Raw genomic sequence first — 49364 nt, 5'->3', positions numbered from 1 at the left:
GGTGGTGGCGGGTGATGCGGTGGGGGGGCTTGGTTTTTTTTTTTATTTTGCGTTTTTATATTTTTCGGGGTTCGCTTCTTCTGGAGCGGGGTGGGGGGGGGGGGCGGCCCCCCCCCCCGCTTCCGGGTTCGGCACGAAGACTAAAAGCTTCGCCCGATCGAGTAATGCCGTCTCAGCACGTGGACGGCGTGCGCGCACTCACAGAATCGGCTGCGGCGCGTACGCCGCGGCGTCCGGGAATCGCTTCAGCACGTCCTCGACGCGCGCGGCGACTTCTTCGACCTGGCGCGGGGCGACGCCGGTGAACGAGATCCGGTCGGCGAGGAGTTCGTCCAGGTCAGCGCGGTCGAGCGGGAGGCGTTCGTCGGCCGCGAGCCGGTCGAGGAGGTCGTTCTCCGCGCCGCGTTCGCGCATCGCGAGGGCGACCCCGACGGCGTTCTCCTTGATGGCCTCGTGAGCCGTCTCACGCCCGACGCCCCGGCGCACCGACGCCATGAGCACCTTCGTGGTCGCGAGGAACGGGAGATAGCGATCAAGCTCACGCTCGACCACGGCCGGGAACGCGCCGAATTCGCCGAGCACGGTGAGGAAGGTTTCGAGCAGGCCGTCGAGGGCGAAGAACGCGTCCGGCAGCGCTACGCGACGCACCACGGAATCCGAGACGTCGCCCTCGTTCCACTGGTCGCCGGCCAGTTCGCCGATCATCGACAGGTAACCGCGCAGCACGACCGCGAGACCGTTGACGCGCTCGCAGGATCGGGTGTTCATCTTGTGCGGCATGGCCGACGACCCGACCTGGCCCGGCTTGAAGCCCTCGGTGACCAGCTCGTGCCCGGCCATCAGCCGGATCGTCTTGGCGAGGCTGGACGGCGCGGCGGCGAGCTGGACCACAGTGGACAGCACGTCGAAGTCGAGCGAACGCGGGTACACCTGGCCGACGCTGACGAACCGGTTGCCGAAGCCGAGGAACTCGGCGATCCGCGATTCCAGCTGGTCCAAAGTGGACTCGTCGCCGAGCAGGTCGAGCATGTCCTGCGCGGTGCCGACCGGACCCTTGATGCCGCGCAGCGGGTAGCGCTCGATCAGGTTGTCCAGTCGGGAGAACGCCACGAGCAGCTCGTCGGCGGCGGTCGCGAAGCGCTTGCCGAGCGTGGTCGCCTGCGCGGCGACGTTGTGCGAGCGGCCGGCCATCACCAGGTCGGAGTGCTCGACGGCCAGCACGGCCAGCCGCGACAGCACCGCCGCGACGCGGGCGCGGACCAGTTCCAGCGAGCGCAGCTGCTGCAGCTGCTCGACGTTCTCGGTGAGGTCGCGCGAGGTCATGCCCTTGTGCACGTGCTCGTGCCCGGCGAGGGCGTTGAACTCCTCGATCCGGGCCTTCACGTCGTGCCGGGTGACGCGTTCGCGCGCGGCGATCGATTCGAGGTCGACCTGCTCGACCACGCGCTCGTAGTCGTCGACCACGCCTTCGGGCACCTCGACGCCCAGCTCGGCCTGTGCCCGCAGCACGGCGAGCCACAGCCGCCGCTCGAGCACGACCTTGCGTTCGGGCGACCAGAGCGCCACCAGCTCAGGCGAGGCGTAGCGGGCGGCGAGCACGTTCGGAATGCTGGGCTTGAGCGTCACGGGGCCACGATACCTGCGCAGGTCAGCGGGGCGGTCACCACTCCGTGAGGCTGCCGTCGGGAAGCCGCCACACCGGGGACCGCCAGGCATGGCCGGTTTCATCAGCGCGACGCACGGCCTCCTCGTCCACCTCGATGCCCAGGCCAGGCGCGGTCGGCCGCGCGGCATACCCGTCGACGAAGCGGAACAGCGCGTCGTCGGCGAGATACGCGACCGGCTCGCGGCCGTCGTGGTAGTGCATGCCCAGGCTTTGTTCCTGGATCAGGAAGTTCGGCGTAGCGAACGCCACCTGCAGCGCGGCGGCCAGCGAGATCGGGCCCAGCGGGCAGTGCGGGGCGAGGTTCGCGCCGTACACCTCGGCCAGCGCGGCGATCCGGCGCAGTTCCGAGATGCCGCCCGCGTGCGACGGGTCCGGCTGCACCACGGCGACGCCCGCGTCCAGCACTGGTTTGAATTCCCAGCGCGAGAACAGCCGTTCCCCGAGCGCGATCGGGACGGTCGAGGATTCGACCACCGATTTCACCACGTCGGCGGACAGTTCCGGCAGCACCGGCTCCTCGACGAACATCGGCTGTACTTCTTCGAGCATCTTCACCAGCCGTCGCGCCATCGCGGGCGAGACGCGGCCGTGGAAGTCGATCGCCAGGTCCCGGTCGGGGCCGAGCGCTTCCCTGGCCTCCCTGGCGCGGGCCAGTGCCGCCTGAGCCTCGGCGGGCGTGGCGATCGGCCCGAGAGGACCGGCGACGTTCATCTTCACCGCGGTAAAACCACGCTCGACCTGCGCGGACACCGCGTCGAAGATCCCTGACGGACGGTCTCCGCCGACCCACGAATACACCCGCACGCGATCGCGCACCGGGCCGCCGAGCAGCTCGTGCACCGGAGCGTTCCGCGCCTTGCCCGCGATGTCCCACAGCGCCTGGTCGAACCCGGCGAGCGCGCTGGAGAGCACCGGTCCGCCGCGATAGAAACCGCCGCGGCGCAGGACCTGCCAGTGGTCCTCGATGCGCAGCGGGTCCTTCCCGATGACCAGCTCGGCCAGCTCGTGCACGGCGGCGCGGACGGTCCCGGCGCGGCCTTCCACGACCGGTTCGCCCCAGCCCGCGATGCCCTCGTCGGTGCTGACCTTGAGGAACAACCAGCGCGGCGCGACGAGGAACGTTTCGATCCCGGTGATCTGCACCTTGTCTCCTAAGCAGAATCTTTCGCGGCCGACCAGCCGCCATCGACGGTCAGCTCGGCACCCGTGACGAACGACGCCGCGGGCGAGAGCAGGAACGCGATCACCGCGGCGATCTCGGCCGGATCGCCGAGCCGTCCGGCGGGCGTCGCGCGGATGCTGCGTGCGCGGTCTTCCGCGCTGATCCGGCCCCACGCCTCGGTTTCGACCGGACCGGGAAGCACCGAATTCACCCGGACCTCCGGCGCGTACTCCACGGCCAATTGCCGGGCCAGAGAAACCAAAGCGCCTTTACTGGCCGCGTAAGCCGGGTGGCCGGGCAAGCCGAATCGCGCGTGTACGGAGGAAACCAGCACCACGGAGCCGCGCCGAGAGCGCAGCGAAGGCAGGCAGGTACGGACGGCCAGGTACGACGCGGTGAGGTTCACGTCCAGCTGTCGTTGCCATTGCGCGCGATCGGTTTCGTGCAGTGGGCCCAAAGTCGGCAGGTACGCGTTGCTGACCACGGCGTCGACTTCGCCCGCAAGATCGAGAACACGTTGCCACGTCTCGTCTTCGGTCACGTCGCCTTGCACGCCGCCGGGCACCGGGGCGAGGTCGACGCCGATCACCCGATAGCCGTCGGCCTCGAGACGGCGGGCGGTCGCGGCTCCGATCCCGGACGCCGCACCGGTCACCACGGCAGTGCGCATGGTTGGCAAGCATGCCGGGACGCCCGCGACCCCGTCAAGAATAATTAGTAATTTATAATTTGCCTGCTAGGCTGGCTGCCATGGGATACCGGTGGGAGATCACGCGCGAAGCGGTTCGCCAGGGCGTCGTCGGGATCGTGCGGACAGCGGACGCCGCCTCGGCCGTCGCCGCCGCGCGGGCAGTGCTCGACGCCGGGCTGAAGTCGGTCGAAGTCCCGCTCACGAACGCGGGTGCGCTCGTCGCGATCGAGGAGCTGACTGCCGCGTATCCGGACGCCACGATCGGAGCGGGCACAGTGCTCGACGAATCGTCCGCGACGGCCGCGATCCGGGCAGGGGCCCAGTTTCTCGTGTCGCCGTCGCTGCACACCGAGGTGTTGCGTACCGCTCATCGGTACGGCGTCGCGGCGCTGCCGGGCACCGGTTCGGTCACCGAAATCGTGCGCGCGATGGAGGAAGGTGCTGACGCCGTAAAGGTTTTCCCGGCTTCCGCGCTCGGTCCGCAATGGATTAAGGACGTACGCGCGGCGCTTCCGCAGGCCCCGCTGGTGCCGACGGGTGGAATCGCTCCCGAGGACGTGCCACGCTGGCTCGACGCGGGCGCGGTCGCCTGCGGGATCGGGTCGGCGCTGACCCGTGGTTCGACTGAGGACATCCGGGCCAGAGTGGCCGCGTTGGTGAGGGAGAGCTCGTGAGCGACGTCGTACTCGTCGGCTGCCGTACCGCCGAAACCGGCGGAAACGGCACGGGAATCGCGGTTTTCCGACGCTCCGGCGGCGAGCTGACGGCGGAATCGACGTTGCCGATGGTGTCGCCGACCTGGCTGGCCCAGCATCCCGCGCTGCCGATGGTGTACGCGGTCAACGAGACGAGCTACGGCGAGGTCACCTCCGTTTCGGTCGCCGACGGCCTGGTCGCGCTCGACGTGGTCGAATCCGGTGGAGCCAGCCCGTGCCACCTCGCGGTGACGCCGAACGGCCGATTCCTGTTGTGCGCCAACTACGGCGGCGGCAGCCTGGCCGTGTTCGCCCTGCGCGCGGACGGCCGGATCGACGGCCGCACCGACCTGGTGCAGCACACCGGCAGCGGGCCGCGCGCCGACCGGCAGGAAGGCCCGCACGTCCACATGGCGGTGTCGTCGGCGGACAGTTCCGTGGTGAGCGCCGTCGACCTCGGCACCGACGAGATTCGCAGCTACACACTGTCCCCGGAAGGAAAGCTGACTCCGCTGGCCGTTTCGTCGCTGCCGTCGGGAACGGGTCCGCGGCAGCTCGTGCGCGGCCAGGACGGAATCGCTTACGTGGCAGGAGAATTGTCCGGCGAGCTGATCACGATGCGGGAGACTTCTCCGGGAGCGTTCGAGTTCGTCGCGGCGACTCCGGCGACCGCGGCCGGCGGCGAATCCCTGGTGGCACACCTGGAAGTGCTCGATTCCGGGATCTACCTGTCGAACCGCGGCCCGGAATGCATCACGTCTTTCGCCGGAGATCCGCTGCGCGCGACCGCCGATCAGCCGTGCGGCGCGTACCCGTGGAACTTCGCGGTGGCGGACGGAACGTGCTACACCGCCGCGTTCCGAGACGACGTCATTTCCGTCTTTCCGTTGAAGGACTTGGGAAACGCGGAGGTCCGCAAGTATCCGACCGGCTCCCCGACGTGCGTGCTCCCGCTCCGGTGACCGACCATCGCCCTCGCGGCCTGCACGGACAGACCGTGGAAACGCTCGCCGCACGCATTCTGTCCGGAGAATGGCGCGAGGGCATGGTGCTGGACCTTCCCGCACTGCGTGAGGAGCTGGACATCAGCCTCACCGCGCTGCGCGAAGCGTTGAAAGTGTTGGCAGCAAAGGGAATGATCGGCGCACGACAGAAGCACGGCACATTCGTGCAACCGCGCGAGAGCTGGCAGCTTCTCGACGCCGACGTCATGCGCTGGCAAACCACGGCACGCGGAAACGCTGGCTTGCTGGACGAATTGGCCGAAGTACGCGCCGTGGTCGAGCCCGCCGCGGCACGAATGGCCGCGGAACGCGCGACTGCCGAAGACCTTGCTGCGCTGACGTCCGCGCTCGACGCGATGGTGGCGGCACCGGATCTGGAGGCGAGTGTCGAGGCCGATCTGGCATTCCACCGCGGTCTGCTGACCGCCGCGCACAACAACTTCCTGCTCCAGATCGAACGCGTCATCGCGATCGGCCTGGCGGAACGGGACAAACTCGTCCACAGCGCCGGTCCCACCGACGACCCGGTGCCGAGTCACCGCCGGGTGCTGGACGCTATCGCCGCGCACGACCCGGTCGGCGCGGAGACCGCGATGCTGGAGCTGCTGGTGAAATCGGCCGCCGACGCGAAGCGGACGGGTCAGGAAGTGAAAGCCCGCCGGTAAGCCGTCGGCGTGGTCCCGAGTACCCGCCGAAAGTGCAGCCGCAGGTTGGCCGGGGTGCCGAGACCGCAGTCGCGCGCCACCCGGTCCACTGAATGATCCGTGGACTCCAGCAGTTCCCGCGCCTTGCCGAGCCGCGCGTTGAGCAGCCACTGCAACGGCGTCGTCCCGGTTTCCTCGGCGAAGCGGCGCAGGAAAGTCCGCTGCGACATCTCCGCGTGCCGGGCAAGCAGGCGGATGCTGAGCGATTCGTCCAGTCGCTGCAACGCCCATTCCCGCGTGGCGGACAGCGAAGCGTCGCCAGCGTCCGCGAGCGGAGCGGGGACGTACTGCGCCTGGCTGCCTTCCCTATGCGGAGCGGCGACCAGTCCGCGTGCGATCCGGTTCGCGACCGCGGCACCCAGGTCGCGGCGCACGATGTGCAGGCACAGGTCGATGCCGCAGCAGACGCCAGCCGAGGTGAGCACGTCGCCTTCATCGACGTAGAGGACATCCCGATCGACCTGGACCGACGGGTACCCCCGCTCGAATTCGTCGATATATTCCCAATGCGTCGTGGCGCGCAGGCCGTCGAGAATTCCGGCCGCGGCCAGCGCGAACGCGCCGGTGCAGATAGACACCACTCGCCGTCCCCGGTCGCGCGCCTCGGCCAGCAGCTCGACGGCCGCTTCCGGAGTCTCCCGGATCGGGTCGTAGCCCGGCACGATCACTGTGTCCGCCGCGCGCAGCTCCTCGATGCCGCCTTCGGCCGCCAGGTCGAATCCGGCGCTGGTGGCGACCTTCGGACCGAGCGCGCACAACGTCATCTCGTAATGCGTTTGCGGCCGGGCGTGAAACACCTGCGCCGGGATCGCCAGGTCGAGCGGGAGAACCCCGTCGAGCGCCAGCACCGCGACTCGATGCACCGTCATGGCAAGATTCTATCGAAGTACGGCACACTTGCCACTCGCCAGGTCAGGGCGTTGCGGCCAGGGTTGAAGGCATGACCGAACTCCTACCGGACGCGGTTGCCACCCTGCCGCCGACTCCGCTGGCGGACGCCGTCATCGAGGTCGTCCGACCGCTGGAATCGCTGTCGGTCTTCAACCACAGCGTCCGCACCTACCTGTTCGCCCGGCTGGTCGCCGACCGGCTCGCCCTGTCCGGCTACGACGACGACCTGCTCTTCGCCGCGTGCGTGATGCACGACATCGGCGTGGCACCGGACGGCCCGCACGTGGAACGCTTCGAGGTCGAAGGCGCTGAACGCGCGGCCGGATTCCTTGTCGAACAAGGGATTCCGGTCGCGGACGCCGACGAGGTCTGGCAGGCCATCGCGCTGCACACCTCCCCGGGCATCGTGGAGCACCGGGGCCAGCTGTGCGTGCTCGTCCACGCCGGGGTCGCCGTCGACTTCGGCGGCCCGATCGGCTCCGAATACGTCGAAGCCGTCACCGACGAGCAGGCCGCGACGATCCACGCCGCTTACCCCCGGCTGGAGATGGTCCGCTCGCTCACCGACGCGATCGTCGCGCAGGCGGCGAAAAACCCGAAGAACGCGCCCGTGCCGTCCACTCCCGCTGATTTCTTGCGCGAGCGTGCGGCCGACGGCGAAACCCGGCTGGAGCGTGCTGCCCGCACCTCCCGCTGGGGCAACTGAGAAAGGAATCCCCATGCACTCCGTCACAATCCCCGAGGACTCCGAGGTTTTCGGACCGTCCGGGGCGTCCGCCTTCTCCCGCTTCGGCTACTCGGCCGCGGTCCGCGCGGGAAATCTCCTGTTCATCGCGGGGACGATCGGCCGCCGCCCGGACGGGGCGATCGCGGAAACCATCGAGGAACAGACCGAGATCGCGCTCCGCCGGATCGAGGAAATCCTTCGTCTGGAAGGCCTCGGCCTCTCCGCACTGGTCGACATCACGAGCTATCACGTCGACATCCACCAGCACCTGCCCGGTTTCCTGGAAGCCAAGCAGCGCCTCGTGACCGCCGAGCCTTACCCGGCGTGGTCGATGATCGGCGTCAGCGGGCTCGCCAGCCCGGGGCTGCTGATCGAAATCCGCGCCACCGCGGCATACCCGGACTGACTGTCCTCAATGGACGCCAGCGGACTCCGCGAGCGCGGTCCGCAGCATCCGCCCGGCCGCGGCGCGCGGGGCCGGGTCGACCGCGATCAGCGCGTTGACCACGGCCCCGTCCACCAGCGCGACCAGCCGGTCCAGCTCGTCCTTGGCCACCGGAGTCCCGGAGCGGGCGAAGATCTCCGTCAGCAGTTCGTTGAGCTGCTGGGACAACGTCCGCATCAACGGCCGCAGGTACGGCCGCCGGCCCGTGGCGACCAGGCGTTCGTAGCGCAGCAGGACCGCCTCGGCGTCGGCTTCCGGGTCGCCGCTCTGCGGGCCGAGCAGCATGTCCAGCACGAGTTCCACGGTCGCCTGCACGCCCCGGTTCCGGGTCGTCAGGTCGTCGAGCTGCCGTCGCCCGTTGGCCAGTTCGGTCTGCCCGTGGTGTTCCACCGCGGCGGTGACGAGCTCTTCCAGCGAGTCGAAGTAGTACGTCGTGGACGCCAGCGGCAGGCCGGCCCGCTCGGCGACGGCCCGGTGCCGGACCGCGTCGAAGCCGCCCTCGGCCAGCAGCTCAGCGGCGGCTTCGACGAGCGCTGCCCGTCGTCGCTCGCCCTTGGGGGTGGTGGCTGCTGCCGTCATGTCCGGTCATTCTGCCAGCCGCCCCGGAGGCCGCCGATCAGAACCGGGTGGCCAGCGAAGCGGCGAAGCGCGCCAGATCGGTTGCGTACGGTGCCGGGTGCCCGGACGTCCCCGGCACGCTGACCAGCACGAGAGTCCCTCCGCTGCCGGTTTGCTGACGCACGGTGACGGCTCCGGCCGGTTGCGTGGGCACGTTCACCGCGGCACCGCGGGCGAACACCGCCGCGCCGATCGTCCCGTCCGGAAGCGGGAACCCCGCGCCGCGCGACGACGTCGTACAGACGCTGCCTGGGGAAGCCTGCGCGGCGGTCAAGTGGCCTGGGAGCTCGCCAGCGAGGGCAGTGGCGAGCTCCCAGTCCACCCGTCCGCACCCGGAGGTGCCTTCGACCCGAGGGCCGGTCCTCCCGGTTTCGCCGGCTCCCTGCCGAGACGGCTGACCCGGGAAGTCATCCCCATTGCTGAAAGGACGCGCCGCCGACCCGCCGGGTTGCACCGGCGCGGCCGCGGAATTCGCCATCGAATCAGACTTCTCGCTCGAAATTCCGACAATTCCCCACGCGCCGAACCCGGCGACCACCGCCACGGCCGCCGCGCCCGCGGTGATCCGGTTGCGGCGGCGCACCGTCTCGCGCTTCGAGCGGCGCACCACGTCGTCCACCGAGAACGTCGGGGGCGGCACCTCGCCGGAAGCGGCGGAGAACAACGTCTCGGCTTCCCGCTCATCCATTGGTCTCCACCTCCCGTTCCAGCACCTGACGCAGGTTCGCCAGCCCGCGCGCCGTTTGGCTCTTGACGTTGCCTTCGCTGCAGCCCAGCGCGGTCGCCGCGGCTCCGACGTCGAGTCCGTCGAAGAACCGCAGCACCAGCACGGCCCGCTGCTTCGGCGGCACTTCCTTCAGCGCGGCGAGCAGGTCCTCGCGCGTCGCGACGCGTTCGGCGAGGCCAGGGCCGTCGTCCACGGGTTCCGGCAGCACTTCGGTCTGCCGCTCCCGCCGCCACGGCCGCCGGGACTCGTCGATGACCGCGCGCACGAGCGTCTTGCGCACGTACGCGTCGGTCGCCGCGCGGTCTCTGATCTTCTTCCACCTCCGGTGCAACGCGACGAACGCCGTCTGCGCGAGGTCGTCGGCTTTGTGCCAATCCCCGCACATCAAGTAGGCCGTCCGGCGCACGGCGTCCCTCCTCGCGGCGAAGTACTCCGCGAACTCCTGTTCGTCGCGCTGGTCCACGCGCTTTGCAGCTCCGCTCTGGCCATGTCCGGTGAAGGGACGGATCCGGGGGCGTCCACGGTTGCACGTCCGGCCGGAGACGTTCCACCCCCCGCCGCATTGATGCCGCCCCCACCTGTGTGATGTGATCGGACTGTGACCATGACTGGGCAGCTGATCGACTTCCGTTCCGACACCGTCACCCGCCCGGACGCGATCATGCGCGCGGCCATGGCCGAGGCCGAGGTCGACGACAACGTCATCGGCACCGACCCGACCATCGCCGAACTGGAGCGCCGGGCCGCGCGGACGCTCGGCATGCCCGCGGCGCTGTGGACGCCGAGCGGGACGATGGCGAACCTGATCGCGCTGAGCGTCCACCTGCGGCGCGGCGACCGGTTCCTCGCCACCCGCGGCGCGCACGTGCTCACCAACGAACTCGGCTCGGCCGCCTGGCTCGCCGGCGGCATGCCGGACATCCTCGAACACGACGCGGGCCCCGGCCGGTGCCTGCCGGAGACGCTCGAAGCCGCGATCGGCAACCCCGGCCCGTACTTCGCGCTCCGCACCACGCTGCTGTGCCTGGAGAACACCCACAACGCGGCCGGCGGCGCGGTCACTCCGCCCGACGAGCACGCGCAGCTGCTGTCCGTCGCGAAGCAGGCCGGGCTCACCGTGCACCTCGACGGCGCGCGGATTTGGCACGCGGCCGTCGCGCTGCAGGTGCCGCCCGCCGCGCTGACCGTGGGCGTGGACTCGGTGTCGGCGTGTTTCAGCAAGGGCCTCGGCGCGCCGGTCGGCTCAGTCGTCGCGGGCAGCGTCGAGTTCGTCGAGCAGGCCCGCCGGATGCGGCAGATGCTCGGCGGCGGCGTACGTCAGGGTGGCGTGCTCGCCGCGGCCTGCCTGGTCGCGCTGGACCGCGTCGACGAGCTGGCCGAGACGCACGAGTTCGCGAAGCGCCTGGCCGACGGCCTTTCGGAGCACGGCTGGGACGCGCGGACGCCGGATACCAATATCGTTCTGGCCGGGGTGCCGGACGTGCCGACCGCGCTGAACTGGCTCGGCTCGCTCGGCATCCAGGCTCTGCCCATGGCGGGCAAGGTCCGGTTCGTGACGCACCGGGACCTGTCGTCCGCTGACATCGCCGAAGCACTGCGCCGGATCAAGGCCGGCGCCTGAACCCTGGGGGACTCGGGTGACCAACTGGATCGTGTTCGACTACGGCGAGGTGCTCAGCGTCCGCACCGCCGCGGTGCCGAAGCTGGCCGCCGCCATGGGCGTCTCGCTCGAGACGTTCGACCCGGCGTACTGGAGCGTGCGCGACCCGTACGACCGCGGCTGTCCTGACCTGGAGTACTGGACGTCGATCGGCGACCAGGTGGGCGCGAAGGTGGACGACGCGCTGTCTGCCGAACTGACCGCGCTCGACGTCGCTGGCTGGGGCCAGCTCGCGCCGGGATCGCTGGACCTGCTGCAGTCGCTGTCCGACGCGGGCGCCTCGCTCGCGTTGCTGTCGAACGCGCCGTCGGCGTTCGGCGTCTGGGTGCGCGAGCAGGAGTGGGCGAAGCTGTTCAAGCACACGCTGTTCTCCGGCGACGTGAAGGTCGCGAAGCCGGACGCCGAGATTTTCCAGCTGCTGCTGGACAAACTGGGTGCGAAGCCGGACGAGTGCCTGTTCTTCGACGACCGTCAGATCAACATCGACGGCGCCCGCGCGGTCGGACTCCGCGCACACCTGTGGGACGGCGCCGAAGCCGCCCGCGCGGCGCTGGCCTGAGCTGCGAACGGCTCCCGCACCTTTCCCGGTGCGGGAGCCGTCGTCTGCCTCAGGATGGTTCGGCGCCGGTCAGCGGCTGATGCGCTTCGACTGCTTCTTCCCGGTGATCGCCCCGTAGGCCGCGGTGCCCAGGAACAGCACCCCGCCGATGATGCCGATCCACAGCACGGCCTTGAACACGAAGCCGATCACTGACCCGAGCACCATGAAGGCGATCCAGGCCACGACGAGCGCTCCGACGATCTTCCAGAACATGGCTCCTCCGATGCCGTTTCCGCGCCACGTCGGCCCGGTGCCCTCCAGCGTGCCATCCGTGCGACGAAAACTCTCTACGCCAGCCCAACGTTCAGGGGGATCTCCGGGTTCCCCCTGAACCAGCTTTCCTGGTCGTCTCGTCCAGCGGGTCCGGCTCGGGCTCCGCCGGAGCGGCTGGCTGGCAGGCCGATCTCGCGGCGACGCGCCCCAGCCGACGAACCCGGCGATGCGGCCCGCGGAGCAACCTGACCCCCTCGGTCACCGGACCGGCCGGGCACTGGCCGAGACATCACGGAATGCGGTTTTTACGGCTTTACGACTGTCCGTTGAAAGGCACCTACTATCGGCCCGTTGTTCATTCGGCACCCCGGACCAATTATTAATGGTGAATTATTCACCACTGAGTCGGGAGCAAAATCAATGCGCAAGAAATTGATCGCAGGCGGTGCCTTCGCCGTCGCGCTCGCCCTCACAACCGGTGGAACTGCCACCGCGCAGCAGTTCTCCGCCGCCCCCGCGGCCACCGGTGGTCCGACGGTGAAAAGCGCCTGTGCGCAGGTGCGCGCAGCGGGCCGCATGTCCTGCTTCGCGCAGGTGCGCACAGACATCAAGCAGGCCCGGCGCGCCCCCGGCGCCGCCCCCTCCGGCTACGGCCCCGCAGAGCTGCAAGCCGCCTATCAGCTGAAGGCCGACGGCGGTGCGGGCCAGACGATCGCCGTCACCGAGTCCGGCGATTACCCCTCTCTCAAAGCAGATTTGGCCGCCTACCGCAAGCAGTTCGGATTACCCGCTGGCGACGTGCAGATCGTGAATGAAGACGGCCAGGAGAGCCCGCTGCCGACCGCCGACCCGGACTGGGCCGTCGAGACCGCGCTGGACGTCGACATGATCGCGGCGACCGCGCCGAACGCCAAGATCCTCGTGGTCGAGGCCAATCAGGCCTCCACCGACGACCTGGGCAAGGCGGTGGACACCGCGGTAAAGCTCGGCGCGAAGTTCGTCTCCAACAGCTGGGGCGGCAGCGAGTCCGAGGGGAGCGCGGGCGACGCGCACTTCAAGCACCCCGGCGTGGCGATCACCGCGTCCAGCGGTGACAGCGGTTACGGCGCGAGCTGGCCGGCGTCCTCCCCGTACGCCGTCGGCGTCGGCGGCACGACCCTGAAGAGCAGCGGCGGCTCGTACACCGAGACGGCGTGGAAGGGCGCGGGCTCGGGTTGCTCCAGCTACGCGGCGAAGCCCGCTTACCAGACCGACGCGACCGGCTGCGACAAGAAGGCCATCGCGGACGTCTCCGCGGTCGCCGACCCGGCCACCGGTGTCGCGGTGTATGACACCTTCCAGCAGAGCGGTTGGCAGGTCGTCGGCGGCACCAGCGCTTCGTCCCCGATCATCGCGAGCGTCTACGCCGATGCCGGCACCCCCGGTGCGCAGGACTGGCCCGCCCAGTACCCGTGGTCGCACACCGACCAGCTGACCGACGTCACCTCGGGCAGCAACGGCAGCTGCGACACCAAGCAGTGGTGCAACGCGGGCACCGGCTGGGACGGCCCGACCGGGCTGGGCACCCCGAAGGGCACCGCCGCCTTCACCAAGTAAGAATCGACAATTTCAGATAGTTCACCTTAATCGGGCATAATAGCGACCAGCGGTCGGGCGGAACAAATACGACGTTCCTCCCGATCGCTTGTCGTTACCTTTGTCTAGCCCCCTTCACTCGATAGGGTTCCGAACGAGGGAAGGCCGCAGCGGAGGTGACGCGCATTGACGCTCCACGAGTATTCGATTGCGCCGCACAGTCTCGATCAGCGGAATAACCTTGACTCCCTCGATCCGGGCGAACTCTCCTTCGCCGAAACACTGCGCGGCGCGATCGATGCCAGCGGCCTCACCCTGGAACGCATCCGGGCCAGGCTGACCGAGCGCGGAAGCCGGGTCAGCCTGGCGACGCTGAGCAACTGGCAGTCCGGCAGCCGCCAGCCCGAACAACGCCGGTCGATAGAAGCGGTGCGCCAGCTCGAGAACGTCCTCGAACTGCCGATGGGCAGGCTGTCCGGCAGGCTGGGACCGCCCCGGCCGAGGGGCAGGCAAGTCGCCGCCGAGGAGTCCGCGGCACCCGACGAGCAGTGGCTGGACTCCAGTGGACTGTCGGCGCTGATGACCGACGCCGACATCGCACCGCAGAGCGGACTGCGCCGGATCAGCTTGCACCTGCGCTGTCACCTCGACTCCGGCCGGGCGGTGCACCGGATCAGCTACCGGCACGTCCTGCGGGCCGAACGGGACGGCATCAGCCACGACCTCAACCTGCTGGAACTCTCCCCTGGCACCCGCAGGCGGCCCACGCTCACCTCGACGCACAACTGCAGGCTGGGCCGCCAGTCGGTGAGCGAAGAGAAGCACCTGATGATCAACGAACTGCTCTTCGACAGTGCGCTCCGCCGCGGCGAAACCGTGGTCCTCGAGTACGAGATCGAGCTGTACCCCGAGCCGGGACAGCCGTCCGACAACAGCTGGACCGCCAGTTTCCGGCTGCCCATCCAGGAATTCCTGATCGAGGCCCAGTTCGGTCCCGGCGCCGTCCCAGTCCGCTGCCGGGAGGTCCGCCGCCCGTTCAGCGATCCGACCCCGACCGAACGACCCGTGCGCATCAGCGAATCGGCCAACACGCACGCCGTCATGCTCGGACTGCGCGCCGGGAGGTACGGGCTCGAATGGGACTGGCCCGAGCAGCACGACTGACCGGACCGCTCAAGCCCGCGCGGCGGAACCACGTTGCCTCGACGCACCGGCAGGTCAGCGGCCGATGGCCAGAGATCTCCGAGTTCCCGTGACCGGTTTCACCCCAGCCAGCCGCCGAGCCGGCGCAGCCCCTCGGTCACGTCCTCGGTCGCGCCCGCGAAGGAAAACCGCACGTAGCGGCCGCCGTCGACCGGGTCGAAGTCGATTCCCGGGGTGATCGCGAGGCCGGTGTCGGCGAGCAGGCGCTGGCACCAGCTCAGGCTGTCGGTGGTGTGGTCGGAGACGTCGGCGTAGGCGTAGAACGCGCCGTCGGCGGGGGCGAGTTTGTCGAGGCCGATCTCGCGGAGACCGGCGAAGAGCAGGTCGCGGTTGCGCCGGTAATGCTCGACGTGCGCGTCCGCTTCGGCGTACGACTCCGGCGTGAACGCCGCGACCGCCGCGTACTGCGAAACCGCGGGCGGGCAGATGGTGAAGTTGCCGGTCAGGACATCGACCGCGCGATGCAGCCGCTGCGGCACCAGCATCCAGCCGAGCCGCCAGCCGGTCATCGCGAAGTACTTTGAGAACGACCCGAGCACCAGCGCTTCCCGGCCGTACTGCCAGGCGCAATCGAGCTGCTTGCCATACGAGATGCCGTGGTAGATCTCGTCGCTGATCAACTGCACGCCGTGCGAAGCGCACCAGCCGGAAATAGCGGCCAGCTCACCCGGCGGCAACACGGTCCCGGTGGGGTTGCTGGGACTCGCGACGATGAGCCCGTCGATCGGCCCGAGCCGGTCGAGCTGCTCGACGGTCGGCTGGAAATTCGTCTCGGCGGTCGTGGCGAACTCGACGACCTCGCAGCCGAGGACGTTCAGCAGATTCCGGTACGCCGGATAGCCCGGACGGGCCATCGCGACCCGCGCGCCCGGGTCGAACGCGCTGAGGAACGACAGCAGAAACCCGCCGGACGAGCCGGTGGTCATGACGACGTCGGACGCGGCCACGTCGATGTCGTAGGTGCGCCGGTAATGCCCGGCGACGGCTTCTCGCAGTTCAGGAATGCCGAGCTGCTCGGTGTAGCCGAGGGTGTGCTTTTTGAGGGCTTCCTGAGCGGCCTCAAGCACCGCCGCCGGAGCGGGCACGGACGGCTGCCCGGCGGCCAGCGAAATCAGGTCGCCGTGGCTGCGCTGCCGGGCCTGCGCCGCGGACAGCACGTCCATCACGTGAAAAGGAGGCACGCCTGCCCGCAACGCGGGCCCGCCGAAAGCACCGATGTCGACCATGCGGCCAGGCTAACCGGCGGAACCGCGTGCGGGGTGTGCCGTCAGTAACCGCGGTACGCGCCGCCGTGCGCCATCGCCGCGATGCCCGGGACGTTGGACATCGAGCCGTACCGGTCGAGCGAGTACCGGACTCCGGCGATGATGTTGTCGACCGGGTTGTAGATGTTGTCGTGGCCGGGCAGCTTGTGCGCGTTGAACGTCGAGTCGATGCACTGCATCAGGCCCTTGGACGGGTGCCCGGCCGCGGCGTTGGAATTGCCGGTGAGGAACAAATGATCGCCCTCCCTCGCCGTCCAGGTGCCCAGTTCAGTCGTAACGCACCAGACGTCACCCCTCCCGGCATTCTCTTCCCGGAGGAATGCGCCCGTGACGACCGGGTTGTTTGCTCGGACGGCACCCTCGACCTGCCAGGTGCGGTGCTCCTTTGTTCGATCGCCGTAGGAGACCCTAGGCCGGGCACCGGACAGGTAGACCGCCAGCGTGATCGCGTCGAGGACGTCCCCCGGCGCTTGGTAGATCGTGACCTTGGGCTGGGTGTAGCCCGGACGGAAATGCCGGGTCCCCTCCGCGTCCGTGACCGCTTCCAGCCACGCGGCACGCTGATCAGCCGACATCGCCAGCACCTGGCTGAAAGCCTCTGACTTCGGATTCCCAGCCCGGCGCAGCAGATCGCTAACGTAATCGTGGTCAAGGCGGAACTGGTGCCGCGGCCCGCAACCACCTCGATCGTCTACGTACTCCGCGTGCGGTACATCCGTCAGAAGTTCGCGAATCTTCGCGACCATCTCTGGCTTCGACTGAGCGATCGAGGCAGTCGGCCGGTGCTGGCGAGACTCGAGATGCCCGTCTCCGGCAATCCATCCAAGGATCGCAGCCTCGCGCACAGTCACCTCAAGCCCAGCCCCCGTGTCGGCAACCGCCGACAGGAGCAACCGATCCCGGCTGCCGACCTCGCTGGTCGTGACGAACCTGCCGTCAGTGGCGTACTCGGAGCGGGCCGGAGCCGACCGCACGCCATGGCGCTTGCGGCGGTGAACAGCAACGCCGTTAGCCGGTTGAACCGAAGCCCGCGGCACCCATCCGCATTCCGGGCACACCAGCGGACCCGCCGGTTTTGCCTCGGCGACCCGCGGGAAAGTGAGCCACCGGTGGTTCGGCGTCGTCGTGGCCTGCCAGCGAGTGTTGACCAGTCGCACAAGCGGTGCGTTCTCGTGGTGCACCACCCGGGTGATCTTGGTCCACTCGCTGCGCCGGGTGACCGGATTGAACCCGATGGTCTCGTCCCCGACCTTGACGTCGCGATGCTTCAGCATGCCCCGCCGAGTCAGCACCATCGTGTCGAGCGGCACGCAATCCCAGTTGTTGATCGCGTTCGGGTTGCCGCCGGACTCGTGCTGGATGATCGCCCAGATGTTCTTGATGTCCGCGTCGGTCACGTTCACGCCCGCGGCCTGCAGTGCCTTGATCGCTTCCTGGATCCACTGCTGAACGTTGCCGGGCGGAGGCGAAGAGGGCGGACCGCCGCTCGAGCCGAGACCGCCGCCGCCACCGGACGCACCGCCCCCGCCACCGCTGGCGCCGCCGCCACCGCCGTGATGGCCGCCGCCACCGCCGCCGCCGTGGTGCAGACCGCCGGTGCTCTGCGGAACGGTGCCGTCGGAGTTGGGGAGCGGGACCTTCGAGTAGCCGCCCTCGATCTGCGTCTTCATCAGATCCTGCGACTTCTTGACCATGTCGTCGGCCTGCTTCAGCAGCGGGTCGATGGCCTGCTCGGCAGTCGTGGCGTCCGTTTGGTTGGCCTTGTTCGCGGCGTCGATGATCGACTGCGAGGTCGGGCTGGGCGGCGGGCCCTTCTTGTCCGACTTGTCGTTGGCGTACGCCGCCTCGGCCGCCTGCGTCTTCTGCGCTTTGTCCGACTCTTCCTTGATCCGCTTGTCGATATTCGTCTTGGCGGTGTTGAAGGCCTCGGTGACCTTGCTTTTGATCCCGCCAAGGTCAGACGACAGCTGCGTCAGGTCCTTGCCGACGTCGTCAAGATGCCCCTGCACCTTGTCGCCCGCCTTGGTGATCTGCGTGACGTACTCGACGAAGGAGTCCGCCGCCGGACCTTCCCACACTCCGCCTGCCAACGACTTCGTGGAATTGTTCAGCGCGGCACTGTGGTCGCCCGCCTGCTTCGCGGCGTCGGTGAACTGCTTCCCGGCGTCGCTGATCACGCCCGGGTTGATCTTGTCGACCTTCTTAGCTTTCTCGACAATGCCGTTCCAGTTCGGCGGATAGTCGATCAGCGCCATGCTCGTGCCCCCTCGTGCCTGCTCAGCGGTCTTCGTGGACGGTCAGGTCGGTCTTGTGGACCTGATCGGTCTCCTGGATCAGCCCCGCCGCCTTCTTGAGAATGAAGCTGGTCGCCTCCATCAGCTTCCCGGCCGCGTCGAACTCGCTGTGCACGCCCTGTTTGAACGTGCCGACCGCACCGTGCACGTCCTTGGAGCCACCCATCGTGCCGAACGGGCTTTCCGGCTCGTCGTCAACACCGGTGAGGTGCTTCTTGGACTTCTCGAACTCGTCCTTCAGCTTCTCCACGTTCCTGGCGGCAATGGCCATGGAATCCGGGTCGTAGACAGGCACCGTTCGTCATCCCCTTCGCGACACTCGCTTCCCGACCAGTTCGGACGCTCCGCTCACCAGGTCGGTTCCCTGCTTACTCTAAGACTTCGGGCGCGTGCCGTGTGCAGTTCTCCGCGACTTCGGGGCGCGAACCCCCGGACTGGGTTATAGCGCGATCGAAAAGGGAGAAAACGGTCAGCCCGAAGGCGTCAAATCGCGGCCTGCAACTCCCGCACCCGCTCCACCAACACCGCGTTGTCCGCCGGACTAACCGTCGCCCACGTATGCCCGTCCGAATCGTCCGTGAGCTGGAACAGATACCGCCCGGAATCAGTGTCGTAGAACGCCGCCACATGCGGCGACCGGCGCACCGTCCCGTCCCGCAGCACCCGCTCCGCACAGAACTGGCCGCGGGCCGCCTGTCCCATCAGCATGCCCGCCAGTTCCTGCGCCTCCCACAACGCCACGCCCCGGTCCTCCAACGCCGTGACCAGCGCTTTCGGGTCACCTGCGGCAGCTACATCGGCGGCGACGAGCGTGCTGTGCGGTACCGAGATCGACTGGCCGACCCCGGCGTCGAAGTCCCCGGCGACCCGCACCGCGGCGTCGGCGAGGGTGTCCGGTTCGGTGTCGATCAGCCACACCTCGTCCCGGTCGACCACCGCGAGCACGGCCTGGCTGCCCCGGCTCACCGCGCGGCCGCGGATCTCGCGGTCCGCCCACACCCAGACGTCCAGGGCCTCTCGAGGACGCGCCAGCAAATGCAGCTGATCCAGCACTGTCCCGGATGGACGACGGCCGCGCGCGAGCCTGCGCTGCGCCAGCGAATCCCAGACGGACTCGATCAGTCCGGCCCGTTCGGTGTGCGTGCTCCCGGGCGACGGAACCGCGAGCGCGGCCGGGCGGCCGCCCAGGTCCAGCGATTCCCACAGCACGTCGAATTCGAGGGCGGTCAGTACCAGGTTCACGGCCGGCGCACGTCTCCCGTGCCGTCGCCGAGGACGTCGCGCGCCACCATCCGGCCGTCGGCGAACAGGTCCTTGTCGTCGACGCCGAAGCGGCGCACGTGCTCGTCGTCGGTTTCCTGCGGAGCGGCTTCGGAGAGGTATTTGGCGTCACCGCCGCCTGATTTCGGCGCGATCTGCTCGGCTTTCCGCAGTGCGACGGCTTCTTCCTCGGGAAGCTCGTCCACCGGCAACGGCCGGACCAAGCCCTTCTGCTGACCGTCTTGTGCGCGGCCTTGCCGTTCGCGGTCCCCGGAAAGCGCACCACCGGCCACTCCCGCGCCCAAAGCCGCGGCACCTGCCCCGATTTCGCCAGCCGACGCTCCTCCGCCGCGCGGGGCCGGAGCGTTGCCGGGGGTTTCGGCGACAGGAGCAAGCGGCGGCTGCTGGACGCTGCCGACCAGGCGACCTCGTTGCAGCGCCTGGTTTTCGTGCCCGCCTCCGGGGTAGCTGCCACCCGCGCCGCCGCCGGGGTTTCCTCCCGGGCCGCCGCGACCGGTTGTGCCACCGAAGCTTTCGGAACTGCCGACAGTTCCGCGGTTAGCCGGGCCACTGGACCCGCTGTCGGATCCGCTGCTCGTCCCGCGCGGACCGGTCGGCAGGAACGTGCCGGACTCCCCGGGACGCACCGCGCCGGGAACCCGCGACCCGCCGGAAGTGCTTGGCACACTGGGTGTTCCCGGCACGTTGGCGGAGCCGCCCGACCGAGGCGCGCCAGGCAACCCCGGCTCGCTGCCCCGAGGCGCCGGTGCTTTCTCCCAACCCGACGGCGGCGGAGCGGACGGCGGCACGTAGCTGGCCGCGACCACCGGCGCAGCTGGCCGAGCAGCCGGTGCCTGCGAAGCCGTGCCGTACGCAGGCGTCGGCGGATCCACCACCGGAGCGGCCGGAGGCGGCGGCGGGGGAACGTACTGCGACTTCACCGACGCCGCTGCGGGCCGCACCTGGCCATCCGGCGTCACCTCGACCGCGGCGGCCGCACGGTCGACCGGACTCGGTCCGCTGCCGGGCTGGACCATCGCGAGCGATTGCGGCTGACTCAACGGTTCGGTCGACAGCAGGTTTTCCCCGCTCTGCTGGGCATAAGAGTTCAACGCCTCGACCGCTTGGCCGCGCGCGTTGTCCGCGGCCTGCACCTGCGCCGCGTGATCGGTCTCGAAGCCGAGGAAGCTCGCCACCGAATCGACGAGCGTGAGGCTCTCCGCACCTTTGCGCACCGCGGCCGGATCGGGCAGCTTGTACTTGGTGCGGTTGAACGCTTCCCCTTGCGCGAAAAGCATTTCCGCGGTGTGCGTGACCTTCTGCATCGCGTCGTGGGAGAAGCCCGCCTGATCCGACAGCACCTGCCCGGCCTGTCCGCCCGCCTGGCTCTGCCATTCGACGCCGAGCTTCGCCAGCTGGTCGCGCAGCGTGCGGTCGGTGCCCGCGAGCGCGGTCGCGACCTCCCGCAGCGCCTCGACCGCGGTGGCGATGCTGGCGATTCCGTCGCCGGTGCCGAACTTCTCGATCTCGTCGGCGATGGCGGTGTCGGTCCACCCGTCGAAACGGTGGTCGCGGATCCTGCCCGCGAGTTCGGAGATCTCCACGCGCCCTCCCTAGGTCCGGTTCTTCAGGCCCTGCACGGCCAGGCCGGCGGCCTGGGTGGCGATTTCGCACAACTGCGGCTGGCTGAACGCGCCCGCGGTGACCGCGAACTCCTGTGCCGCCATGGTTTGTCCCTGCGCGACACCGACGAGCACCTCGCAGTCGGAGGGCGTCCCCGCCGCGCGGTAGTTCGTGATCGCCGGATAACCCTCGACGCTGGTGGCCGCGGTGGTCATGCTGTTCTTGCGCCGCGAGCCGGTGAGCCATTCCTGCACATCCGCGCCGACGATCCGCAGGTGCAACGCGTGGAACGGCTCGGTCTTGTCCGAATCGAACACGCAGGTGGGCCCGTCCTTCGCTTCCGCGGCCTTGCGCGGCACGCTGGTGACCTTCAGCAGGTCGAGCTGTGCCTGGCCGAGCAGGTCGCACGGATCGGTCCCGGCGATCGGCAGATCCGACGGCCGCTGCGGCAATGCGGCCGCCTTCGTCTGCTGCGCCAGGGAACTCATCGCGGGCTCTACGGGGTACGCGGTGCCTTGCTCGCCCGACGAGCAGCCCGCGACGCCGAGTACCGCGACAACCGCGAGGATCGGCTTAGTGGATGCCGTGCGCACCGCGGTCCCCGAAAGCCGCGGCCTTGTCCGCGTCGCTGGCTTCGTACGTCTTCGCTGCTTCGCGCAGCTGTCCGACGAGCTTGTGCAGATTGGCGACGTACGCGCGCACCTGCGCGGCGTACGACTGATCACCTTCCGCGACAACGGTGTTCCACGCAGCCACCGCGTTCACGCTCACCGTGTCCGACGAAGGAGTGTCGACGCGCAGCTCGCCCAGCCGCGTGAGGAGCTTGTCTTCGAGCGCGCTGACCTGCTCGTCGACCACCCGCGCGACCTCAAGCAGCTTCGCCGGCTCGACCACGATGTCCGCCACGCCCGGCGCTGCCGGTACCGACGAAGCCAGGTCGGTGAGCGGTGTGCTTCCCGGCATGCGCTAACCCCTCCCGTGATACGGACGGTGACCGTACGGACCCGTTTCGAGGCTACCAACCGCCGCGTGAACCCGAGGCGAACTTCGTGGAGAAGCTGCTCAGGCGGGAGCGCTTACTTCCCCGTTGGCCGCGCGCAGTGCGATATCGGTGCGATGGTGCGAGCCAGCGAGGTGTACGCGCTCGACAGTCTCGTACGCGTGCTTACGCGCCGCCTTAAGCGACTTACCAGTGCCGACAACCGACAGCACGCGTCCGCCGGCCGAGATCACCGCACCGTCGTCGCGACGCCGCGTACCCGCGTGAAGCACGCCTTCGATCTCTCCGCCGGTGATGACGTCCCCAGTACGCGGCTTGCCCGGGTACCCGTCCGCAGCGATCACGACGGTGACCGCGGCCCCGCCCGACCACTCCAGCGGCGGCAGCTCAGCCAGCTTCCCGGTGGCAGTCGCGTTCAGGATGGTCGCGAGCGACGTACGCAGCAGCGCGAGCACAACCTGCGTCTCGGGGTCGCCGAAGCGGCAGTTGAACTCGATCACCTGCGGGCCTTCCGAGGTGAGCGCGAGACCGGCGTAGAGCAGGCCGGAGAACGGGCTGCCCCGGTCGGCGAGCTCGTCGACCACCGGCTGCACGACCCGCGCGACGACGTCGTCCACCAGGTCCTCAGGGGCCCACGGCAGCGGTGCGTACGCGCCCATGCCGCCGGTGTTCGGGCCGGTGTCGCCGTCGCCGACGCGCTTGAAGTCCTGCGCGGGCAGCATCGGCACCACAGTGCGGCCGTCGACGAAGCAGAACAGCGAGGCCTCCGGTCCGTCCAAAAAGGACTCCAGGAGGACTGGGTGACCGCCGTCGAGCAGCATCAGCGCGTGCTTGCGCGCGACCTCGACGTCCTGGGTGACGACGACGCCCTTGCCCGCGGCGAGACCGTCGTCCTTCACGACCCAGGTGGGCCCGAAGCGCTGAAGCGCGGCGTCGAGACGCGCGGGAGTGTCGACGACCTCGCTGCGCGCCGTCGGCACCTTCGCGGCCGCCATGACGTCCTTCGCGAACGCCTTCGACCCCTCGATGCGCGCGGCCGCGGCAGACGGTCCGAAGCAGGCGATGCCGGCTTCGCGCACCGCGTCGGCGACGCCCGCGACGAGCGGCACCTCCGGCCCGATCACGACGAGGTCGGCCTTCCACTCCTTGGCCAGGGCCGCGACGGCCTCCGGCTCGGCGAGCTCGACCCCGAGCTGCTCAGCGACCGCCGTCGTGCCGGCGTTGCCGGGGGCGCAAGCAAGCGCCGTGACCGCGGGGTCGCCTGCCACCGCGAGGACGAGTGCATGCTCCCGAGCGCCGGAGCCGATTACCAGTACGCGCACGCCGGACAGCGTAACGGTGGGTGTCGCGCCCCGGCAGCGCGCCGTCCGCGACCCCGGTCCGGACCAGGTGCGCGACTGGTCCGGTCCTGGGAGAACGGTGTCCGGATTCGGCCGCCATCCACCGTTTACCCGGTTGTCAACCGCCCGTCCGGCTGGTGCCGCGCGCCCGACGCTTGCGGCGGTGAGGGTGACGCGGTAGTCGTGGCGAGCTGCGGATCGCCCGGTAGAGAAAGGTCCCCCCATGAAGCGCAAACGCCTCGGCGTGCTCGCCCTGTCCGGCCTGGCCCTGCTCGGCGTCGCCGGCCTCGCGATCGGCCCGGCCGCCGCGAGCGAGGACACGGCCGCGGGTGCGGCCGCGAGCGGCGCCCGGCACGATGGCCCGGTGATCGTCGGACACCGGGGCGCGCCCGGCTACCGCCCGGAGCACACGCTCGCGTCGTACGAACTCGCCTGGCGGATGGGCGTGGACTACGTCGACGTCGACCTGGTGCCGACCAAGGACGGCCAGCTCGTCGCCCGGCACGAGCCGGAGATCGGCGGCACCACCGACGTCGCGGCCCACCCGGAGTTCGCCTCGCGCAAGACCACGAAGGTCATCGACGGAACCAAGATGACCGGCTGGTTCACCGAGGACTTCACCCTCGCCGAGCTGAAGACGCTCTACGCGAAGGAGCGGATCCCGCAGAACCGGCCGAACAACCAGCTCTACGACGGCCGCTACCGGATCGCGACGTACCAGGAGGTGCTCGACCTGACCCGGCGGCTCGGCCACGAGCTGCACCGGACGCTGGGCACCTACCCGGAGGTCAAGCACTCGACGTACTTCTCCTCGATCGGCAACCCGACCGAACCGAAGCTGGTCTCGATCCTCAACCGCAACGGCCTGAACCGGCCGAACGCGCCGGTGATCATCCAGTCGTTCGAGGTGACGAACCTGCAGGAGCTGCACAAGCAGGTGCGCGTCCCGCTGCTGCAGCTGACCGAGGCGAAGGGCGCTCCGGCGGACTTCGTCGCCAAGGGCGACAAGCGCACGTACGCCGACCTGGTCACGCCCGCCGGCCTGCGCGAGATCGCGAAATACGCGAAGTACCTCGGCCCGGAGAAGGGCCAGATCATCCCGCGCGACGCGCAGGACAACCTCGGCAAGCCGACCACGCTGATCGCCGACGCGCACCGCGCCGGGCTCGAGGTGCAGCCCTACACCTTCCGCAACGAAAACCCGTTCCTGCCGGCGAACCTGCGCTCCTCGGCCAGCCCGAGCGCGTTCGGCAACGTGTTCGCGGAGGAAGCGGCGTTCCTGAAGGCCGGGGTCGACGGATTCTTCGCCGACCAGCCGGACACCGCGCTGGAATCGGTGCGGGACTTCACCGGTCGCTGAGTTTTTGTTTCTTCCCGGCCCGCCGGTGACGTTCGCGTCGCCGGCGGGCCTTTAGTTTCGCGGCGTGAGCACAACGATCGGGATCACGCGGTCGGTTTTCTGCGCGTACTCGTCGTACAGCGGGAACATGCGCGCCATCTGGGGCCAGAGAGTTTCGCGCTCGTCCGGTGCCGCGACGCGAGCGCGGGCGGTGAACCGGCGATCGCCGACCTGCACGCCGACGCTCGGTTCCGCTTCGAGGTTCTTGAACCACTCCGGGTCTTCGTCGGCACCGGCTTTGGAAGCGACGACGACGAACTCGTCGCCGGAGGTGCCGTAGATCAGGCAGGTGCGCCGGGGAATGCCGGTCTTGCGTCCGGTCGTGACGAGCAGGAGCGTGTAGAGGCCATTGGATTCGTGGCCTTCCGCGCCGTTCGTGGCCAGGTATGACCGAGTCTGCTCGGCGACCCAGTCCCACTTCGAATCGGTTGCGCGGTCGAGGTCCTCGGCGACAGCCATGGCGACGGTCCTTTCAGTGCGGAGGGCGGTTTCTCGCCTCGGGGACGGAGACGCCGCGAGGTTCTCGACATCCTGGCCCGAGGCACCTTCCGCAGCGTCGGCGGGCGACCCCGCCCATCACTACCGAGCACAGCCTCCGCCGCAGTTTCGGCCCCGCCAGCTACTTTGCAGGTTGGCAAGCCGATCATCGAAGCGGCGGTATCCATCGCGATCATCACGTTTCTGGCAGCGATCACGGCCTGCCTCTGCATCGTGCTCATCGCGTGCGCGCTGAGCCTGACCTCCAGCGTCGGCACCGCCCGGCAGGCGATCCGCGTCCCGGCCATCCAGGCCTGCCACTGACCGGGCCGTCTCGTGCGGCCGGTCAGGAGACGACCGGTTCGAGTGATGCGCTCTCGAACAATTGTTCGAGATACTGGACTCATGTCGATCACCGAGACCCGGACCGCCCTGCGCCGTTCGGAGGAGCTTCCGCCCAGCCACCTGCGAAACCTTGACACCCGAGAACGGGGAGGGCTAACTTCTGCGCACTCTCAATGGTCTGTCCGCATACCTTTCAGGTGGGTGCCCGATGGATGTCTCCGACCAGCAGACCGGCCAACCCGACGAAGACAGCGCGCGCCTGCACGCGCTCGGCTACGCGCAGGAACTCAAACGCACGATGTCGGCGTTCTCGAACTTCGCCGTGTCGTTCACGATCATCTCGATCCTGTCCGGCTGCCTCACGCTGTACGGCTTCGGCATGAAAACCGGCGGCCCGGCGGCGATGATCTGGGGCTGGCCGCTGGTCGGACTGTTCGTGGTGCTGGTCGGGCTGGGCATGGCGGAGGTGTGTTCGAGCTACCCGACGGCGGGCGGGCTCTACTACTGGGCGGCGAAACTGGCGACCCGCAACGGTCCCGCGTGGTCGTGGTTCACCGGCTGGTTCAACCTGATCGGGCAGATCGCGGTGACGGCTGGCATCGACTTCGGTGCTGCCCTGTTCCTCAACGCGTTCCTCGATCTGCAATGGGGCTTCAGCGCGACCCCGGGGCACACGATTCTGTTGCTGGCCATCATTCTCGTGGTGCACGGAGTGCTGAACACCTTCGGCGTGCGCGTGGTGGCGGTGCTGAACAGCGTCAGCGTGTGGTGGCATCTGGTGGGCGTGCTGGTGATCGTGGGCGTGCTCGTGTTCGTGCCGGCGAAGCATCAGGAAGCGTCGTTCGTGTTCGGCAGCTTCGTGAACCAGACCGGCTGGGGTTCCGCGCCGTACGTGTTCCTGCTGGGATTGCTGCTGGCGCAGTACACCCTCACCGGCTACGACGCCTCGGCGCACATGACGGAGGAAACCAAGAACGCCGCGAAAGCGGGTCCGCGCGGAATCATCAATTCGATCCTGGTGTCACTGGTCGCGGGCTGGATCCTGTTGATCGGCCTGACGTTCGCGATCCAGGACTACGACGGAGCCGTCAACTCGGCCACCGGCGTCCCGCCCGCGCAGATCTTCATCGACGCGACCGGTGCGGTGACCGGCAAACTCCTGCTCCTGATCTGCATCGGCGCACAGCTGTTCTGCGGCATGGCCTCAGTGACCGCGAACTCCCGCATGATCTACGCCTTCGCCCGCGACGGCGCGATCCCGGGATCGAAGATCTGGCACAACATCAACAAACGAACCCAAACCCCGACCAACGCAGTGTGGCTGGCGGCCGGCGGCGCGCTGGTGCTCGCGCTGCCGTACCTGTGGAGCGCGACTGCTTACGCAGCAGTCACTTCGATCGCGACAGTGGGCCTGTACGTCGCGTACGTGATCCCGGTCTTCCTCCGCGTCCGCCGTGGCGACAGCTTCGAGAAGGGCCCGTGGAATCTGGGCCGCTGGGGCAAACCGATCGGCATCGTCGCGACGGGGTGGGTCGTGGTGATCTTCGTGCTCTTCATGCTTCCCCAGGCAAGCCCCATCACGGTCGACACGTTCAACTACACCCCCATCGCCTTCCTGGTCGTCCTGGGCGGTGCCGCCCTGTGGTGGGTTTTGTCGGCGAGGAAGTGGTTCACCGGCCCGAAGGTGCAGGGTTCGGCGGAGGAATTGGCCGCGGTGGAGAAGGAACTGAAGGAACTCGGTTAGTCCGGCGGATTCTGGAGACGGCTGGCCGTTCCCCACCCGGCGTCGCCCTACTCGCTGTTGCTCCGCCCGGTGTTGCCTACCTGGCATCGCCCTACCCAGCGTCGCTCCACCTGGCGTCGCTCCACCCTGCGTTACTCCGCTCGGCATCGCCCTACCCAGCGTCGCTCCACCTGGTATCGCCCTGCCCGGCGTTGCTCCGCCGACGAGCATCGGACTCGGGCCTGCGAGCGGGGCCTGACCAAACCCATTCGCCGAACCGCCGCGCGCCGACGACTCCCGCAGCACCGGCGGGCGGCCCCGCCCATCACCCCCAACCACCCCACGCCCGCGCCGTCCCCCGACCGCCCTCATATCCACCCGTCCACCAACCACCCCACGCCCGCGCCGTCCACGACTGCCCTCAGATCCGCGCCGTCCACTAATCACCCCGTGCCCGCATCGCCCGCGCGGCTCACCAACCACCCCCATGTCCGCACCGTCCACCAAGCACCCCGTGCCAGCACCGTCCACACGGCCCACCAACCACCCCCCTGTGGCCGCACCGACCGCACCGTCCACCAAATCCACTCCGATGTCCGCCGTCGCGCCGACCACCGCCAACTCCACCGCGTCCGCATCACGCTGAAGCACGGACCGCCCACCCACGAACCCCTGCCCACCCTCGACCCGGCCCGTGCACCTCACCCCGAAGGGAGTCCGACACGAACCCACACCATCCGCGCCTCGCCTGACCCATGAGTCAAGATGCGAAGCATGGAGACCTTGACGCTGGTCGGCGTGCTCGCCGGGTCGCTCGGGCTGACCGCGGTCGCCCGGCGGTTCAACCTTTCCGCGCCGCTGCTCATCGTGGTGGTCGCGCTGGGGATCGCGCTGATTCCCGGCGTTCCGCGGGTCGAGCTGGAGCCCGAGCTGATCCTGACCGTCGTGCTGCCGCCGCTGCTGTACTCGACGTCGCTGGAGAGTTCGATCTCCCACTTTCGTGCGAATCTGCGGCCGATCATCACGCTCGGCGTGCTGCTCGTGGTGGCCACCGCGTTCGTGATCGCCTTCGTCGTGCATCTGCTGCTGCCCGACCTCCCGTGGGCGTCGGCACTGGTGCTCGGGGCGGTCGTGTCGCCGCCGGATGCCGTGACGGCTGTCGCGATCGGGCGGCGGCTGGGGCTGCCGCGGGGTGTGATGACGGTGCTCACCGGCGAGAGCCTGGTCAACGACGCGGCCGCGCTCACCTTGTACAAGGTCGCGCTCGCCGCGGTGGTCGGGACGGCGGGGTCGCTCGGGCACGGGTTCGCGGTCTTCGCCGTCGCGACGGTGGTCGGCATTCTGGTCGGGCTGGTCGCGGGCGGGGTCGTCGAGCTGATCCGCACGAGGCTGGACGATCCGCTGCTGGAATCGGCGTTCGGGATCGTGGTGCCGTTCGCGGCGTACGTCACCGCGGAGCATCTGCATCCGTTCGGGGCGGAGTTCAGCGGGTCCGGGGTGCTGGCGGTCGTCACGGCGGGGCTGTTCCTCGGGCACCGGTCGTTGCGGGCGTCCCCGGCGACGCGGGTGCAGGACCGGTCCGTCTGGGCGTCGATCGACGTCCTGCTCGAGGCGCTGGTGTTCGCGTTGATGGCGTTGCAGCTGCCGTTCGTGCTCGACGGGGCGCAGCATGCGGCGCGGGACAACGGGACGCTCGCGCTGTCCGCGGTCGTCGTGCTGCTCGCGACGATGTTCGTGCGGATTCCCGCCGTGTTCCTGTCCAGCTATCTGCCTCGGTCGCTGCAACTTCTCAGACGCACCAAGCACGATCCGCCTGCCTGGCGTTCGCTGGCGGTGATCTCGTGGACCGGCATGCGCGGCGTCGTCACCATCGCCGCCGCGTCGGGTGTTCCCGCGGATACGCCTGGTCGCGCGGAGATCCAGCTGTTCGCGTTCGCCGTCGCGGTCGGGACCGTGCTGATCCAAGGGCTCACGCTGCCGCCGTTGATCCGGCTGCTCAAAGTCCAGGACCCGGACGAGGACGCCCGTGACCAGGCCGAGGAGCTGGCCGCGCGCAAGGTCGCGCAAAAGGCCGCGCACGAACGGCTGCGCGAACTCGCCCGCGACCAGCTGTCCACATTGGACATTGAACCAGAGAAGATGAAGCGGCTCGAGCAACGGCTGGAACGCGTGGTGGACACCCGTTACCGGTTCGCGCAGGCCGCGATCACCCTGTCCGGCGAGGAGCGCCGCGACAGTCCGCAGGCGCAGTTCGCCAAGGCACGGCGGGAACTCCTCATCACCCAGCGTGCGGCGATGATCGAGGAGAACCGCGCCGGGCGCCTTGACGACGACGTCCTGCAGAAGGTGCTGCGCGAACTCGATCTGGAGGAAATGTCAGTGACGACAACCCTTACGAACCGGATGAGTTGAGCTCGCCCGTCAGCCGCCAGGTGCGCCGCCGGTCCTCGTCGGTGTGCAGGGCGGTCTGGGTGAGCAGCACGTCGGTCGCGCCGGCGTCAAAGTAGCGCTGCACGCCGGCGGCGACCGTCTCCTCGTCGCCGATCAGCACCAACTCCGCCGCGTTTTCGACGCCGCCTGCCTCCAGAATGCGCTGATACGACGGGATCGAGCCGTAGAAGCCGAGTTCCCGCGCCGCGATCTCGCGCACCGTGTCGACGTCGCTGGTCACCACGGCCGGAACGGCGGCGATCACTCGCTTACCAGGACCGATCCCGGGCACGATCAGGTTCGAGAGCGCCCTCGGGCTGGCCAGATACGGCAGCGTGCCGTCCGCCAGTTCGCCGGTGACCCGCAACGCTTGCGGACCCATCGCGGCGACGATCACCGAAATCGCAGTCGCCGGTGCGGGCTCGGACAGATGCACTTCCACGGTCGAGCCGGTGAAGTCGACTTGTTCCCCGGCGAACAACGCACGCAGGACAGTCAGGTACTCCCGCAGGTGCCGCACCGGCGGCGGATACGGCGTGCCGTAGACGGGTTCGAGAAAGTTCTTCGCCCCCAGGCCAATGCCGAGAGTGAACCGCCCGCCGGACGCCTGGCTCGCCGTGCGCGCGGCCGAGGCCAGCACCAGCGGATGCCGCGGGTAGATCGGCACGACGGACGTGCCGATCTCCACCCGAGAGGTCACCTGCCCGGCCAGCGCGGCCGCCACCAGCGCGTCATAGCCCTCGGGCAGCTGGGCGAACCAGATCGACGCCGCGCCGGCCTCCTCGGCCTCGCGTGCCTGGTTCAGCAATTCGGTCACCGTGATCTGTTCCCGCGGAAGGGCGGGCAAGGTCAGTCCGACGCTCATCTCTTCAAGCTATTCAGGCACACCACCGGTTTCTCACCATCCGGAACCAGCGTGCGGCTTTGTGTCAGCCGGATTCCCAGCCGACGAGAGCCCCTGCCCGGCCGCCCGGCTGACCCGCACCCTGGACGCCCGACGACCCCAGGAGGACCGATGTCTCTGACCGACGTCATCGACGGCACCCGCCAAGCCGTGCGGACGGACCGGCACAACGCGGCGGTGTCGTTCAGCGTCGACCACGCGCTGGCCGCGAACACCGCGACGGTGGTGGACGTCCGGGTGCGCGACCACGCGTTCACCGTCGACGAACCGCCCGCCCTCGGCGGCACCGACCAGGCGGCGAACCCGGTCGAGTACGCGCTGGCCTCGCTCGGCTCCTGCCAGGTGATCACGTACCAGTTCTGGGCGGCCCGCCTCGGCATTCCGCTGAACGCAGTGCGGGTGAAGGTGGACGGAGACCTCGACCTGCACGGTTTCTTCGGCTTCGACGAATCGACCCGGCCCGGCTTCAGCGACGTGCGAGTCTCCGTGGAGCTCGACGGCCCGGCCGCGCCCGAGGTCTACGAACAACTCCGCCGCGCGGTGGACGAACACTGCCCGGTGCTCGACCTGTTCCGCAACCAAACCCCAGTCACCACAACGGTTCGCTGAGAACGCCGATCACGACGGATCCAGTTCGCGGCGATAGACCAGAGTCCCGTCAGCGGAAACACTCCAGCGGTCGGGCAGCGTCGGCTCTTCGGCCAGCTGCCCGATCTTCGCACCCTGGAAGTTGAAGCGGGTACCGGGAAAATCTTCCCACGACAACGAATCGCCGACAGACCCGCCGCTCGGCTCGCCGATCTTCGGATGCGCATCGAATACGATGAATCGATCGAACTCCCCGTCACGAAAATTGCACTTGCCGCAAAAGACAGAATTATAAAACCAGGCTCCGTCAAGGAACCGAACATCAGCCGCGAAAAGATTCCAGCCGAACCGCGTGCCCGTGAATACCGCCCGGTCGAGAAACTTCGCCCCAGAGAAGCTCGCCAGCCCGGCAAAGTCGGACTCGTAGAACCACGTCTCTCCGCGAAAGACGGTCCGGTCGAACCTGGCCACCACCAAGAACTGGGTTCCGCGGAACCGGGCTTTGCCGACGGAGCACCGCTCAAGCCGGAAGTCGATCAAGACCGCGCGGCTCAGATCCAGATCGAGGGCGCCCCATTTCTCCGGGGAGCCGTCCGCCTCCCGGAGGTGATCCGCCAGCATTTCCTGCGCGGCGAGCCGTACCTGAAGCTCCTCGCGTTCCTGCCGCTCGGCCTCCGGCATGCCGCTTTCCAGGCCGGCTGCTCGTGAGCTTTCGTACTCCCAAGAAGGTTCCGGAAACGGCATCCGCAGATACGCGCAGACGACGTTGACCACCGCCTGCCGAAGCGTCGGATTCGCATTCGCCAGCCGTTCCAGCGCATACAACCCGCCGAGCCGGACGGGTGCCTTGTCCGAACCGATCTGTTCGACAGCCTTGCCGTACAACTCGGTGATCCGCCGCTCGGTCAGGTCGAACTCGGTTGCGAGCTGGACCTTCTCCTGGTGCCGCTGGTCCTCGGCAGTGGCGGCGATCGTTTCTCTGATCTGTATTTCCGTCGACCGCTGCCGCCGCGCCGCCAACCACAGCGCGAACGCGCCGCCGGTGCCGACCGCGAGGCTCAGTGCCGTGCGGATGGCGTCCAGCTCAGCCCGGGCCGTGTCCGACGTCGGGGCGGTCGCTACCTGGCTCACCAACAGCCAAGTAGCCGCTGCGATCAGAACCGCGGTCGCTGCGGCGGCAGCGGCAACCCACCACCACCGCAGCTCCGGCAGTTTCCGCGCCGAGCCAGAGCGCCCGGCAGCACCGTCTGTCATGCCGCTCTCATCGAACAGCGGCCGACAGACGCAACAAACTCAGGCGAACTCGTGCCGCACGATCGTCTGCTCCCGGCCGGGACCGACGCCGATCGCCGAAACCCGCGCGCCCGACAGCTCCTCGATCCGCTCGACGTAAGCCCGCGCGTTGGCAGGCAGCTCGTCGTACGTGCGGCAGTTCGAGATGTCCTCGAACCAGCCCGGGAGCTCCTCGTAGATCGGGACCGCGTGGTGCACGTCGGTCTGGGTCATCGGCATGTCCGAGGTCCGGAAGCCGTCCACCTCGTAGCCGACGCACACCGGGACCTTCTCCAGGCCGGAGAGCACGTCCAGCTTGGTCAGGAAGTAGTCGGTGATTCCGTTGACCCGCACCGCGTAGCGGGCGATCACCGCGTCGAACCAGCCGGTGCGCCGCGAGCGGCCGGTGGTGACGCCGAACTCGCCGCCCTGCTTGCGCAGGTACTCGCCGGACTCGTCGTCGAGCTCGGTCGGGAACGGGCCGGAGCCGACGCGGGTCGTGTAGGCCTTCAGGATGCCCAGCACGGTCGTGATGCGGCCGGGGCCGATGCCCGAGCCCGCGCTCGCGCCGCCGGAGGTCGGGTTCGACGACGTGACGAACGGGTACGTGCCGTGGTCCACGTCGAGCAGCGTGCCCTGCGAACCCTCGAGCAGCACCGTCTCGCCGCGCTCCAGCGCCTCGTTCAGCTGCAGCCGGGTGTCGGCGATGCGGTGCGCGAACTTCTCGCCCGCCGCGAGCACCTCGTCGGCGACCTGGTCGGCGTCGAGCGCCTTGCGATTGTAAACCTTGACCAGCACCTGGTTCTTGAACTCCAGTGCCGCCTCGACCTTCTGGCGGAAGATCTTCTCGTCGAGCAGGTCCTGCACGCGGACGCCGACGCGGGCGATCTTGTCCTGGTAGCACGGGCCGATGCCGCGACCGGTGGTGCCGATCTTGCGGCTGCCGAGATAGCGCTCGGTGACTTTGTCGATCGCCACGTGGTACGGCATGATCAAGTGCGCGTCGGCCGAGATCAGCAGCTTGCTGGTGTCGACGTCGCGCTCCTCGAGACCGGCCAGTTCGTCCAGCAGCACGCCCGGGTCGATGACCACGCCGTTGCCGATGACGTTCGTCACGCCCGGCGTCAGGATCCCCGACGGGATGAGGTGCAGCGCGAAGTTCTCGCCGTTCGGCAAGACGACCGTGTGGCCCGCGTTGTTGCCGCCCTGGTAGCGGACGACCCACTGGACGCGGTCGCCGAGCAGGTCGGTGGCCTTGCCCTTGCCCTCGTCCCCCCACTGGGCACCGATCAGCACGATGGCCGGCATGTGACACTCCAGGTGTTCGGCAATAGGAATAGTGCTCCCGGACGGGGGCACGGGTGGCGCTGGTAAATGCCGGTGCATGACTTTAACGGAGGACGCCGGAGTGCGCGGAATAGTGGTGGCCTGCGGGGCCGCGGCGGATCTGCCCGCGCGGCTCGGCGACGTCCCGCTGGTGCACGCCGGGCCCCGTCCCGGCAAGGCGGAAATCGACCCCTTGCTGGGGGAACACGACCGGCTCGTCGTGCTGGGCTCCGACGCCGACCTCGCCGCCGTGGTGGTGCGTCTCATGCGCCGCGAACTCCTCCCGGGCGTGTCAGTCGGTTTCGTGGCCACTGAGACCGGCTCTCGCGTCGCCGCGCACTGGCGGCTGCCTTCGGACCCGGACGAGGCGTTCGCGCTCGCTTGGAAGGGCGAGGACGCCGAGACCTCGCTCGTGCGCGACGACACCGGCGGCGTGCTCCTCGGGCACGCGACCCTGCGCGATGTCAAGGGCCAGGCGTATTGCGACGAACAGGTGGCTTTCGACGGAGTGGTTTCCGGCATCGAGGTCGCACCGGACGAGTCCGGAGTCACTGCCCGAATCACCCGCGGCAAGCTCCTCAAACGGTCCGCGACTTATCGCGGGCGCGCCTTCCAGCTCGGCTGCGTTCCGACGTCTTCGCTGGTCATCGACGGTGTCCCGCAGGAGCGCGAGATCACCCGGCGGACCTGGTACCGGCACACCGCCGATCTTCGCGCAGTCCGCGGCTGACCCGTCGGCGCCGGACGAGGTCAAGCCGACTTGGACTCTCGGTGACTTACCGTTTACTGAAGGTCGGTTTCCTGTCACCTGACGGTGTTGCGCACGCCACTTTCGTGGTCAAAGGTGAATCAGTCCCGCATCTGACCAGGAAGGCAGCAATATGCCGACCACACGTACAGTTCGCAACTCCTTTACCGTCCTGGCCGGCGTCGCACTGCTCGGCTCGGTCACGGTGGGCGTCGCCGGCGCCACCCCGCCCGGCATCCCGTCGGCGGACACCGCGAAGAGCCAGCTCGCCGGTCTCACGGTGAAGCCGGACGGCTCGCAGACCGGCTACAGCCGAGACAAGTTCCCGCACTGGATCGACCAGGGCAACAGCTGCAACACGCGCGAGCTGGTGCTCAAGCGCGACGGCACCAACGTCAAGGTCGGCTCCGACTGCGCCCCCACCTCGGGCACCTGGACCTCGCCGTACGACGGGGCGACCTGGAGCTCTCCGTCCGATGTGGACATCGACCACGTGGTGCCGCTCGCCGACGCGTGGCGCACCGGCGCGTCGTCGTGGACCACCGCGCAGCGTCAGGCCTACGCCAACGACCTGACCGACCCGCAGCTGATCGCGGTGACCGACAACGTCAACCAGGAAAAGGGCGACAAGTCGCCGGACCAGTGGAAACCGCCGTCCACCGGATACTGGTGCACCTACGCCAAAATGTGGGTGACGGTCAAGGCCAAGTTCAAGCTCACCGTGAATTCGGCGGAGAAGTCTGCGCTGACGGACATGCTGGGACGCTGCTGACCCGATCAGCCCTACCGCGGGCGCCGCCGCCGTCCTATGGTCCGAACCATGAGGAAGATCACGGCGGCGGTGCTGGCGGTGTTCCTGGTGCTCTGCGGAGCGGTCCCGGCGACGGCGGCGACCGGACGCAGAGTCGTTGTCTACTACCAAACCACGCACCAAAACGGGTCGTACATCTCCCCGTTGGGGCTCACCGACCACGACGCCGGCGTCACCGACGTGATCGTCGGAGCCGTGCACCTCAACGACGGCGGAACGATGACGCTCAACGACGATCCGCCCTCAGCCGGCAAGTTCACGCAGATGTGGGCCGATCTCGCCACGATGCAAAGCAAAGGCGTGCACACACTCGCGTTCGTCGGCGGTGCGGCGAAGGGCAGCTTCCAACGCCTGGAACAGGACTTCGACACTTACTATCCGTTGCTGCGCAACCTGATCCGCGACCATTCGCTGTCCGGCATCGACCTCGACGTCGAGGAGCAGATGTCGAACGACGCGCTGAACCGCGTGATCGACGCGCTGCGGGGCGACTTCGGCCCGGACTTCCTGATCACTCTCGCGCCGGTCGCGACCGAACTCAGCGGCGGTGGCGGCCTTTCCGGTCTCGACTACGACCGGCTCTACCGCGAGCGCGGCGACCAGATTTCCTGGTTCAACACCCAGTTCTACTGCGGCTGGGGCTCGCTGGCGGACACCTCGGGCTACGACCAGATCATCGGCCGCGGCGTCGTACCGGCGAGCAAGGTGGTCGCGGGAACGGTCACGAATCCGGCAAACTGCAACGGTTACGTCGACATGCCCACGCTGAAGAACACCGTCGGCAGCCTCGTCCAGAAGTACTCCGACTTCGGCGGCATCGACGGCTGGGAGTACTTCAACTCGCTGCCCGGCGACACCGCCGCGCCGTGGGAGTGGGCGCAGCAGATCGCGCCGACGGTCAAGGGTTAGCCAGCCTCAGGATTTCCCTTGCCAGTGCGTCGTTCTGCCGGAACGAAATCGCATTCGTGCGTGGCCGAGTGAAAGCGCCCGCCGATCGGACGCTCGTGTGCGGGCCCACCGCGAACCGCCGAGGATGCGCCGCACCGTCCACAGTGACCAGTCGGAAGTCGTTGAGCGTCGTGGCAATCCGGCCAGAAGGCAGCGTTGCGCCGTCGACATCCGGCACGGTTTCCTCGGCCAGCGCACCAGTCTCTCGCAGGCTGCGCAGCAGCGGGTCGGACACTCGAGGGACGCTGGCATTCGGCAATCGCGCTTCGATCAATGTGCGCGCAGCGACGGTATCCGGGTGACTAGTGCTCGACGCGACGAACGCACCGGCTGTCTCGTCAGCGGCGATCGAGATGTCCGCCCCAAGGAACGACACGACGCCAGCGTCCTCCAGCGCGAGCAGCTCGTCGAGCCGACGCGGCGGCGGACCGCTTGCGTAGTAAGAGAAAAATCCGTGGAACCAGCCGTCCATATCGGACACTTGGGATGCGGCGGTCAGCCGTCCGGTCGCGAGCAGCGCGGGCAGTTGACCGATCACCGACAGCAGCGCCATGAACGCGCCGAGGTCCGCGCTGTGGTGCACGTCCGCCCGTCGGGCAAGGTCGGACTCGACATATTTCCGCACCGCCTTCCCGAATTCTTCGCCGGAATCGAAGCGACGGCCAGCGAACGGGCGGTCCAGTCGCTCCAGGTCGAGCCGATCTTCCAGCGCCGGCACCGCAGCCGTGATCAGAGCGTCCATTTCGGACGTTCCCCACGGCAGATCGGCGAATTTGTCCGCGAAGACCGCGAAATCCGTGCGCACTCGGTCCGGGTGCCCGGTGAACAGTTCGACGTAATACGCCCAGGCGAGTTCCTTCGCGATGAGCGGCCACACGTCCGCGCGGAAGTCGAGCGGGCCGGGCAGGCCGTCAATGGCGCGCTTGTCGAAGAATCTGGGCAGCTGCAACGGTTTCCCGCGCAGCCGGTAGCCAGTTTTCGCGTGATACGGCACTCCGCGCCGAGAACCGACGTGCAGCACCGGCTCGGCACCGCTCGGGTGGTAACGCAGACCGCCGCACGTCAGCTCCTCGAACCGGCCGCCGCGACCCTCCGTCAGCAACAGCATCAGGTCCACGAACGCGAGCCCGAAACCGCGCACCAGCACCGGTTCCCCGGCGGGCACCGCGGAATAGTCGACGTCCGCGGTGTAGCCAGCGGGATAGTAGGCCAGCCCGTGGTGCTCGGCGAACGCCTCCAGTTCGCGTTCCCGGGAATCGGGGACCGCGTCGAGATGGCCGACCGTCAGCACCACGGCATCGGCGGTCACGGTCGTGCCGTCGGAAAGCCGCACGGTCTCGTCGTCGTCGATGCTCTCCGCCGTGGCGAGGTGCTCGATCACGGTGATCCCGGGCGGCAATTCGGCCACGACCTTGCGGTAGAACCACTCCAGGTACCGGCTCTGCAGCCGCCGGGTCGGGAAGTCCGTGGAGGCAAGCGAATCGAACTCGGCGCGGACGTCGTCCGGCACCGGATACGCGAGGGCGCCCGCGCGCACCTGCCGCACCCACTCGATCAGCGACGGACCCGGCCGTACCGGGCCGTCGATCCGGACGGTGTCGTCGGTGAAGACGGTGACGTCCTCGGGCATCGAGTTCATCCGCAGCAGCGGCGACTGCTCGTACCGCCACACGCGGCCGGGGCCGGGCGGGAACGGGTCGATGAGGTGGACTTCGGCTTGCCGGTCGCCGAGCAGTTCGGCGGCGTTCGCGGACAGCCGTTCGAGGACGCCGACCCCGCGAGGTCCGGCGCCCACGATGGCGAGCGTGAACGTCGGGAGAGCGGTCACCCGGGCGAAGCTACGCGGCTGGAGGACCGGGCGGCGGCCGTTCCACTCTGCGGACGGTCGACCCGAACGGATGTGGCACAAACCACAAAGATCGAACCGGTCCCGGAAGAGAGTGCGGAGCGCTATCGTCTGGACACGTGGCGAACTGACCGTGACCTGTCGGATACCGGCGAAAGAACCTAGAGAATCACCAACAGTCACGAGACACTGAGCTTGGCAACTCACTTCGTGTGACCGGCCCGTGACCAGGAGGATCTAGGGTCACCCGTTGGTCACTAGTGCGGCACAGTCCGCGCACAGCAGCGGGGAGAACACGCATGACGACAGCACCAAACCGGGTCACGTTCCGCGAGGTGTTCGGAGTCGCCGAGTTCCGCGCGATGTGGTTCGGCGAACTGCTGTCGATCGCCGGTGACCAGCTTGCCCGCGTCGCGTTGTCCGTTCTCGTCTACGCCAACACCGGTTCCGCGACGCTGACCGGCCTCACCTACGCGCTCACGTTCTTCCCGTCGCTGCTGGGCGGCATCTTCCTCACCGGATTCGCCGACCGCTTCCCTCGCCGGGCGGTCATGGTCACCGTCGACGCCACGCGTGCGGCGCTGATTCTGTGCGTTGCCATTCCCGGGCTGCCGTTCTGGGCGCTATGCGTGCTCGTCGGCTGTGTTTCACTGCTGAATCCGCCGTTCAAGGCGTCTCAGCTGGCCTTGCTGCCGCAGGTGCTCGAAGGCGACCGTTTCGTGGTCGGCATGGGCATCCGGAGCATGACGGTGCAGTCCGCGCAGCTGCTCGGTTTCGCCGGCGGTGGCGCGCTGCTGCTCGCGATGGACGCCCGCCTCGCCCTGGTGCTCGACGCGGGCACCTTCGTGCTCTCAGCGCTCTTCCTCCGCTTCGGACTGAAGTCCCGCCCCGCGGCGGCCAGCGGGGAAAAGCGCAAGCCGTTCCTTTCCTCGCTGGGCGCGGGCGGCAAGGTCGCCTTCGCGACCAGTGCGTTGCGGTCCTTGATGGTCTTCACGTGGCTCGCCGGCCTGATGCCGGTGTACGAGGGCATCGCCGCGCCGTACGTCGCTTCCTCGGGCGGCGGGTCCGAAATGATCGGCTTCCTGCTGGCCGCGGACCCGGTGGGCAGCGTGATCTTCACGTTCATCTACACCCGCTGGGTGCCCGCCGGGATCCGGCCGAAGCTGATCGGCCCGATGACCGCGCTCGCCGCGATCCCGCTGCTGCTGTGCTTCCTGCAGCCGGGTCCGATCGTCTCGGTGATCCTGTTCGTGATCTCCGGCGGCTTCGGCACGATCGCGCTGCTGCAGGCGACGGCGTCGCTGACGGTCGCGGTTCCGGACGAGAGCCGGGCGCAGACGATGGGGCTGTCGAACACCGGATTGACCACGACCATGGGCGTGACGCCGTTGATCGGCGGGGTCATCGCGGACCACGTGAGCGCGCAGACGACAGTCGGAATCTTCGGATTGGCCGGGCTGCTCATCACGATTCCCATCGCGATCGCGTGGCAGCGGACCGTTTCCGGGCAGGCCGAAGAGGGGTCTGCGAAGGAAGCCACACGCGCCGAACATGCCTGATTACCCCGACATGCCCCGCGCGTGAGGCTCTGACCTGCGCGACCTTGCGGTGCTGCTACGCGGTCACTGTTCCTTGCTGCGCATCGCTGGTCACCCTTCATCCGGCGTGTTCGGGAAAAATGTACACACCTAAGGCCCTTGTGGACAGGCGGCAAACGGTCTGAAACTGTGAGTAAGGCGAGTGTCACTGGAGATCCGCGCAAGACCCGGGGGGAAGAATGGTCACATTGGGGGAATTTTCTGGTCTGGGGCTGCGCGATGCGGTTTCCCGGTGGTCGCTCTGGTCCCGGCCGCGGCAGTGGGTCGCGGTCACGCTGACGAGCATGGCCGTCACGGTGGTGCTCACCGTGGTGAGCACGCTGGTGTTCCCGGTCAGTCTCGGTCAGATCGGGATTCTCGGCATGCTCGCCGGCCTGGCGATCGCGCAGACCGAGGTCACGCGGCAGATCGAGCGGCAGCGCCGGATGTTGAGCCAGGGCCCGCACATCACCGTGACCTCGGTGTGGCTGCTTCCGGCGGCGCTGCTGGTGCCGCCGCAGCTGGTGGCCGCGCTGGGCGTGATCATCTACGTCTACCTGGCGTTCCGCAGCTGGAACGGCACGCGCCCTGGTGAGGCGCACCGCGTCGCGGCCAACGCGACCACGATGATCCTGTCCGGCTTCGGCGCCGCGCTGGCCGGACACCTCGCGGACGGCCACAGCGTCACCACCGTGGTGGCGGGCGCGCTCGGCTATTTCCTGGTCAACACCGCCCTGACCGGCCTTGGTCTGTACCTGACCGACCCGGCGAAGGCGACCGCCGAGTCCTGCCTCGGCACGATGGACGACAACCTGATCGAGCTGGCGACCCTGTGCGTCGGCGGTCTGCTCGTGATGGTGCTGAGTCACGAACCGCTGCTGTCGGTGCTGGTGATCCTGCCGCTGTACGTGCTGCAGCGTTCGATGCTGATCAAGCGGCTCGAGGAACTCGCGACCACGGACCAGAAGACGCAGCTGCTCAACGCCACCACCTGGCAGGACGGTGCGCAGCGCGAGATTTCCCGGGCCGAGCGCGAGAACGGCAGCTTCGGTGCGCTGATGATCGACCTCGACCACTTCAAACGGATCAACGACACTTATGGCCACCTCGCGGGCGACGACGTGCTCAAAGCCGTTGCCGCGGTGGTGAAACAGGAGACCCGAGCGCACGACCTCGTCGGCCGGTTCGGTGGTGAGGAGTTCGTCGCGCTGCTGCCGTCGACGTCGAAAGAGGACGCGATCGTGACGGCGGAACGGATCCGGCAGCGCATCAGCGAGCTGGTGATTCCCACGCAGACCAACGAGGGCGTGGCGGTCTCGATCGAGAACCGGACCGCGTCGATCGGAGTGGCGGCGTTCCCGCTGGACGGGACAAGCATGGAGGAAGTGATGGCCGCGGCCGACGCCGCGGTGTATGCGGCGAAGAACAGCGGCCGCAACCGGGTCGTCGGCTCGGTCAACCCAGCCCGGGAACTCGCGGCGGTCGCCTAAAGACCTCGGACCCGGCCGGCACCCTCCCCCGGCTGGCCGGGTCCATTCCTTCGCGACGCCAGCAGCACAGGACGGCTCTGTCCAGCTCGCCGCAGAGGAGCTTCCTGGCTGCAGCCTGGCTCGAGGTGATCACCTCGCGTTCCAGCCCTTTGGCGACCAAGGCATCGCACACGGCTCCATCGTGACTCCGTCCGCTGCTCCCAGACGTCCCGCTGTGCGCGAGTTCTCCAAGCAACTATGCCAAGAGAGCCATCCACGAAGTCCGGAAATTCGGAAGTGACTCCTGTGCCGGTCACCGGGATCCGTCCAGCCCGCGCCGACGAACTCCCCGTCGTCGCCGCGTTGCGCTGGCGGTGGGTCGCGGACCAAGACGGCCTGCCGCACCAAGATCGAGCCGAATTCATCCGCGAGTTCTCCGCTTGGGCCCAAGCGCACGCCGACACCCATCGCTGCCTCGTCGCGGTCCGGGACGAGCAAGTGCTCGGGATGGCGTTCCTCGCCCTCACCCCCAGAGTGCCGACGCCGCACGACTTTTCGCGGATCTGCGGCGACGTGCAATGCGTGTACGTCGTGCCGGAAGCACGCGACAGCGGCGTCGGCGGGCTGCTGATCGAGGCGACCCTGCGACTGGCCGCGGAACTCGGGCTGGAGCGGGTGACCGTGCACTCCTCGGAACGCGCGATACCGGCCTATGTGCGGCACGGATTCTCGGTGGCGAAGAACCTGCTCCAAAGCGAACTGCGGATCGCGACCGACGTCCCGGCTAACCGAACGTATTCCTAGGCCCCTCCGCGGTTTTCCCCTTCGCCAGCTCCCGGAACTGCTGCGCGGTGCGCTGCACGAACGCCGCCGATTGGCGGGAGTCCAGGGAGAAATCGCGGATCCGGTCCGCGACCTCGCAGTAGGTGTCGTTCCCCTCGTCGAGGAGGAAGGCCCCCGAGTGCTGGTGCTCGAAGTAGACGATCGGATCGCCGACCTCCACGTGGTACACGCAAAACCGACCGGCCAGTCCCGAATGCCCGCCGCTGCTGGCGGGCACGACGCGGACCGACAGCTTCGCCGACGTCGCCATCAGGTCGGCGAGAAAACGCAGCTGCCGGGCCATCGTCGCGGGCCCGCCGATCGGATTGCGCAACGCCGCCTCGCCCAGCAGCACCTCGCACGGGATCGCGCCGGGGCCGACCACCAGCGGCCTGCGCATCATCCGGATCTCCGCCTGGCGTTCCGCGTCCTTCACCGGCAATCCGTCGGCGAGGAACAACGCCCGCGCGTAATCCGGGATCTGCAGCAGCCCCGGCAGGAGCAGCGGCTGCCATTCGACGACCGACGTCGCGGCGCGTTCGCAGGCGAGCAGCCCGCCGAGGTGGTCCGGGTCGGACTGTTTGCCTCGGGCGACCCAGCCCGGTTCGGCGGTGCCGCGCGCCAGTTGCAGGATCCGCTGTTTCTCCGCACCCACGACGCCGAGCGCGCCGAGGATGCCCGCGACGTCCTCGAGCGCGGGAACCCGTTGTCCCAGCTCCCAGTTCGACACCAGCGCGGGGTTGGTGCCGACTCGCCGGGCGAGTTCGCGCAGTCCGAAACGGGCGTCGACCCTGGCCTCGCGCAGTGCGGTGCCGAGGGTCCGGATCCGGGGGGTGAGCATGGCCGTGCCTCGCATGGCCGTCTTTGTAGGTGTCACCAAATGCGAACACCTCTAGCTGTCACCCGAAGGTGGGCAACGGGCCGGTCACGCCCGGGTTTTCCGGGGCGCGACCGGCGGCCCGCGTCACTTCAGACCGGTCGCCTCGGCCGCGGCCGGGTCGGAGTCGGCGAGGAACGTCTTGCACCGCTCGTACTCCTCGGACTCGCCGATGCGCTCCGCAGCCAGGCCGAGTACGGCGAGCGCGCGCAGGAAACCCTGGTTCGGCCGGTGCGCCCACGGCACCGGGCCGAAGCCCTTCCAGCCGGCGCGGCGCAGCTGGTCGAGGCCGCGGTGGTAGCCGGTGCGGGCGTAGGCGTACGCGGCGACGGTCTCGCCGTCGGCGAGCGCGCGCTCGGCGAGCGTGGCCCAGGCCTCGCTGTAGTCGGGGTGTTCGGCGGCCACGGCGGACGGGTCCGTCCCGGAGTCGAGCGCGGCCTGCGCGTCGGTGTGCTCGGGCAGCAGCGTGGGCTCGGGGCCCAGCAGGTTGTGCGTCATGCCGCCATTGTGCCCACGATGCCCTCGGTCAGAGGAACAGGCTGGTCAGCACGCCTCCGCCGGCCAGCACGAGGGCTGCGATCAGCACGGCGGCGACGGCTCGTTTCGGCATCATGGGCCGACACCCTGCCGTGCCGGGCCGGGCGGGGGCAAGTCCGCCACCCGTAGGGGTGAACCCCGATTTTTGCCCCTTCTCCCGTCGCGTCCTCTTGCGGCAGGGAATGATGGCGCCTATGACGAAGGCGGTTGAAGACGTCGCCGGCCCCGCGGTCCCGCGCGGACCAGTGGGCAAGACCAGGCTTTTCTTCGCGACGCACTGGCACCGCGGCGCTCCGGGACAGCCGACTCCGGCGTGGGTGCTGCGGTTCTGTTACGGCATGTGGCTGACCGCGTTCGCGTTCAAGCTGGTCGGGTCGTCGTGGGACATGTCGTGGCACTTCAAGTGGCTGCGCGACGACCTCGCCCCGCCGCACCTGATCAACACCGTCGGCACGGTGATCATCATCGTGCTGGTGGCGATCCACAGCTACACCGGCCTCGGCTGCGACCGGCGCTCGCTGCGGCTCATGCAGGCCGGGCTGATCGTGTTCCTGGTCGCCGCGCCGCTCGACGTGATCAACCACCGCGTGAACGGCCTCGACCTGACCGCGTGGAGCCCGTCGCACATGATGCTGTACCTCGGCACCGGCATCATGCAGGCGGGCGTCCTGCTCGGCTGGCTGCGGCTGGCCCCGCCGGGCCGCTTCCGCACCGGGGTGCTGCTCGCGCTGTGGACGTTCTTCCTGGAGAACACCTTCTTCCCGAACGGACAGCAGGAGTACGGCATCCTCGGCCTGCGCGCCTGGGAACGCGGCACGCCCGAGGCGGAGCCGACGCTGCTTTCCTTCGCCGCCAACCAGATCGGCCACCCGGTCGACCGGGCCGCGGTGCTGCACTTCACGATGCCGATCCCGGAGTGGGTGTATCCGCTGTGGGGGATCGGGGTTTCGGCGCTGATCCTGGTGCTGGCGCGCAAGACCGTCGGAAAGCGCTGGGCCGGGCTGACCGTGGCCGGCGCGTATGTGGCGTACCGGTGCGTGATGTGGCCGCTGCTGCTGGCGCTGGGCTTCCCGGTGTCGACGGTTCCGTTCTATCTGCTGGCTGTCGGGCTCGCGGTGGATCTGGCCTTCCTGCTGCCGCGACCCGCGCTGGCAGGAGCGGTTCTGGTGACCGTGCTCGGGTACGGGGCGTTCTGGGTGCAGTCGCAGTTGCGACCTTGGCTGCTCGGGGACTCGCAGACGGAGTCGGCGCCGCCGGTCGCGTATTGGACGGCTTTGGTCGCGGTGGCGGCGTTGTTCGCGCTGTGGGCTGGGGCTGGCCCGGCGAAGGAGTGGTGGGCTTCGCGACGCTCGGTCGCGGCGTAGCGCGGAGGTGGGACTCAGCGCGCACGCCCGGCGCCACGTCCAGCTGCAGGCCACCAAGCTGATCGCGGAGCGGTTCCGGGATCCCTTGCGGCGCAACACGTTGGCCGGGTTGCTGGAGCGGACCGCCGAAGGCTGGCACCTGGCGGTGCGCACCGGGGAACCGGGGACCGCCGATGCGTTCCTGATCGGGCGCGCCGGGGTGTTCGCAGTTGTTGTCACCGATCCGCCGCCGGACGAAGCGACGATGCGGGCGGTGGCCCGGTACGCGGAAGAACGGTTCGCCGGGCTGCCCGGCCCGGGCGGGCAGCGCATCGCCCGGAGCGCGGTGACCCTGGTCGCGATCGGCGGCGCGGGTTCCGCCGGGCCGTTCTGGTCGTTGCCCGCGGCCAAACTGGACCAGCTTTTCCGGCGCGACACGGTGCATCTGACCGCTCGGCAAGCTGCCAGGATCGCTTCCGGGCTCGCTGCGCGGTTGCGTGGCTACGAGTGGCTGAAGGTCGCGGCTCCGGAGAAGGAGGCCGGGTCGTTCGAGCTGTTGTCGGCGGAGAGCGTCGCGGACGACCAGCTGCTCGCCGCGGTAGAGCGACCCTTCGAAACGTGGATGACGTTCCTGCATCCCGACCAGGCCGCGCTCGCGTCGCGCAATTACTCCGGCCCGGCGCGGATCAGCGGTCCCGCCGGGACCGGGAAGACGGTGGTCGCGCTGCACCGGATGCGGCACGTCGGCCGCCGGAGCACCGGTCCGCTGCTGTTCACGACGTTCGTGCGCACCCTGCCGCCGGTCAACGAGACCACGTTCCGGCGGCTGGCCCCGGAGCTGGCAGACCGGGCGCAGTTCGTCAGCCTGCACGCGTGGGCGCGGGCGTTCCTCGCCGGGCGCGGTATCCAGTTGAACACCAATCCGCGGCTCACCAAGGACGCCTTCGCACGCGCTTGGACACAGCACCGGGAACCCCTTGAGCGGCTGGGGCCGAACTACGACTACTGGGAGACCGAGGTCCAGCGCATCATCAAGGGCCAGGGCATCGCGACGCTGGAGAAGTACCAGTCCATTCACCGAGCCCGGCGGGGGCTCCGGCTCGATCGCGGGCAGCGTTCGAAGGTCTGGGAGCTGTACGAGACGTACTCGGAAAATTTGGCCGCGAACGGGTTGTCCGACTTCCATGACCTGTTGTCCCGGGCGAGCGCCGAACTCGAACGGCAGCCGCTCGAAGAGCCGTATGCGTCTGTCGTGGTTGACGAGGCGCAGGACATGACGCTGACTGGCCTGCGGCTGTTGCGCACGATCGCCGGTGACGGGCCGAATCAGCTGCTGCTCGTCGGCGACGGACAGCAGCAGGTTTATCCGGGCGGTTGGCGGCTGTCCGACGCGGGGATTCCGATCCAGGGCCGCGGCGAGGTGCTCCGAGTCAACTACCGCAACCGCGCGGGCATTCTCGACTTCGCCCGGCGGATCAACGCGGTGGACGATTTGGACGGAGCGGCGGGGGTCGCGCTGCGCGACGCGGATTCGGTCAACGACGGCGGTGTTGTGCGGTCATGGACCGGTACGCAGGCCGAGCTTCCGGGCGCGCTGACCGCCGCCGTTCGCGAACTGACCATTCCGCACGGCGAGACGGCGCTGATCACCTTCAGCAATGCGGATGCCGAGTTGTGTCGGCGTTTCCTCGAATCCGCCGGGATCCCTACGCGTGCGCTCGAACGTTACGTCGGGGAGGCCGAGGATCGGCTGCATGTCGGGACCGTGCACCGCGCGAAGGGGCTCGACTTTCGGGCGGTGCTGGTCGTCCAGTTGCCGCATCCTTCGCCGGAAGACCCTGCGGAGCAAGAGGAACAGCGCGAGTTGCTCAGCCGGCAACGGCTCGTGGCTGCTACGCGGGCGCGGGACTTTCTGTGGTGGGGCGTCGTACCGTCCTAACTGGACAGCAGGCGGCGGTAATAGTCGGTGGCCGGTTTGATGCCGTGATTCGGGTCGGCGTTGTACAGCCCGTCCGGCCCCTTCGGGCCGAAACTGTACGGCTGATACAGCGTCGCGCAGGATGGTTCGGCCTTGGCAAGTCGTTGCCAGCCTTGCCATTCCGCGTCGTAGCGCGCCAGGTGATAGCGCAGGACGGCTTTGTCGTACCCACCGGCGTAACCGCGCAACATCACTTCCCAGCCATGGTGCACGACGCGGTGCCAGGATCGGCCGTAGCGCGCGGACACTCGCAGGTACGTCCGATCGGCGTGGTTGCACAGCGGGATCGTGTCGGACAGCGCGACGATTTCGTCCCACATCCGGGCCGCTTCGGCCTTCTCGGCGAGCACCGGCCCGACCCGGCCTTTTGCGATTATTGCGTCATAATCGCTGGTCAGGTCTTTGTCGGAGCCGCCGAGGAACTGGTCGCGGGTCCACATCAGCCTGCCCATCGGGTGCACCACACTGTAATGCCCGCGCAGCACGGCGGCGGCCGAGAGCAGTGCGAGGCGGCGGAAACGGCGGACTTGATCGCCGCGCAAGCCGAGCCGCCTCCTCGCGTATTCATCGAACGCGCCCTCCTCGCCGAGACCGGTGTCGCGGGTCCAGCGGGCAATCACCCAGGTGTTGAGGTCGCACCACAGTTCGTTGTGGAGATACGGACCGCGCCAACCGCCGCCGCGGGACCAGGTCCAAATTCCAGCGATGATCGGATTGTCGGCTACCTCGGCCAGCCCGATCGGGCCAGTGCGCGGCTGCGTACGGAATTCTTCGAACCCGTTGACCACGCCGTCAATCACGTAATTCGGGAACGCACCCTTGCCCTCGTACTCGCGCTGGCATTCCACTTCAATGATCTGCCGATGTTTGCCGACGCCGATGGTACGGTTGAACGGGATGGTCCGCCAGAAGTCTTTCGCGGTGTGTTTGATCGAGAAGACCAGGTTTTCGTGCGTTTCGACCTGGTCGGTCACCTGCCGGTAGAAGTCCGGGTCGCTGGTGAGCTTGTCGCTGCCGGTGGACCAGGTGCGGTAGAAGACTCGCTTGCCGCGCAGGCACATCTCGTCGCGCAGGATGCCGAGCAGCGTCAGATGGCTTGTGGCGCCGTTGGTGATCGGGTTGTTTCCGGTGTGGAACGGCACGTTCTGCACGTAAGTCTCGCCGGTTCTCACGACAATTCCGTCTAACTCGGGGAAGCGGGTGCAGATCTCACGCAGCATCAGGCGGTGGATTTGCTGGGTGAGCGGACGGTCGAAGCTGATCCTGCCTTGACTGTCGAGGATTTGATCGCCGTACAGCTCGACCAGCCGTTTCGGCAGTACGATGATGTCGGTGAAGAAATACGCCGCGATACCCGCCGCGTGCGCCCGCGCGATGTGTGCGTCGACCTTCTTCGCCGTCGCTTCAACCCAAGCGCGTCCCGGTGAGTCCGCGGGGAAAATGCGCTTGTCGAACGTGTCGAAGGTGATCGCGGTCTGCGGCGGGGTGAATTCGTTGATCACCTGACCGTCGTAGCCGTAGCTCTTCAACGTCGCGGGATCGTTGAAGCGACTGGAAAACAGCGGCTCGCCGGGGTTGTTCTGGACCATGTCGAGCAGGAACGGCAACCGTCGCCCGGCAGGTTTCGCGAAGGCTGTCCCGGTGGTGGCCGCGAGAGCCGTGAGGGCGACCCCGCCGCGCAACGCCGTCCGCCGACTGGTCTCTCCCATTACGGCCACCCCCAATAGATCTGATGTATTCACACGACCATAAGAAGGCTTTTCCGTCGAGTCAATCGGCCAACCGTCGCGTTCATGCTTGTGAACAGCTGTCTCGATCAGACAGGATGCTTGCCGGTCACTCGACGAGCTGGTACCTCTGAAAGACCGATACATCCGATGACCGCCGCCGCAACGGGAGTGGATGCGTCATGGACCAGGCAGGAATCAGCCGCCGCAGTGTGCTCGCCGCGGCCGGAGCCGCCGGACTGCTCGGACTCACCGCGACACCGGCGCACGCCACCCTCGGCGCCACCCCGTGGTACCCCTCCGCCAAATTCGGCATCTTCATCCACTGGGGCGCTTACTCAGCCGCGGCTTGGGGCGACGCCAAACACGCCGCGGAGTGGTACCTGTACGCCATGAACGTCACGGATCCCGCACGCGGCACCGGAACCCGTGACCACCACCTGAAAACCCACGGCGCGGACTTCGCGTACGACCAGTTCATCCCGCGCTTCACCGCCCGCCGCTACAACCCGCACGCCTGGGTGCGCCTGTTCGAACAAGCCGGAGCCCGGTACTTCGTCCTGACTTCCAAACACCACGACGGTTTCCAACTGTTCCGCAACACCGCTTCCGACCGCAATTCCGTCCGCCTAGGCCCAGGCCGCGACCTAGTCGGCGAACTCTTCTCCGCAGCCGCCCACTCCCACCTCAAACGCGGTCTCTACTACTCCCTGGGCGAGTTCTACAACCCCGCACTCGGCACCCCGCCGAAAAACCCTTACACCGGCAGGGAAATTGCCTACACCGGCTACCGCCCAGTCACCGACTACGTAACCCAATACGAACACGCCCACCTGAAAACCCTGATCGACCA

46 protein-coding genes and 2 pseudogenes (1 of these 48 cut by a window edge) are annotated in these 49364 nt (G+C 68.5%); 23 read left to right on the top strand and 25 right to left on the bottom strand.

Annotated features, from left to right (window positions below; translation table 11 throughout):
* Positions 1-198 precede the first annotated feature (198 nt).
* From purB to ABZX37_RS18455, 3 genes are read right to left on the bottom strand one after another with little or no spacing between them, the layout of a single operon-like run.
* Positions 199-1626 carry an adenylosuccinate lyase gene (gene purB, locus ABZX37_RS18465; RefSeq protein WP_354740893.1) on the bottom strand — a complete coding sequence of 476 codons (1428 nt, stop codon included), beginning with the start codon at positions 1624-1626 and terminating at the stop codon, positions 199-201.
* Between the two features lie 34 nt (positions 1627-1660).
* Positions 1661-2809 carry a galactonate dehydratase gene (dgoD, locus tag ABZX37_RS18460; RefSeq protein ID WP_354740891.1) on the bottom strand — a complete coding sequence of 383 codons (1149 nt, stop codon included), beginning with the start codon at positions 2807-2809 and terminating at the stop codon, positions 1661-1663.
* An 8-nt stretch (positions 2810-2817) separates the two neighbouring features.
* The gene (locus ABZX37_RS18455; protein WP_354740889.1) at positions 2818-3498 is read right to left on the bottom strand and encodes an SDR family oxidoreductase; all 681 of its coding nucleotides are present in this window, start codon (positions 3496-3498) and stop codon (positions 2818-2820) included.
* 80 nt (positions 3499-3578) lie between these two features.
* Here ABZX37_RS18455 and ABZX37_RS18450 point away from each other — a divergent pair, with 80 nt between their 5' ends.
* From ABZX37_RS18450 to ABZX37_RS18440, 3 genes are read left to right on the top strand one after another with little or no spacing between them, the layout of a single operon-like run.
* On the top strand, positions 3579-4193 hold the full coding sequence (locus ABZX37_RS18450; RefSeq protein WP_354740887.1) for a bifunctional 4-hydroxy-2-oxoglutarate aldolase/2-dehydro-3-deoxy-phosphogluconate aldolase: 615 nt from the start codon (positions 3579-3581) through the stop codon (positions 4191-4193).
* On the top strand, positions 4190-5176 hold the full coding sequence (locus ABZX37_RS18445) for a beta-propeller fold lactonase family protein (RefSeq protein WP_354740885.1): 987 nt from the start codon (positions 4190-4192) through the stop codon (positions 5174-5176). The genes ABZX37_RS18450 and ABZX37_RS18445 overlap by 4 nt, the downstream gene beginning before the upstream one ends.
* Positions 5173-5883: an FCD domain-containing protein gene (locus ABZX37_RS18440; protein ID WP_354740906.1), complete on the top strand. Its 711-nt coding sequence runs from the start codon at positions 5173-5175 to the stop codon at positions 5881-5883. The genes ABZX37_RS18445 and ABZX37_RS18440 overlap by 4 nt, the downstream gene beginning before the upstream one ends.
* Here ABZX37_RS18440 and ABZX37_RS18435 read toward each other — a convergent pair.
* Positions 5859-6791, bottom strand: a complete 933-nt coding sequence (locus tag ABZX37_RS18435; protein WP_354740883.1) for a helix-turn-helix domain-containing protein — start codon at positions 6789-6791, stop codon at positions 5859-5861. The two genes, ABZX37_RS18440 and ABZX37_RS18435, sit on opposite strands and share 25 nt — an antisense overlap.
* Before the next feature lie 71 nt (positions 6792-6862).
* On the opposite strand from ABZX37_RS18435, the gene ABZX37_RS18430 reads away from it, so the two are divergent.
* Together ABZX37_RS18430 and ABZX37_RS18425 are read left to right on the top strand one after the other, a co-directional pair.
* Positions 6863-7519 carry an HD domain-containing protein gene (locus ABZX37_RS18430; protein WP_354740881.1) on the top strand — a complete coding sequence of 219 codons (657 nt, stop codon included), beginning with the start codon at positions 6863-6865 and terminating at the stop codon, positions 7517-7519.
* 13 nt (positions 7520-7532) lie between these two features.
* The gene (locus tag ABZX37_RS18425; protein WP_354740879.1) at positions 7533-7946 is read left to right on the top strand and encodes a RidA family protein; all 414 of its coding nucleotides are present in this window, start codon (positions 7533-7535) and stop codon (positions 7944-7946) included.
* Positions 7947-7952: 6 nt separating this feature from the next.
* Here the strand turns inward: ABZX37_RS18425 and ABZX37_RS18420 are convergent, their stop codons facing one another.
* From ABZX37_RS18420 to ABZX37_RS18410, 3 genes are read right to left on the bottom strand one after another with little or no spacing between them, the layout of a single operon-like run.
* Positions 7953-8564 carry a TetR family transcriptional regulator gene (locus ABZX37_RS18420; protein WP_344266380.1) on the bottom strand — a complete coding sequence of 204 codons (612 nt, stop codon included), beginning with the start codon at positions 8562-8564 and terminating at the stop codon, positions 7953-7955.
* 37 nt (positions 8565-8601) lie between these two features.
* Positions 8602-9291: a hypothetical protein gene (locus ABZX37_RS18415; protein WP_354740878.1), complete on the bottom strand. Its 690-nt coding sequence runs from the start codon at positions 9289-9291 to the stop codon at positions 8602-8604.
* A complete protein-coding gene (locus tag ABZX37_RS18410; RefSeq protein ID WP_354740876.1) occupies positions 9284-9793 on the bottom strand; it encodes a SigE family RNA polymerase sigma factor in 510 nt (169 codons plus the stop codon). The genes ABZX37_RS18415 and ABZX37_RS18410 overlap by 8 nt, the downstream gene beginning before the upstream one ends.
* A gap of 141 nt (positions 9794-9934) precedes the next feature.
* On the opposite strand from ABZX37_RS18410, the gene ABZX37_RS18405 reads away from it, so the two are divergent.
* Complete coding sequence (locus ABZX37_RS18405) at positions 9935-10951, top strand: GntG family PLP-dependent aldolase (protein ID WP_354740874.1); 1017 nt, start codon at positions 9935-9937, stop codon at positions 10949-10951.
* A gap of 16 nt (positions 10952-10967) precedes the next feature.
* Positions 10968-11549 (top strand): HAD family phosphatase, encoded by a 582-nt coding sequence (locus tag ABZX37_RS18400; protein ID WP_354740872.1) that lies wholly within the window; start codon positions 10968-10970, stop codon positions 11547-11549.
* Positions 11550-11618: 69 nt separating this feature from the next.
* Here ABZX37_RS18400 and ABZX37_RS18395 read toward each other — a convergent pair whose 3' ends face one another.
* Positions 11619-11804 carry a hypothetical protein gene (locus ABZX37_RS18395; protein WP_344266394.1) on the bottom strand — a complete coding sequence of 62 codons (186 nt, stop codon included), beginning with the start codon at positions 11802-11804 and terminating at the stop codon, positions 11619-11621.
* Between the two features lie 420 nt (positions 11805-12224).
* Here ABZX37_RS18395 and ABZX37_RS18390 point away from each other — a divergent pair, with 420 nt between their 5' ends.
* Both ABZX37_RS18390 and ABZX37_RS18385 read left to right on the top strand, forming a co-directional pair.
* On the top strand, positions 12225-13400 hold the full coding sequence (locus ABZX37_RS18390; protein WP_354740870.1) for a S53 family peptidase: 1176 nt from the start codon (positions 12225-12227) through the stop codon (positions 13398-13400).
* 165 nt (positions 13401-13565) lie between these two features.
* Complete coding sequence (locus ABZX37_RS18385; RefSeq protein WP_354740868.1) at positions 13566-14543, top strand: hypothetical protein; 978 nt, start codon at positions 13566-13568, stop codon at positions 14541-14543.
* Positions 14544-14641: 98 nt separating this feature from the next.
* On the opposite strand, the gene ABZX37_RS18380 is transcribed toward ABZX37_RS18385, so the two are convergent.
* The 9 genes and pseudogenes from ABZX37_RS18380 to purD all read right to left on the bottom strand — a co-directional run bounded on the left by ABZX37_RS18380 (position 14642) and on the right by purD (position 23346).
* Entirely contained in the window at positions 14642-15808 is a 1167-nt protein-coding gene (locus ABZX37_RS18380; RefSeq protein WP_354740866.1) for a pyridoxal phosphate-dependent aminotransferase, read from the bottom strand.
* A 41-nt stretch (positions 15809-15849) separates the two neighbouring features.
* Positions 15850-16065 (bottom strand): annotated as a pseudogene (locus ABZX37_RS18375) (transglycosylase SLT domain-containing protein); the annotation flags it as partial.
* Positions 16066-17817: 1752 nt separating this feature from the next.
* Positions 17818-18102, bottom strand: a pseudogene (locus ABZX37_RS18370) (WXG100 family type VII secretion target); the annotation flags it as partial.
* A 22-nt stretch (positions 18103-18124) separates the two neighbouring features.
* Positions 18125-18436 (bottom strand): hypothetical protein, encoded by a 312-nt coding sequence (locus tag ABZX37_RS18365; protein ID WP_067577414.1) that lies wholly within the window; start codon positions 18434-18436, stop codon positions 18125-18127.
* A gap of 188 nt (positions 18437-18624) precedes the next feature.
* Positions 18625-19383: an ESX secretion-associated protein EspG gene (locus ABZX37_RS18360; RefSeq protein WP_354740864.1), complete on the bottom strand. Its 759-nt coding sequence runs from the start codon at positions 19381-19383 to the stop codon at positions 18625-18627.
* Positions 19380-21005 (bottom strand): hypothetical protein, encoded by a 1626-nt coding sequence (locus ABZX37_RS18355; RefSeq protein WP_354740862.1) that lies wholly within the window; start codon positions 21003-21005, stop codon positions 19380-19382. The genes ABZX37_RS18360 and ABZX37_RS18355 overlap by 4 nt, the downstream gene beginning before the upstream one ends.
* Before the next feature lie 9 nt (positions 21006-21014).
* Entirely contained in the window at positions 21015-21617 is a 603-nt protein-coding gene (locus tag ABZX37_RS18350) for a DUF3558 domain-containing protein (protein ID WP_354740860.1), read from the bottom strand.
* Entirely contained in the window at positions 21598-21987 is a 390-nt protein-coding gene (locus ABZX37_RS18345; protein WP_354740858.1) for a PE domain-containing protein, read from the bottom strand. Before ABZX37_RS18345 ends, ABZX37_RS18350 begins: the two co-directional genes overlap by 20 nt.
* Before the next feature lie 99 nt (positions 21988-22086).
* Positions 22087-23346, bottom strand: a complete 1260-nt coding sequence (gene purD / locus ABZX37_RS18340; RefSeq protein ID WP_354740856.1) for a phosphoribosylamine--glycine ligase — start codon at positions 23344-23346, stop codon at positions 22087-22089.
* A gap of 241 nt (positions 23347-23587) precedes the next feature.
* On the opposite strand from purD, the gene ABZX37_RS18335 reads away from it, so the two are divergent.
* Positions 23588-24724: a glycerophosphodiester phosphodiesterase gene (locus ABZX37_RS18335; RefSeq protein WP_354740854.1), complete on the top strand. Its 1137-nt coding sequence runs from the start codon at positions 23588-23590 to the stop codon at positions 24722-24724.
* Positions 24725-24775: 51 nt separating this feature from the next.
* Here the strand turns inward: ABZX37_RS18335 and ABZX37_RS18330 are convergent, their stop codons facing one another.
* Positions 24776-25222 (bottom strand): nitroreductase family deazaflavin-dependent oxidoreductase, encoded by a 447-nt coding sequence (locus tag ABZX37_RS18330; RefSeq protein WP_354740852.1) that lies wholly within the window; start codon positions 25220-25222, stop codon positions 24776-24778.
* Between the two features lie 165 nt (positions 25223-25387).
* Between ABZX37_RS18330 and ABZX37_RS18325 the strand changes: the two genes are divergently transcribed.
* The 3 genes from ABZX37_RS18325 (at position 25388) to ABZX37_RS18315 (ending at position 29720) form a co-directional block, all read left to right on the top strand.
* A complete protein-coding gene (locus ABZX37_RS18325; protein ID WP_354740850.1) occupies positions 25388-25564 on the top strand; it encodes a hypothetical protein in 177 nt (58 codons plus the stop codon).
* A gap of 229 nt (positions 25565-25793) precedes the next feature.
* Positions 25794-27329, top strand: a complete 1536-nt coding sequence (locus ABZX37_RS18320; protein WP_354740849.1) for an amino acid permease — start codon at positions 25794-25796, stop codon at positions 27327-27329.
* 753 nt (positions 27330-28082) lie between these two features.
* Positions 28083-29720: a Na+/H+ antiporter gene (locus ABZX37_RS18315; protein WP_354740847.1), complete on the top strand. Its 1638-nt coding sequence runs from the start codon at positions 28083-28085 to the stop codon at positions 29718-29720.
* Here ABZX37_RS18315 and ABZX37_RS18310 read toward each other — a convergent pair.
* The gene (locus ABZX37_RS18310) at positions 29701-30603 is read right to left on the bottom strand and encodes a TIGR03564 family F420-dependent LLM class oxidoreductase (protein WP_354740845.1); all 903 of its coding nucleotides are present in this window, start codon (positions 30601-30603) and stop codon (positions 29701-29703) included. The two genes, ABZX37_RS18315 and ABZX37_RS18310, sit on opposite strands and share 20 nt — an antisense overlap.
* Positions 30604-30753: 150 nt before the next feature.
* Here ABZX37_RS18310 and ABZX37_RS18305 point away from each other — a divergent pair, with 150 nt between their 5' ends.
* Positions 30754-31251, top strand: a complete 498-nt coding sequence (locus ABZX37_RS18305; RefSeq protein WP_354740842.1) for an OsmC family protein — start codon at positions 30754-30756, stop codon at positions 31249-31251.
* A 9-nt stretch (positions 31252-31260) separates the two neighbouring features.
* Here ABZX37_RS18305 and ABZX37_RS18300 read toward each other — a convergent pair whose 3' ends face one another.
* Positions 31261-32250: a pentapeptide repeat-containing protein gene (locus ABZX37_RS18300; RefSeq protein WP_354740840.1), complete on the bottom strand. Its 990-nt coding sequence runs from the start codon at positions 32248-32250 to the stop codon at positions 31261-31263.
* 273 nt (positions 32251-32523) lie between these two features.
* A complete protein-coding gene (locus tag ABZX37_RS18295) occupies positions 32524-33810 on the bottom strand; it encodes an adenylosuccinate synthase (RefSeq protein WP_354740838.1) in 1287 nt (428 codons plus the stop codon).
* A gap of 76 nt (positions 33811-33886) precedes the next feature.
* Here ABZX37_RS18295 and ABZX37_RS18290 point away from each other — a divergent pair, with 76 nt between their 5' ends.
* The 3 genes from ABZX37_RS18290 (at position 33887) to ABZX37_RS18280 (ending at position 36296) form a co-directional block, all read left to right on the top strand.
* Entirely contained in the window at positions 33887-34558 is a 672-nt protein-coding gene (locus tag ABZX37_RS18290) for a hypothetical protein (RefSeq protein ID WP_354740836.1), read from the top strand.
* A gap of 151 nt (positions 34559-34709) precedes the next feature.
* Positions 34710-35348 (top strand): HNH endonuclease family protein, encoded by a 639-nt coding sequence (locus ABZX37_RS18285; RefSeq protein ID WP_354740834.1) that lies wholly within the window; start codon positions 34710-34712, stop codon positions 35346-35348.
* A gap of 48 nt (positions 35349-35396) precedes the next feature.
* Positions 35397-36296 carry a glycosyl hydrolase family 18 protein gene (locus ABZX37_RS18280; RefSeq protein WP_354740832.1) on the top strand — a complete coding sequence of 300 codons (900 nt, stop codon included), beginning with the start codon at positions 35397-35399 and terminating at the stop codon, positions 36294-36296.
* Here ABZX37_RS18280 and ABZX37_RS18275 read toward each other — a convergent pair.
* Positions 36286-38163 (bottom strand): FAD/NAD(P)-binding protein, encoded by a 1878-nt coding sequence (locus tag ABZX37_RS18275; RefSeq protein ID WP_354740831.1) that lies wholly within the window; start codon positions 38161-38163, stop codon positions 36286-36288. The genes ABZX37_RS18280 and ABZX37_RS18275 overlap by 11 nt on opposite strands.
* A gap of 317 nt (positions 38164-38480) precedes the next feature.
* On the opposite strand from ABZX37_RS18275, the gene ABZX37_RS18270 reads away from it, so the two are divergent.
* The 3 genes from ABZX37_RS18270 (at position 38481) to ABZX37_RS18260 (ending at position 42031) form a co-directional block, all read left to right on the top strand.
* Entirely contained in the window at positions 38481-39740 is a 1260-nt protein-coding gene (locus ABZX37_RS18270; RefSeq protein WP_354740829.1) for an MFS transporter, read from the top strand.
* A gap of 335 nt (positions 39741-40075) precedes the next feature.
* On the top strand, positions 40076-41248 hold the full coding sequence (locus ABZX37_RS18265; RefSeq protein WP_354740904.1) for a GGDEF domain-containing protein: 1173 nt from the start codon (positions 40076-40078) through the stop codon (positions 41246-41248).
* Positions 41249-41524: 276 nt separating this feature from the next.
* Positions 41525-42031, top strand: a complete 507-nt coding sequence (locus ABZX37_RS18260; protein WP_354740827.1) for a GNAT family N-acetyltransferase — start codon at positions 41525-41527, stop codon at positions 42029-42031.
* On the opposite strand, the gene ABZX37_RS18255 is transcribed toward ABZX37_RS18260, so the two are convergent.
* On the bottom strand, positions 42012-42905 hold the full coding sequence (locus ABZX37_RS18255; protein WP_354740825.1) for a Scr1 family TA system antitoxin-like transcriptional regulator: 894 nt from the start codon (positions 42903-42905) through the stop codon (positions 42012-42014). The two genes, ABZX37_RS18260 and ABZX37_RS18255, sit on opposite strands and share 20 nt — an antisense overlap.
* A 108-nt stretch (positions 42906-43013) precedes the next feature.
* The gene (locus ABZX37_RS18250) at positions 43014-43424 is read right to left on the bottom strand and encodes a DUF3151 domain-containing protein (protein WP_354740823.1); all 411 of its coding nucleotides are present in this window, start codon (positions 43422-43424) and stop codon (positions 43014-43016) included.
* 233 nt (positions 43425-43657) lie between these two features.
* On the opposite strand from ABZX37_RS18250, the gene ABZX37_RS18245 reads away from it, so the two are divergent.
* The gene (locus ABZX37_RS18245) at positions 43658-44827 is read left to right on the top strand and encodes a hypothetical protein (RefSeq protein WP_354740821.1); all 1170 of its coding nucleotides are present in this window, start codon (positions 43658-43660) and stop codon (positions 44825-44827) included.
* A gap of 7 nt (positions 44828-44834) precedes the next feature.
* Positions 44835-46745, top strand: coding sequence for a UvrD-helicase domain-containing protein (locus ABZX37_RS18240; RefSeq protein WP_354740819.1), 1911 nt, complete (start codon positions 44835-44837; stop codon positions 46743-46745).
* Here the strand turns inward: ABZX37_RS18240 and ABZX37_RS18235 are convergent.
* A complete protein-coding gene (locus ABZX37_RS18235) occupies positions 46742-48493 on the bottom strand; it encodes a hypothetical protein (RefSeq protein ID WP_354740818.1) in 1752 nt (583 codons plus the stop codon). The two genes, ABZX37_RS18240 and ABZX37_RS18235, sit on opposite strands and share 4 nt — an antisense overlap.
* Positions 48494-48693: 200 nt before the next feature.
* Here ABZX37_RS18235 and ABZX37_RS18230 point away from each other — a divergent pair, with 200 nt between their 5' ends.
* Positions 48694-49364 carry the start of an alpha-L-fucosidase gene (locus ABZX37_RS18230; protein WP_354740817.1) on the top strand. It continues 751 nt past the right edge of the window, so only the first 671 of its 1422 coding nucleotides appear in the window; the start codon lies at positions 48694-48696; the stop codon falls past the right edge of the window.

It is taken from the genome of Amycolatopsis sp. NPDC004079, assembly GCF_040610415.1.
Lineage (GTDB): Bacteria > Actinomycetota > Actinomycetes > Mycobacteriales > Pseudonocardiaceae > Amycolatopsis > Amycolatopsis halotolerans.
The sequence above is the reverse complement of the archived record's forward strand: the minus strand, read 5'-3'. Positions and strand labels throughout refer to the sequence as shown.

Excerpts from the sequence above, each read along its gene's own strand:
- ABZX37_RS18305 (WP_354740842.1), top strand. The coding sequence starts at position 30,754 with ATGTCTCTGACCGACGTCATCGACGGCACCCGCCAAGCCGTGCGGACG.
- ABZX37_RS18315 (WP_354740847.1), top strand. The coding sequence starts at position 28,083 with ATGGAGACCTTGACGCTGGTCGGCGTGCTCGCCGGGTCGCTCGGGCTG.
- ABZX37_RS18255 (WP_354740825.1), bottom strand. The coding sequence starts at position 42,905 with ATGCGAGGCACGGCCATGCTCACCCCCCGGATCCGGACCCTCGGCACC.
- ABZX37_RS18450 (WP_354740887.1), top strand. The coding sequence starts at position 3,579 with ATGGGATACCGGTGGGAGATCACGCGCGAAGCGGTTCGCCAGGGCGTC.
- ABZX37_RS18270 (WP_354740829.1), top strand. The coding sequence starts at position 38,481 with ATGACGACAGCACCAAACCGGGTCACGTTCCGCGAGGTGTTCGGAGTC.
- ABZX37_RS18390 (WP_354740870.1), top strand. The coding sequence starts at position 12,225 with ATGCGCAAGAAATTGATCGCAGGCGGTGCCTTCGCCGTCGCGCTCGCC.
- ABZX37_RS18405 (WP_354740874.1), top strand. The coding sequence starts at position 9,935 with ATGACTGGGCAGCTGATCGACTTCCGTTCCGACACCGTCACCCGCCCG.
- ABZX37_RS18395 (WP_344266394.1), bottom strand. The coding sequence starts at position 11,804 with ATGTTCTGGAAGATCGTCGGAGCGCTCGTCGTGGCCTGGATCGCCTTC.
- ABZX37_RS18235 (WP_354740818.1), bottom strand. The coding sequence starts at position 48,493 with ATGGGAGAGACCAGTCGGCGGACGGCGTTGCGCGGCGGGGTCGCCCTC.
- ABZX37_RS18285 (WP_354740834.1), top strand. The coding sequence starts at position 34,710 with ATGCCGACCACACGTACAGTTCGCAACTCCTTTACCGTCCTGGCCGGC.
- ABZX37_RS18415 (WP_354740878.1), bottom strand. The coding sequence starts at position 9,291 with ATGGATGAGCGGGAAGCCGAGACGTTGTTCTCCGCCGCTTCCGGCGAG.
- ABZX37_RS18320 (WP_354740849.1), top strand. The coding sequence starts at position 25,794 with ATGGATGTCTCCGACCAGCAGACCGGCCAACCCGACGAAGACAGCGCG.
- ABZX37_RS18250 (WP_354740823.1), bottom strand. The coding sequence starts at position 43,424 with ATGACGCACAACCTGCTGGGCCCCGAGCCCACGCTGCTGCCCGAGCAC.
- ABZX37_RS18335 (WP_354740854.1), top strand. The coding sequence starts at position 23,588 with ATGAAGCGCAAACGCCTCGGCGTGCTCGCCCTGTCCGGCCTGGCCCTG.
- ABZX37_RS18420 (WP_344266380.1), bottom strand. The coding sequence starts at position 8,564 with ATGACGGCAGCAGCCACCACCCCCAAGGGCGAGCGACGACGGGCAGCG.
- ABZX37_RS18310 (WP_354740845.1), bottom strand. The coding sequence starts at position 30,603 with ATGAGCGTCGGACTGACCTTGCCCGCCCTTCCGCGGGAACAGATCACG.
- ABZX37_RS18280 (WP_354740832.1), top strand. The coding sequence starts at position 35,397 with ATGAGGAAGATCACGGCGGCGGTGCTGGCGGTGTTCCTGGTGCTCTGC.
- ABZX37_RS18380 (WP_354740866.1), bottom strand. The coding sequence starts at position 15,808 with ATGGTCGACATCGGTGCTTTCGGCGGGCCCGCGTTGCGGGCAGGCGTG.
- ABZX37_RS18245 (WP_354740821.1), top strand. The coding sequence starts at position 43,658 with ATGACGAAGGCGGTTGAAGACGTCGCCGGCCCCGCGGTCCCGCGCGGA.
- ABZX37_RS18455 (WP_354740889.1), bottom strand. The coding sequence starts at position 3,498 with ATGCGCACTGCCGTGGTGACCGGTGCGGCGTCCGGGATCGGAGCCGCG.
- ABZX37_RS18425 (WP_354740879.1), top strand. The coding sequence starts at position 7,533 with ATGCACTCCGTCACAATCCCCGAGGACTCCGAGGTTTTCGGACCGTCC.
- ABZX37_RS18290 (WP_354740836.1), top strand. The coding sequence starts at position 33,887 with ATGACTTTAACGGAGGACGCCGGAGTGCGCGGAATAGTGGTGGCCTGC.
- ABZX37_RS18435 (WP_354740883.1), bottom strand. The coding sequence starts at position 6,791 with ATGACGGTGCATCGAGTCGCGGTGCTGGCGCTCGACGGGGTTCTCCCG.
- ABZX37_RS18330 (WP_354740852.1), bottom strand. The coding sequence starts at position 25,222 with ATGGCTGTCGCCGAGGACCTCGACCGCGCAACCGATTCGAAGTGGGAC.
- ABZX37_RS18295 (WP_354740838.1), bottom strand. The coding sequence starts at position 33,810 with ATGCCGGCCATCGTGCTGATCGGTGCCCAGTGGGGGGACGAGGGCAAG.
- ABZX37_RS18345 (WP_354740858.1), bottom strand. The coding sequence starts at position 21,987 with ATGCCGGGAAGCACACCGCTCACCGACCTGGCTTCGTCGGTACCGGCA.
- ABZX37_RS18430 (WP_354740881.1), top strand. The coding sequence starts at position 6,863 with ATGACCGAACTCCTACCGGACGCGGTTGCCACCCTGCCGCCGACTCCG.